51 protein-coding genes, 2 tRNA genes and 1 riboswitch (2 of these 54 cut by a window edge) are annotated in these 57671 nt (G+C 60.2%); of the genes, 15 read left to right on the top strand and 38 right to left on the bottom strand.

All coding sequences use genetic code 11. The features are described 5' to 3' along the window. From purF to leuC, 14 genes are all read right to left on the bottom strand, one after another. On the bottom strand, positions 1-1145 hold the 5' portion of the coding sequence (gene purF, locus ACLD1Y_RS23260; RefSeq protein WP_065904549.1) for an amidophosphoribosyltransferase. It extends 361 nt beyond the left edge of the window; 1145 of the gene's 1506 nt are visible here — the first part of the coding sequence; its start codon is at positions 1143-1145; its stop codon lies beyond the left edge, outside the window. A 41-nt stretch (positions 1146-1186) separates the two neighbouring features. Beyond that, a complete protein-coding gene (locus ACLD1Y_RS23255) occupies positions 1187-1744 on the bottom strand; it encodes a CvpA family protein (protein ID WP_003192538.1) in 558 nt (185 codons plus the stop codon). A gap of 257 nt (positions 1745-2001) precedes the next feature. Continuing rightward, entirely contained in the window at positions 2002-2655 is a 654-nt protein-coding gene (locus ACLD1Y_RS23250; protein WP_429480136.1) for an SPOR domain-containing protein, read from the bottom strand. Beyond that, a complete protein-coding gene (folC, locus tag ACLD1Y_RS23245) occupies positions 2639-3946 on the bottom strand; it encodes a bifunctional tetrahydrofolate synthase/dihydrofolate synthase (RefSeq protein WP_429480135.1) in 1308 nt (435 codons plus the stop codon). The genes ACLD1Y_RS23250 and folC overlap by 17 nt, the downstream gene beginning before the upstream one ends. Then, entirely contained in the window at positions 3943-4863 is a 921-nt protein-coding gene (accD, locus tag ACLD1Y_RS23240) for an acetyl-CoA carboxylase, carboxyltransferase subunit beta (RefSeq protein WP_016976632.1), read from the bottom strand. Before accD ends, folC begins: the two co-directional genes overlap by 4 nt. Before the next feature lie 244 nt (positions 4864-5107). After that, a complete protein-coding gene (locus ACLD1Y_RS23235; RefSeq protein ID WP_429480134.1) occupies positions 5108-5740 on the bottom strand; it encodes a phosphoribosylanthranilate isomerase in 633 nt (210 codons plus the stop codon). A gap of 64 nt (positions 5741-5804) precedes the next feature. Further along, complete coding sequence (truA, locus tag ACLD1Y_RS23230) at positions 5805-6629, bottom strand: tRNA pseudouridine(38-40) synthase TruA (RefSeq protein WP_429480142.1); 825 nt, start codon at positions 6627-6629, stop codon at positions 5805-5807. A 164-nt stretch (positions 6630-6793) separates the two neighbouring features. Further along, positions 6794-9352: a FimV/HubP family polar landmark protein gene (locus ACLD1Y_RS23225; RefSeq protein WP_429480133.1), complete on the bottom strand. Its 2559-nt coding sequence runs from the start codon at positions 9350-9352 to the stop codon at positions 6794-6796. A gap of 162 nt (positions 9353-9514) precedes the next feature. After that, positions 9515-10525 carry an aspartate-semialdehyde dehydrogenase gene (locus ACLD1Y_RS23220; RefSeq protein ID WP_429480132.1) on the bottom strand — a complete coding sequence of 337 codons (1011 nt, stop codon included), beginning with the start codon at positions 10523-10525 and terminating at the stop codon, positions 9515-9517. Between the two features lie 242 nt (positions 10526-10767). Then, positions 10768-11880: an aspartate-semialdehyde dehydrogenase gene (gene asd / locus ACLD1Y_RS23215; protein WP_159958745.1), complete on the bottom strand. Its 1113-nt coding sequence runs from the start codon at positions 11878-11880 to the stop codon at positions 10768-10770. Positions 11881-11944: 64 nt separating this feature from the next. Next, positions 11945-13027, bottom strand: coding sequence for a 3-isopropylmalate dehydrogenase (leuB, locus tag ACLD1Y_RS23210; protein ID WP_429480131.1), 1083 nt, complete (start codon positions 13025-13027; stop codon positions 11945-11947). Positions 13028-13080: 53 nt separating this feature from the next. After that, complete coding sequence (locus ACLD1Y_RS23205) at positions 13081-13845, bottom strand: class I SAM-dependent methyltransferase (RefSeq protein ID WP_429480130.1); 765 nt, start codon at positions 13843-13845, stop codon at positions 13081-13083. A gap of 136 nt (positions 13846-13981) precedes the next feature. Continuing rightward, positions 13982-14626, bottom strand: coding sequence for a 3-isopropylmalate dehydratase small subunit (leuD, locus tag ACLD1Y_RS23200; RefSeq protein ID WP_010209061.1), 645 nt, complete (start codon positions 14624-14626; stop codon positions 13982-13984). 10 nt (positions 14627-14636) lie between these two features. Then, positions 14637-16055 (bottom strand): 3-isopropylmalate dehydratase large subunit, encoded by a 1419-nt coding sequence (leuC, locus tag ACLD1Y_RS23195; protein ID WP_429480129.1) that lies wholly within the window; start codon positions 16053-16055, stop codon positions 14637-14639. Positions 16056-16195: 140 nt separating this feature from the next. On the opposite strand from leuC, the gene ACLD1Y_RS23190 reads away from it, so the two are divergent. After that, positions 16196-17086: a LysR family transcriptional regulator gene (locus tag ACLD1Y_RS23190; protein ID WP_429480128.1), complete on the top strand. Its 891-nt coding sequence runs from the start codon at positions 16196-16198 to the stop codon at positions 17084-17086. 66 nt (positions 17087-17152) lie between these two features. Then, positions 17153-20431, top strand: coding sequence for an EAL domain-containing protein (locus tag ACLD1Y_RS23185; protein ID WP_429480127.1), 3279 nt, complete (start codon positions 17153-17155; stop codon positions 20429-20431). 2 nt (positions 20432-20433) lie between these two features. Here ACLD1Y_RS23185 and ACLD1Y_RS23180 read toward each other — a convergent pair whose 3' ends face one another. The 12 genes from ACLD1Y_RS23180 to uvrB form a co-directional block, all read right to left on the bottom strand. Next, a complete protein-coding gene (locus tag ACLD1Y_RS23180) occupies positions 20434-21705 on the bottom strand; it encodes a hypothetical protein (protein ID WP_429480126.1) in 1272 nt (423 codons plus the stop codon). 103 nt (positions 21706-21808) lie between these two features. Next, a complete protein-coding gene (locus ACLD1Y_RS23175; protein WP_429480125.1) occupies positions 21809-22753 on the bottom strand; it encodes a hypothetical protein in 945 nt (314 codons plus the stop codon). Positions 22754-22842: 89 nt separating this feature from the next. Continuing rightward, a complete protein-coding gene (locus tag ACLD1Y_RS23170; protein WP_429480124.1) occupies positions 22843-23313 on the bottom strand; it encodes a hypothetical protein in 471 nt (156 codons plus the stop codon). A 1557-nt stretch (positions 23314-24870) separates the two neighbouring features. Continuing rightward, a complete protein-coding gene (locus ACLD1Y_RS23165) occupies positions 24871-25836 on the bottom strand; it encodes a tRNA dihydrouridine synthase (RefSeq protein WP_429480123.1) in 966 nt (321 codons plus the stop codon). A gap of 55 nt (positions 25837-25891) precedes the next feature. Continuing rightward, the gene (locus ACLD1Y_RS23160; RefSeq protein WP_429480122.1) at positions 25892-26326 is read right to left on the bottom strand and encodes an acyl-CoA thioesterase; all 435 of its coding nucleotides are present in this window, start codon (positions 26324-26326) and stop codon (positions 25892-25894) included. Between the two features lie 38 nt (positions 26327-26364). After that, positions 26365-27198 carry an alpha/beta hydrolase gene (locus ACLD1Y_RS23155; protein ID WP_429480121.1) on the bottom strand — a complete coding sequence of 278 codons (834 nt, stop codon included), beginning with the start codon at positions 27196-27198 and terminating at the stop codon, positions 26365-26367. Positions 27199-27213: 15 nt separating this feature from the next. Further along, on the bottom strand, positions 27214-27753 hold the full coding sequence (locus tag ACLD1Y_RS23150; RefSeq protein WP_135291017.1) for a TetR/AcrR family transcriptional regulator: 540 nt from the start codon (positions 27751-27753) through the stop codon (positions 27214-27216). 182 nt (positions 27754-27935) lie between these two features. Further along, positions 27936-28011: transfer RNA gene (locus tag ACLD1Y_RS23145), tRNA-Glu, on the bottom strand. A gap of 79 nt (positions 28012-28090) precedes the next feature. Next, positions 28091-28166 (bottom strand) — tRNA-Ala (locus ACLD1Y_RS23140). A 147-nt stretch (positions 28167-28313) separates the two neighbouring features. Beyond that, positions 28314-29795 (bottom strand): glutamate--tRNA ligase, encoded by a 1482-nt coding sequence (gene gltX / locus ACLD1Y_RS23135; RefSeq protein WP_429480120.1) that lies wholly within the window; start codon positions 29793-29795, stop codon positions 28314-28316. A 99-nt stretch (positions 29796-29894) separates the two neighbouring features. Next, positions 29895-31514 carry an alpha/beta fold hydrolase gene (locus ACLD1Y_RS23130; protein ID WP_429480119.1) on the bottom strand — a complete coding sequence of 540 codons (1620 nt, stop codon included), beginning with the start codon at positions 31512-31514 and terminating at the stop codon, positions 29895-29897. Between the two features lie 122 nt (positions 31515-31636). Beyond that, the gene (gene uvrB / locus ACLD1Y_RS23125) at positions 31637-33652 is read right to left on the bottom strand and encodes an excinuclease ABC subunit UvrB (RefSeq protein WP_429480118.1); all 2016 of its coding nucleotides are present in this window, start codon (positions 33650-33652) and stop codon (positions 31637-31639) included. A gap of 343 nt (positions 33653-33995) precedes the next feature. On the opposite strand from uvrB, the gene ACLD1Y_RS23120 reads away from it, so the two are divergent. After that, positions 33996-35192 carry an amino acid aminotransferase gene (locus ACLD1Y_RS23120; protein ID WP_429480117.1) on the top strand — a complete coding sequence of 399 codons (1197 nt, stop codon included), beginning with the start codon at positions 33996-33998 and terminating at the stop codon, positions 35190-35192. A 99-nt stretch (positions 35193-35291) separates the two neighbouring features. Then, positions 35292-35501 (top strand): hypothetical protein, encoded by a 210-nt coding sequence (locus ACLD1Y_RS23115; protein ID WP_429480116.1) that lies wholly within the window; start codon positions 35292-35294, stop codon positions 35499-35501. 108 nt (positions 35502-35609) lie between these two features. Here ACLD1Y_RS23115 and ptrR read toward each other — a convergent pair whose 3' ends face one another. Continuing rightward, the gene (gene ptrR / locus ACLD1Y_RS23110; RefSeq protein ID WP_429480115.1) at positions 35610-36482 is read right to left on the bottom strand and encodes a putrescine utilization regulator PtrR; all 873 of its coding nucleotides are present in this window, start codon (positions 36480-36482) and stop codon (positions 35610-35612) included. A 103-nt stretch (positions 36483-36585) separates the two neighbouring features. On the opposite strand from ptrR, the gene ACLD1Y_RS23105 reads away from it, so the two are divergent. Then, positions 36586-37968, top strand: a complete 1383-nt coding sequence (locus tag ACLD1Y_RS23105) for an aldehyde dehydrogenase family protein (protein ID WP_429480114.1) — start codon at positions 36586-36588, stop codon at positions 37966-37968. Between the two features lie 159 nt (positions 37969-38127). On the opposite strand, the gene ACLD1Y_RS23100 is transcribed toward ACLD1Y_RS23105, so the two are convergent. Continuing rightward, entirely contained in the window at positions 38128-38568 is a 441-nt protein-coding gene (locus ACLD1Y_RS23100; protein ID WP_429480113.1) for a hypothetical protein, read from the bottom strand. A 107-nt stretch (positions 38569-38675) separates the two neighbouring features. Further along, positions 38676-38869: riboswitch (cobalamin riboswitch) on the top strand. A gap of 117 nt (positions 38870-38986) precedes the next feature. Between ACLD1Y_RS23100 and ACLD1Y_RS23095 the strand changes: the two genes are divergently transcribed. Genes ACLD1Y_RS23095 through ACLD1Y_RS23085 form a run of 3 tightly spaced genes read left to right on the top strand, consistent with a single transcriptional unit; the run spans position 38987 to position 41759 of the window. Further along, complete coding sequence (locus ACLD1Y_RS23095) at positions 38987-39997, top strand: ABC transporter substrate-binding protein (RefSeq protein WP_429480112.1); 1011 nt, start codon at positions 38987-38989, stop codon at positions 39995-39997. Beyond that, positions 39994-40998 carry a FecCD family ABC transporter permease gene (locus tag ACLD1Y_RS23090; RefSeq protein WP_429480111.1) on the top strand — a complete coding sequence of 335 codons (1005 nt, stop codon included), beginning with the start codon at positions 39994-39996 and terminating at the stop codon, positions 40996-40998. Before ACLD1Y_RS23095 ends, ACLD1Y_RS23090 begins: the two co-directional genes overlap by 4 nt. Beyond that, entirely contained in the window at positions 40995-41759 is a 765-nt protein-coding gene (locus tag ACLD1Y_RS23085; protein ID WP_429480110.1) for an ABC transporter ATP-binding protein, read from the top strand. The genes ACLD1Y_RS23090 and ACLD1Y_RS23085 overlap by 4 nt, the downstream gene beginning before the upstream one ends. A 299-nt stretch (positions 41760-42058) precedes the next feature. Here the strand turns inward: ACLD1Y_RS23085 and ACLD1Y_RS23080 are convergent, their stop codons facing one another. The 5 genes from ACLD1Y_RS23080 to ACLD1Y_RS23060 all read right to left on the bottom strand — a co-directional run bounded on the left by ACLD1Y_RS23080 (position 42059) and on the right by ACLD1Y_RS23060 (position 44975). After that, a complete protein-coding gene (locus tag ACLD1Y_RS23080) occupies positions 42059-42544 on the bottom strand; it encodes an N-acetyltransferase family protein (RefSeq protein WP_429480109.1) in 486 nt (161 codons plus the stop codon). After that, complete coding sequence (locus ACLD1Y_RS23075; protein ID WP_429480108.1) at positions 42541-43080, bottom strand: hypothetical protein; 540 nt, start codon at positions 43078-43080, stop codon at positions 42541-42543. Before ACLD1Y_RS23075 ends, ACLD1Y_RS23080 begins: the two co-directional genes overlap by 4 nt. A 36-nt stretch (positions 43081-43116) precedes the next feature. After that, positions 43117-44061 carry an alpha/beta hydrolase gene (locus ACLD1Y_RS23070; RefSeq protein WP_429480107.1) on the bottom strand — a complete coding sequence of 315 codons (945 nt, stop codon included), beginning with the start codon at positions 44059-44061 and terminating at the stop codon, positions 43117-43119. After that, complete coding sequence (gene tspO / locus ACLD1Y_RS23065) at positions 44061-44501, bottom strand: tryptophan-rich sensory protein TspO (RefSeq protein ID WP_429480106.1); 441 nt, start codon at positions 44499-44501, stop codon at positions 44061-44063. The genes ACLD1Y_RS23070 and tspO overlap by 1 nt, the downstream gene beginning before the upstream one ends. Before the next feature lie 222 nt (positions 44502-44723). After that, positions 44724-44975, bottom strand: coding sequence for a nucleotidyltransferase family protein (locus ACLD1Y_RS23060; protein ID WP_429480105.1), 252 nt, complete (start codon positions 44973-44975; stop codon positions 44724-44726). Between the two features lie 128 nt (positions 44976-45103). On the opposite strand from ACLD1Y_RS23060, the gene ACLD1Y_RS23055 reads away from it, so the two are divergent. Continuing rightward, positions 45104-46363 (top strand): hypothetical protein, encoded by a 1260-nt coding sequence (locus ACLD1Y_RS23055; RefSeq protein WP_429480104.1) that lies wholly within the window; start codon positions 45104-45106, stop codon positions 46361-46363. Positions 46364-46386: 23 nt separating this feature from the next. Further along, positions 46387-47001, top strand: coding sequence for a hypothetical protein (locus tag ACLD1Y_RS23050; RefSeq protein ID WP_429480103.1), 615 nt, complete (start codon positions 46387-46389; stop codon positions 46999-47001). A 155-nt stretch (positions 47002-47156) separates the two neighbouring features. On the opposite strand, the gene ACLD1Y_RS23045 is transcribed toward ACLD1Y_RS23050, so the two are convergent. Together ACLD1Y_RS23045 and ACLD1Y_RS23040 are read right to left on the bottom strand one after the other, a co-directional pair. Continuing rightward, on the bottom strand, positions 47157-47390 hold the full coding sequence (locus ACLD1Y_RS23045) for a hypothetical protein (RefSeq protein ID WP_429480102.1): 234 nt from the start codon (positions 47388-47390) through the stop codon (positions 47157-47159). Positions 47391-47491: 101 nt separating this feature from the next. Beyond that, positions 47492-48124 (bottom strand): hypothetical protein, encoded by a 633-nt coding sequence (locus tag ACLD1Y_RS23040; RefSeq protein WP_429480101.1) that lies wholly within the window; start codon positions 48122-48124, stop codon positions 47492-47494. Between the two features lie 122 nt (positions 48125-48246). Here ACLD1Y_RS23040 and ACLD1Y_RS23035 point away from each other — a divergent pair, with 122 nt between their 5' ends. Both ACLD1Y_RS23035 and ACLD1Y_RS23030 read left to right on the top strand, forming a co-directional pair. Next, a complete protein-coding gene (locus ACLD1Y_RS23035; protein ID WP_429480100.1) occupies positions 48247-48492 on the top strand; it encodes a zinc-binding dehydrogenase in 246 nt (81 codons plus the stop codon). A gap of 340 nt (positions 48493-48832) precedes the next feature. After that, positions 48833-49063, top strand: coding sequence for a DUF6124 family protein (locus ACLD1Y_RS23030; RefSeq protein WP_429480099.1), 231 nt, complete (start codon positions 48833-48835; stop codon positions 49061-49063). 99 nt (positions 49064-49162) lie between these two features. On the opposite strand, the gene ACLD1Y_RS23025 is transcribed toward ACLD1Y_RS23030, so the two are convergent. From ACLD1Y_RS23025 to ACLD1Y_RS23015, 3 genes are all read right to left on the bottom strand, one after another. After that, positions 49163-49534, bottom strand: coding sequence for a hypothetical protein (locus ACLD1Y_RS23025; RefSeq protein WP_429480098.1), 372 nt, complete (start codon positions 49532-49534; stop codon positions 49163-49165). Between the two features lie 146 nt (positions 49535-49680). Next, positions 49681-50379, bottom strand: a complete 699-nt coding sequence (locus ACLD1Y_RS23020; RefSeq protein ID WP_429480097.1) for a hypothetical protein — start codon at positions 50377-50379, stop codon at positions 49681-49683. Between the two features lie 117 nt (positions 50380-50496). Continuing rightward, the gene (locus ACLD1Y_RS23015; protein WP_429480096.1) at positions 50497-52335 is read right to left on the bottom strand and encodes an ATP-binding protein; all 1839 of its coding nucleotides are present in this window, start codon (positions 52333-52335) and stop codon (positions 50497-50499) included. Positions 52336-52587: 252 nt separating this feature from the next. On the opposite strand from ACLD1Y_RS23015, the gene ACLD1Y_RS23010 reads away from it, so the two are divergent. The 3 genes in view from ACLD1Y_RS23010 to ACLD1Y_RS23000 are tightly spaced (each overlapping or abutting the next) and all read left to right on the top strand, a layout consistent with a single transcriptional unit that may run on beyond the window. Then, the gene (locus ACLD1Y_RS23010; protein WP_429480095.1) at positions 52588-53496 is read left to right on the top strand and encodes a helix-turn-helix transcriptional regulator; all 909 of its coding nucleotides are present in this window, start codon (positions 52588-52590) and stop codon (positions 53494-53496) included. Further along, positions 53493-55073: a hypothetical protein gene (locus tag ACLD1Y_RS23005; protein ID WP_429480094.1), complete on the top strand. Its 1581-nt coding sequence runs from the start codon at positions 53493-53495 to the stop codon at positions 55071-55073. Before ACLD1Y_RS23010 ends, ACLD1Y_RS23005 begins: the two co-directional genes overlap by 4 nt. After that, positions 55070-57671, top strand: partial view of an AAA family ATPase gene (locus ACLD1Y_RS23000; RefSeq protein WP_429480093.1) — the 5' portion only. The gene runs 173 nt beyond the window's last position; the window shows 2602 of its 2775 coding nt (coding positions 1-2602); its start codon is at positions 55070-55072; the stop codon falls past the right edge of the window. Before ACLD1Y_RS23005 ends, ACLD1Y_RS23000 begins: the two co-directional genes overlap by 4 nt.

Genomic DNA, 57671 nt, shown 5'->3' with positions numbered 1-57671 from the left:
CGGGCCATCTGGATGATCTGCTTGCAAGTGGTGCCACGCACGATGGAGTCATCCACCAGCATCACGTTCTTGCCGCGGAACTCCAACTCAATGGCGTTGAGTTTCTGGCGCACCGACTTCTTGCGCGCCGCCTGGCCCGGCATGATGAAGGTACGGCCGATGTAGCGGTTCTTCACAAAGCCTTCGCGGAACTTAACACCCAGGTGGTTGGCCAGCTCCAGCGCAGCGGTACGGCTGGTGTCCGGGATCGGGATGACCACGTCGATGTCGTGCTCAGGACGTTCGCGCAGGATCTTCTCGGCCAGCTTCTCGCCCATGCGCAGGCGCGCTTTATAAACCGAAACGCCGTCGATGATCGAATCCGGGCGCGCCAGGTAGACGTGCTCGAAGATGCATGGGGTGAGTTTCGGCGCCACGGCGCACTGGCGGGTGTGCAGCTTGCCATCTTCGGTGATGTACACCGCTTCGCCTGGCGCGAGGTCGCGGATCAGGGTGAAGCCCAGCACGTCTAGGGACACGCTTTCGGAAGCGATCATGTACTCGACGCCTTCGTCGGTGTGACGCTGGCCGAATACGATCGGGCGAATGCCGTGCGGGTCACGGAAGCCGACGATGCCGTAACCGGTCACCATGGCCACTACCGCGTAACCACCGACGCAGCGGTTGTGCACATCAGTGACGGCCGCGAACACGTCTTCTTCGGTTGGCTGCAACTTGCCGCGCTGGGCCAGTTCGTGTGCGAACACGTTAAGCAGCACTTCCGAGTCGGAGCTGGTGTTGACGTGGCGCAGGTCAGATTCGTAAATCTCCTTGGCCAGCTGTTCAACGTTGGTCAGGTTACCGTTGTGCGCCAGGGTAATGCCGTAAGGCGAGTTGACGTAAAACGGCTGAGCTTCGGCCGAAGTCGAGCTACCAGCAGTCGGGTAACGCACATGGCCAATGCCCATGTGCCCGACCAGGCGCTGCATGTGACGCTGATGGAACACGTCACGTACCAGGCCATTATCCTTGCGCAGGAATAACCGGCCGTCGTGGCTGGTCACAATACCGGCAGCGTCCTGGCCGCGGTGCTGGAGGACGGTTAGCGCGTCATACAGCGCCTGATTGACGTTCGACTTACCGACGATACCGACGATGCCACACATGCGACGCAACCCCTACTTAATGAATCTTGACTGAACACAACTTACTGAGGCGTTTTGGCCGGTAAGAGGTGCTCCTTGAACGGAAGATCAGCGGGTACGCTGATTCCGCTGGCCAGCCACTGACTGCTCCACCCCAAAATGAGGTTCTTGGACCAATCTGCAACCAATAGAAATTTTGGCACGAGTACAGACTCCTGCCACCACGAATCCTGCTGTACTGGCCCCAGGCTCAACAGCCCGACCGCCACGACCACCAGCAACGCGCCACGCGCGGCGCCAAAGGCCATGCCGAGAAATCGATCGGTCCCGGAGAGGCCGGTGACACGTATCAACTCGCCAATAAGATAATTGACCATTGCCCCCACCAGCAGCGTGGCGATGAACATGATGGCGCAGCCCGCGATGACGCGGGCCGAAGGTGTCTCGATGTATCCGGCCAGGTAGACCGACAGTGAACCACCGAACATCCAGGCTACGACTCCTGCGATGATCCAGGTCAGCAACGACAGTGCTTCTTTTACGAAGCCGCGGCTTAGACTGATCAAAGCGGAGATGGCGACGATTGCAACAATCGCCCAATCAACCCAGGTAAATGGCACGTTCGAGCCTACGGACAGATAAGGCGGCGCATTTTAGCAGAGCGCCGGGCTATGGGTAAGCGGTGATTGCGGCTGCTTTGCAAATCAGTAGTTTGTGACGGGCCAACCCTATTTCAACCCCTATGAAAAACTAATGTGGGAGGGGGCTTGCTCCCGATAGCGGTGGATCAGCAACCTATGTGTTGACTGGTCCCCCGCTATCGGGAGCAAGCCCCCTCCCACACTTGACTGCATTTCAAGCTCGAATCAATACGAACTCAGCCGCGCTCAGGCTGGAAACGCGTGACAAACCCCTTCAAATTCTGCTGACGATCCAACAAGTCCCGCAGGCGATCCGCTTCTGCCCGCTCGATCAGCGGCCCGATAAATACCCGGTTCTTGCCGTCAGCACTGCGGATGTAGGCGTTATAGCCTTGGCTACGCAGCTTTTTCTGCAACGCCTCGGCGCCATCGCGATTGCCCAGGCTTGCCACCTGAATCGACCAACTGATCGGCAGGCCATTGGGATCGATACGGCTCTGCCCCACGTCCGGCTTACCCGGAGCAGCAGGTTGCGGCGCCACCGGCTTGGGTGCAGGTGCCGGTGCAGCAGGCTTGGCAACCGCAACAGGCGCAGGCTTGACCACCGGCACGCTAGGCTGCACCGGCATCGACGGTGCCTGCTGCGCAGCCACTTCATCATCGCTCGGCACCGGTTCTTCTTCCGGCAAGGCCTGCGGCTCAGGCACCACAACAGGCTCAACCTGTACCTGCGGCACGGCCGGTGCCTGCGGGGCAGCCGGCGCCTCAACAACGACCTGACGCTCTTCATCCTGCCGAGAAAACAACATCGGCAAAAAGATCACCGCCAACGCCACCAGAACCAGAGCTCCGACCATCCGCTGCTTGTAAGCGCTATCCAGTAATGCCATGTGCAGCTTCCTCCGTGGAGCGCCGGGCCAACCACTCAAGCGCCTCGGCAACACAATAAAATGACCCGAACAACAGAATCTCGTCGTCTGGCGTAGCCACTGCGCACTGCGCCTCAAGGGCCGCAGTGACGCTTGCATACGACGCCACCGTCGCACCAAGGTTCTGCAAGACCACCTCCAACTCGGCGGCCGGACGGCTGCGCGGCGAATCCAGAGGCGCAACAGCCCAAGCCTGGACGCCGCCCAACAAAGGTGCAACCACACCTTCCAGGTCCTTATCGGCCAGCAAACCAAATACTGCAAGGCGACGACCGACTGGCGGCGTACGCGACAAGCGCTGGGCCAGATACTCGGCCGCATGGGGGTTGTGCCCCACATCCAGCAGTAGATTCAGGCGCTTGCCCTGCCACTGGAATTGGCGGCGGTCCAAGCGGCCAACCACACGAGTCGCCAGCAGGGTCGCGGCAATCTGCTCGGCATTCCACGGCAGGTCCAGCAACAGATAGGCCTGCAGCGCGAGCGCGGCGTTTTCCATTGGCAGGTTCAACAGTGGCAGGTCGCGCAGCTCGACCACCTCACCACGGGCATTACGCCCGCGCCATTGCCAGTGCTGTGCACCGATGTCGAGATTGAACTCGCGCCCCCGTAAAAAGAACGGGCAACCCAGTTCGCGCACTTTGTCGAGCAGGGTATGCGGCGGATCCAGGTCACCACACAGCGCAGGCTTGCCCACACGGAAGATCCCAGCCTTTTCATAGGCCACGGACTCGCGGGTGTCGCCCAGGTAATCGGCGTGGTCCACGCCAATACTGGTGACCAGCGCCAGGTCGGCATCCACTACGTTGACCGTGTCAAGGCGCCCGCCCAAACCCACTTCCAAAACAACCACATCCAGCTGCGCACGCTCAAACAACCAGAACGCCGCCAGGGTGCCCATTTCGAAATAAGTCAGGGAAGTTTCGCCACGGCCGGCATCGAGTGCAGCAAAGGCTTCGCAGAGTTGCTCGTCAGTGGCTTCGACGCCATTGAGCTGCACCCGCTCGTTGTAACGCAGCAGGTGCGGGGAATTGTACACGCCGACTTTCAGCCCTTGGGCCTGTAGCAGCGCGGCGACAAAGGCGCAGGTAGAGCCTTTGCCGTTGGTGCCGGTCACCGTGATCACGCGCGGTGCCGGACGGCCCAACCCCAGGCGGGCCGCTACCTGTTGCGAGCGCTCCAGGCCCATGTCGATGGCGGACGGATGCAACTGCTCAAGGTAGGCGAGCCATTCGCCAAGGGTACGTTGGGTCATAGGTTTGCAGGCACCGGCGGCACAACAATCGGCTCAACTTTAGGGGCGACGTACACAGGTGTCGGCAGACCCATCATTTGCGCCAGCAGGTTACCCAGGCGCGGACGCAGCTCACCGCGCGGGATGATCAGGTCGATGGCACCGTGTTCCAGCAGGAACTCGCTGCGCTGGAAGCCTTCCGGGAGTTTTTCACGCACGGTCTGCTCGATCACGCGCGGACCGGCGAAGCCGATCAGGGCTTTTGGCTCGCCGACGATCACGTCGCCCAGCATCGCCAGGCTGGCGGAAACGCCGCCGTAGACCGGGTCGGTCAGTACGGAGATGAATGGGATGCCTTCTTCACGCAGACGCGCCAGTACCGCAGAGGTCTTGGCCATTTGCATCAGGGAGATCAACGCTTCCTGCATACGCGCACCACCAGAGGCGGCGAAGCAGATCATCGGGCAACGGTTTTCCAGGGCATAGTTGGCGGCACGAACAAAACGCTCACCGACGATGGCACCCATGGAGCCGCCCATGAAGGAGAACTCGAACGCCGAAACCACTACTGGCATGCCCAGCAGCTTGCCACTGACGGAAATCAGTGCATCTTTCTCGCCAGTCTGCTTTTGCGCACCGACCAGACGGTCCTTGTACTTCTTGCTGTCGCGGAACTTGAGGCGGTCAACCGGCTCCAGGTCTGCACCCAGCTCATTACGGCCTTCGGCGTCGAGGAAGATGTCAATGCGGGCGCGGGCGCCGATACGCATGTGATGGTTGCACTTGGGGCAAACGTCCAGGGTCTTTTCCAGCTCCGGGCGGTACAGCACCGCGTCGCAGGATGGGCACTTGTGCCACAGACCTTCAGGAACCGAGCTTTTTTTCACCTCGGAACGCATGATCGAAGGGATCAGTTTGTCTACTAACCAGTTGCTCATGCTTTCTTTCTCCAGTACCGGTGGCTTGAACACAGCCCCGCGTATGCCCTTGAGCTAAATTCATATGTGGCGATGGCGCATGCTGGGCGGGGTCAGACGTTCGACCGGCCTTTTCCCGCATGTGCCCTCAGCCTTCCAGACAACCTGCCAGCGCAAGGTTGCCACTTCATTTCCAGGCCACCCTCAGGCAGCGCCGGACTGTTTTACACAGTGGTAGTTATGGACGGCGGCAGACTGCCAGCCGTCACATCCCGATACTACTGTTGCGCACAGCCTGCATGAATGCGCGAATCTTGTGGTGATCCTTGATGCCCTTACCCTGCTCCACCCCACCACTGACATCCACGGCATATGGGCGAACCTGCTCGATGGCCGCCGCGACATTCGCAGGGTTGAGCCCGCCAGCCAGGATAATCGGCTTGCTCAGCCCTTCGGGTATCAGCGACCAATCGAACGCCTCACCGGTACCACCGGGCACGCCTTCGACATAGGTATCCAACAGAATTCCACGAGCACCGCCGTAGGCAGCACAGGCTGCGGCGATATCATCCCCCGCCTTGACCCGTAGCGCCTTGATATAAGGGCGCTGGTAGCTCTCGCATTCGTCAGGACTTTCGTCGCCGTGAAATTGCAGCATGTCCAGCGGGACCGCATCCAGGGTTTCGTTGAGTTCGCAGCGGCTGGCGTTGACGAACAAGCCCACGGTGGTCACGAATGGCGGCAGTGCGGCGATGATTGCCCGCGCCTGCACCACACTCACCGCCCGCGGGCTCTTGGCGTAGAACACGAAACCAATCGCATCCGCCCCCGCCTCGACTGCTGCCAGCGCGTCTTCTATGCGGGTAATCCCGCAAATCTTGCTGCGAACGGCTGACATGTCGTGGAAACCCCAGGGATTGGACTGAGAAAGTCCCGGATGGTAACAAAAGCTTTTCCGGGCGTCAGCCGCCAAGTTCGCTGAAACCTGTGAGGAAGTGTGGCCCGATGAAACGATCCGGCAATTGGAATTCGTCGCGGTACTCCACATCCACCAGGTACAGGCCGAATGGATGGGCCGTTACACCACCGGTACGGCGAATGCGGCTTTCCAGCACTTCCTTGGCCCATTCCACCGGGCGTTCGCCCGTACCAATGGTCATCAGCACCCCGGCAATATTGCGCACCATGTGATGCAGGAAGGCGCCAGCGCGGATATCCAGCACGATCATCTTGCCGTGGCGCGTCACCCGCAGGTGGTGGACTTCCTTGATCGGCGATTTGGCCTGGCACTGGCCAGCGCGAAAGGCGCTGAAATCATGCACGCCCACCAGGTGCTGCGCGGCCTCGGCCATGCGCTCGGCGTCCAGGGGGCGGTGATTCCAAGTGATTTCTTCGTTCAGGTGCGCCGGGCGGATCTGGTCGTTGTAGATCACATAGCGGTAGCGCCGGGCGATGGCCTTGAAGCGCGCATGAAAATGCGCAGGCATGACCTTGGCCCAACTGACACTGACGTCATGGGGCAAATTGATATTGGCGCCCATCACCCAGGCCTTCATCGTACGTTCGGCCTGGGTATCGAAGTGCACCACTTGGCCGCACGCGTGCACGCCAGCATCGGTACGCCCGGCGCACATCAGCGACACAGGGGAGTCGGCGACTTTCGACAACGCCTTTTCCAGGGTTTCCTGCACCGTCGGCACGCCTGACGCCTGACGCTGCCAGCCGCGATAGCGCGAGCCTTTGTATTCAACGCCCAGAGCGATACGGTAAAAGCCGGCGGCCGCCATTTCGGCGGCCGCGTTATCTATATTTGCCAAGAACTGAGAGCCTGATGAGTTGCGCAAAGGCGGACATTATAAGGGCGGCAGGCGCGAGGCGGGCGGTTTTGTTGTGGATTCACGCGATGCAAATGTGGGAGCGGGCTTGCTCCCACATTGGTATGCATCATCCGCTAGATGCGGCCGAGCATTTCCTTGGCCTCACCACGCTGGGCCTCATCACCTTCGGTCAGCACTTCGGACAAGATATCCCGAGCACCGTCCGCATCACCCATATCGATGTAGGCCTGGGCCAGGTCGAGCTTGGTGGCGACCTCATCGGTGCCCGACAGGAAGTCAAACTCCGGCTCATCTCCGCCCTGCGCCGCGTCCTCTGCGGTGAAGGTGGGTTCTATAGGCGGATGCTCCAGGCTCTGGGACAGGCGATCCAGCTCGGCGTTGACATCGTCCAGTTCCGAGGCAAAAGCATCCGCCTGCGGTTCATCCGCCAGGGACAAGTCGAAATCTTCTGGCAGGTCGAAGTCATCCAGCGCCGCCGGGGTCAGGGTCGGCGGCTCGACAGCTGGCACGCCCTTCATCTCGCCTTCCAGGCCCGAGAGGAAGTCATCGTCCGATTGCGCCGAGGCCGGCGCATCCAGTTGCAGGTCCAGGTCGAAGTCCGACAGATCGTCTGGGCTGGCCTTGGCTTCGGTCTGTTGTTGCAGCACCGATTCAAAGCTCAGCACATCGTCCAGGTTGACCTCGGCCGGTGACGCCGCTTCCAAATCGTCCAGGCTCAGGTCGAAATCGGTGTCGAAGGCTTCAGGCGCCGGCTCTGGCGCAGCCGGCTTGTCTTCCAGCAGGTCCTTAACGTATTGCGCATCCAGGGCGGCAGCGGCAACTGCAGCACTGACGCCGGCCGCCAGCACGGCCATGGCCGGGAAGCGCGACTTGAGCTGTTCGACCTGAGCATGGTTGTCACCATTGGCCACCAGTTGGCGCTCCTGGGTGACAAAGCCGTCTTTGTCGCTTTGAAGGCCGTAGACCTCCATCAATTTCAAACGCAGGTCGCTGCGCTTGGGCTCGTGCTTGATCGCTTGCTCCAGCACATCAGCGGCTTGGTTCAAATGGCCACGGTCGATATGGGACTGGGCCTGCGCCAGCGCATCGCTGGAGTTTTTCGGGGCAACAGCCACCGCCAACGGGGCCAGCACGGAAGCAACAGTTGGCACGACCACAGGCGGCTCAACCACGGGAGCAGGCGCTGGAGCAGCCGCCAGCTTGACCGTCGGCGGCGGCACTTCAAGACCTTCGAAACTGTCCGGCGGCAGGTCGTGATCGATATTGGAAGTGAACTCGGGCTCCTCCGCGAGTGCCCGCGCCATGCGCAGGTGCTTTTCTTCCTCGCGCCGGGCGTTGCGATGACGCGCCCACAACAGCAGGAGCAGCAGCACCAACAAGCCCGCCGCGCCACCGACCACACCGAGGATAACCGGATTGGTCAGCAGGTCGTTGAATTTGCCGTCGGTGGAGGCGGCCGGCGCAGGCTCAGGCTTGATCGGCTCGGCAACAGGCGCCACAGGTGCCACAGGTGCCACAGGTGCCACAGGTGCCGGACTGGCGACCGGAGTAGCGGCCGGCTCACCTGCCAATTGTGCGGGCATCGCTGCCACCGCTGGCGTTGCCGGATCACCTTTTTCCGCCTGCAAGCGGGCGAGCTGATCGTTTTTCAACTGGATCAGCTTTTGCAGCTTATCCAACTGGCTTTGCAAATCGGCGGCGCGACTTTTCAACTCTTCGTTGTCGCGGCGGGTGGTGTCCAGTTGTTCCTGGGTCATCGCCAGCTTGTCGCTCAAGGCCGAGCTGTCGCCGGCCTTGCCCTTGGCGCCCTTCCTCGCCTCGGCAGAGACCAGGCTCAGGTTGTCCTTGGCGTTGGTGCTGGAGGGTGCGCTGCCAGCCTGACTGCGCTTGGTCGCGTCCAGTTGTTGCTTGCCCGCCGGTTGGTTGGTGGCGCTGCGACGCCCCTGGCGCCAGGCGGTGTTTTGGGCGATCACTTCGGCAATCGCCTCTGGCTGCGGCAAGCTGGTCGCTTGCACACGATCCGGCAGACGCAGGACTTGGCCGGTTTTCAGGCGATTGATGTTGCCGTCGACAAACGCATCGGGGTTCAACGCCTGGATGGCCAGCATCGTCTGCTGGACCGATGCACCATGGCGGTTCTTCTCGGCAATTTCCCACAAGGTATCGTGAGAAGTGGTGGTGTGCTGGGCGGGCTTGCTAATGGCGGGCGCGGCACTGGCCGGCGCACTGAGGCGCGGCGCGGGGGCTGCGGCAGTCGGTGCTGGCTGTTCGAACTTGGCTGGGTCCAGCAGCACGCTGTAGTCGCGCATCAAGCGGCCGCTGGGCCATTGCACCTGCAACAGGAAACGTACGTAGGAATCCGGCAACGGCTTGCTGGAGGTGACGCGCACCACACTGCGGCCGCTGGGGTTGATCACCGGAGTGAACGTGAGGTCATTGAGAAACGCCTGGCGGTCGACACCTGCATCCACAAACGCCTGGGACGAGGCCAGGCTAGGCGTGATCTCGGAAGCCGTGAGGCCACCGACATCAAGCAATTCGATTTCCACCGACAACGGCTGGTTCAACTTCGACTTGAGGGTCATTTCCCCCAGCTGCAGAGCCTGCGCCATACCGGAGGACAGCGCCGAGGCGGCCGCTATTGCTAACACCAGTTTGCGAACTTGAACCATAGCCTCATCCTTTGTTTGAACACTCCCCGGCCTGCGAGAAGGTTGGTAACCGCTGCCATAAGGCATGGCGAGCCGATAGGTCACCGACGCGCTTCTATTCCTGCTTGGGGCCAAGCATAGCGCTTGGTTAGAATCAATCTACAAATTGCCGCCAAGTATCTTTTACACAAGGTCTTTTATCAACAACTGCGCCAGTTGCACCGCGTTAAGAGCGGCACCTTTGCGTACGTTATCTGACGTCAGCCACAGATTTAGTTCCGCCGGGTCGTCCACGCCCGCACGCACGCGTCCTACATACACCACGTCTTGGCCCACCGCATCGCCCACCGCAGTCGGGTAATCACCCTCCTCAACCCGCTCTATACCCGGCGCAGCGTCGAGAACACGGTTAACAGCCGCAAGGTCGACCGGCGCACCCAGTTGCAACGACACAGTCAGGCTATCGCCAAAAAACACCGGGGCTTGAACGCACGCTGCGGAAATCTTTAGCAAAGGATTTTCCAGCACTGCACGCAGCTCGTGTACGAGACGCTTCTCCAGTGTCGTATGACCTTGAGCATCTGGCGTACCGACTTGTGCCAACAAGTTGAAGGCCACTTGGCGGTCAAAGAATTGCGGCTCCAACGGGCGCACGTTCAATAGTTCAGCGGTTTGCCGGGCCAGCTCGCTGACGGCCTCGCGGCCCAGGGCCGACATGGCCAGGTTGGCGGTGACGCTGACGCGCTGGATGTCCAGCAAGCCGCGCAACGGTGCCAGCAGCACCGCAAGATAAGTCGCGCTCGGACTTGGGCTGCTCAACTGGAAAGGCTTTTTCAGGGCCTTAAGGACGTGTGCATTAGCCTCCGGAACCACCTGAGGCGCCTGATCGGCCGGCAAGGCGCCCGACAGGTCGATCACCGCGCAACCGGCCGCCGTGGCACGCGGGGCGAAACTCAGGGTGACTGCCGGCCCTGCGGCAAAAAATGCGAGCTGCACCTTTTTGAAATCGAACTCGTCGACTTCCTTCACCCGCACGTTCTTGCCGCGAAACGGCACCGACGCACCGGCCGAGTTGCTCCCGGCCAGCAGATAGAGGGTGCCCACCGGGAAGTCCAGTTCTTCGAGAATCTGCACCAGGGTTTCGCCCACGGTGCCGGTGGCGCCGATCACGGCGATTTCAAAGGTCTGGGTCATGGGGACTGCCTCGGGCATTGCGGGGGGAGCGGCACTTTACCGGGTGACGGGGTAATTGGGCCAGTTTTTGTGGTGAAGCTGATGGCCTCTTCGCGAGCAAGCCCGCTCCCACATTTGATTGCATTTCAACTGGAGAACCTCGGTCAAATGTGGGAGGGGGCTTGCCCCCGATGAGGCCCGAAGGCACAACAAAAAACCCGCGCCTGTCACCAGTCGCGGGTTCTCTGTATTGCCTCAAGCGATCAACGCTCCAGCAAGATCCGCAGCATGCGGCGCAACGGCTCAGCCGCGCCCCACAGCAGTTGGTCGCCAACCGTGAACGCACCGAGGAACTGGCTGCCCATGTTCAGCTTGCGCAGACGGCCGACCGGCACGTTCAGGGTGCCGGTGACCTTGGTCGGGCTCAGCTCCTGCATGCTGATATCGCGGTTGTTCGGCACCAGCTTGACCCACGGGTTGTGGGAGCTGATCAACGACTCGATATCGGCGATCGGCACGTCTTTGTTCAACTTGATGGTCAGCGCCTGGCTGTGGCAGCGCATGGCGCCGATACGTACGCAGATACCGTCCACCGGGATCGGGCTCTTGAAGCGACCGAGGATCTTGTTGGTCTCGGCCTGGGCCTTCCACTCTTCGCGGCTCTGGCCGTTCGGCAGCTCTTTGTCGATCCATGGGATCAGGCTACCGGCCAACGGCACGCCGAAGTTCTCGGTCGGGTAGGCATCGCTGCGCATGGCTTCGGCCACGCGGCGGTCGATGTCGAGGATCGCGCTGGCCGGGTCGGCCAGTTGATCGGCGACGGCCGCGTGGGTCGCGCCCATCTGCTTGATCAGCTCACGCATGTTCTGCGCGCCAGCACCGGAGGCCGCCTGATAGGTCATGGCGCTCATCCACTCCACCAGGCCAGCCTCGAACAGGCCACCCAGGCCCATCAGCATCAGGCTGACGGTGCAGTTGCCGCCGACGTAGTTCTTGGTACCGGCATCCAACTGCTGGTCGATGACCTTGCGGTTCACCGGGTCCAGGATGATGACGGCGTCGTCCTGCATGCGCAGGCTCGATGCCGCGTCGATCCAGTAACCCTGCCAGCCCGCTTCACGCAGTTTGGGGAAGACTTCACTGGTGTAGTCGCCACCCTGACAGGTCACGATCACGTCGAGGGTCTTCAACTCTTCAATGCTGTAGGCGTCCTTGAGCGGGGCAATATCCTTGCCCACGGACGGCCCTTGGCCACCAACGTTCGAAGTGGTGAAAAACACCGGCTCAATAAGATCGAAATCCTGCTCTTCCAGCATCCGCTGCATGAGCACGGAACCGACCATACCGCGCCAACCGATCAGACCTACACGTTTCATCGCAACTACACCTTGTTAAAAAGTGGGCCGCCTTGCAGCAACAACTGCAAGCGGGCCCGAGAGATTACAGATTCTGCAGCGCGGCGACTACTGCGTCGCCCATTTCTTGCGTACCGACCTTGGAGCAACCCTGCGACCAGATGTCGCCGGTGCGCAAACCCTGGTCCAGCACCAGGCTGACGGCTTTTTCGATGGCGTCTGCTGCATCACCCAGGTTGAAGCTGTAGCGCAGCATCATCGACACCGACAAAATCGTCGCCAACGGGTTGGCAATGCCCTGGCCCGCAATATCCGGTGCCGAGCCGTGGCAAGGCTCGTACATGCCCTTGTTGTTGGTGTCCAGGGACGCCGACGGCAGCATGCCGATGGAGCCGGTGAGCATCGAGGCCTGGTCGGACAGGATGTCGCCGAACAGGTTGTCGGTGACGATCACGTCGAACTGCTTTGGCGCACGCACCAGCTGCATGGCGGCGTTGTCGACGTACATGTGGCTCAGTTCAACGTCCGGGTAGTCCTTGGCCACTTCTTCGACGATCTCGCGCCACAGTTGGCTGGAGGCCAGTACGTTGGCCTTATCGACCGAGCAAACCTTCTTGCCACGCACGCGGGCCATGTCGAAACCGACGCGGGCGATACGGCGGATTTCACTCTCGCTATAAGGCAGGGTGTCGTAGGCCTGGCGCTCGCCGTTTTCCAGCTCACGCACGCCACGTGGCGAGCCGAAGTAGATACCGCCGGTCAGCTCACGCACGATGAGGATGTCCAGGCCCGCGACCACTTCCGGCTTGAGGCTCGATGCATCGGCCAGTTGCGGGTAGAGGATCGCCGGGCGCAGGTTGCCGAACAGGCCCAGTTGGGCGCGGATTTTCAGCAGGCCGCGCTCAGGGCGGATGTCACGCTCGATCTTGTCCCATTTCGGGCCACCCACGGCGCCCAGCAGCACGGCGTCGGCCGCGCGTGCACGCTCCAGGGTTTCATCAGCCAGCGGTACGCCGTGCTTGTCGATGGCCGCGCCGCCGATCACGTCGTGGCTCAGCTCGAAGCCCAGGCTGTACTTGGTGTTGGCCACTTCCAGGACCTTGACCGCCTCGGCCATGATTTCCGGACCAATACCGTCGCCAGGGAGAATCAGAATCTGCTTGCTCATAGGTTCCTCATTTCATCAAGCGACCTGCCCGCAGGCAGGTCGGGAAAATTTGATCAGCGTTCAGCGAAGACCACCAGCACGTCGGTGCTGAAAGTGCCGTCGGCTTGAATCTCGTAATAGTCGCGCACTTCCTGGCCCATCGCCTGTTGCAACGCAAGAATTGCAGCGCGCAACACCTCGGGCGTGCGCATGCGCTCGACCCACGAGGTGTACTCCAGGCGCAGACGTTGGCGGCTGCTGGTGCGCACATGCAAACCCGACTCGCTGAGCTGCTGCATCCATTCGGCGGCCGAGTAATCGCGTACGTGGCTGGTGTCGCGCAGCACTTCGACGGTTTGCAGGTAAGTGTCCAACAACGGGCTGCCCGGTGACAACACATCCACGAAGGCCACCACGCCACCCGGCTTGAGCACACGGCGCACTTCGCGCAAGGCCAGGCCCAGGTCGCTCCAGTGGTGGGCCGAATAGCGGCTGAACACGAAGTCGAACTCACCATCGGCGAACGGCAGGCGTTCGGCGGCGCCGTGCACGGTGCGGATGTTGCCCAGGCCACGTTCGCTTGCGGCGGCCGCGACGACATCGAGCATCTGTTGGGACAGATCGTAGGCCACCACTTCTTTAACCAGCGGCGCTACATGGAAGCTCACATGACCGGCGCCGCAGCCCAAGTCCAGCAGTCGCGCACCGCCCTGCCCTGCCAGTTCGGCCTGCAGCAGCGCGAATTCGGTGCCTTGGGCGTGCACGGCACTGCTCAGGTAGGCCGAGGCTTGCTCGCCGAATTGTTTTTGCACGACTTGGGTGTGGGCGGTGCTGGTCATGGTGGTTTTCCTTGGCACTTGTGGTGTTTGTGCTGCCGTCTTCGCGAGCAAGCCCGCTCCCACATTTGAAGGTATTCGCAATTCAAAATGTGGGAGCGGGCTTGCTCGCGAAGGGGCCAGTCCTGCTTACATCAAATCAGGCATCGCGAAACAACCAAGGCTGACTCGCCCGGTGCTTGGCCTCAAACGCGGCAATCGCATCACCGTCCTGCAAGGTCAGGCCAATATCGTCCAGACCATTGATCAGGCAGTGCTTACGGAACGCATCCACCTCAAAGTGATACACCTTTCCATCCGGACGGGTCACGGTCTGCGCGGCCAGGTCGACGGTCAGTTGGTAGCCTTCTTCGGCTTCCACCTGCTTGAACAACTCGTCCACTTCTTCGTCGGTCAAGATGATCGGCAACAAACCGTTCTTGAAGCTGTTGTTGAAGAAGATGTCGGCATAGCTCGGCGCGATGATGCTGCGAAAGCCATATTCTTCCAGGGCCCACGGCGCGTGTTCACGGCTGGAACCGCAACCGAAGTTCTCCCGGGCCAGCAGCACGCTGGCGCCTTGGTAACGTTCGGCGTTAAGCACAAAGTCTTTGTTCAGCGGGCGCTTGGAGTTGTCCTGGTAGGCGTAGCCCACGTCCAGGTAGCGCCACTCGTCGAACAGGTTCGGGCCGAAACCGGTGCGTTTGATCGACTTCAAGAATTGCTTGGGGATGATCTGGTCGGTGTCCACGTTGGCACGGTCCAACGGCGCGACTAAACCTGTGTGTTGTGTAAAAGCACGCATCGGGTATTCCTCAGATCAATTCGCGAACGTCGATGAAACGACCGTTGACGGCAGCCGCAGCGGCCATGGCCGGGCTGACCAGATGGGTACGCCCACCAGCGCCCTGGCGCCCTTCGAAGTTACGGTTGGAGGTGGACGCGCAATGCTCGCCCGACTCCAGGCGGTCCGGGTTCATCGCCAGGCACATCGAGCAGCCCGGCTCACGCCATTCAAAGCCGGCTTCGAGGAAGATCTTGTCCAGGCCTTCGGCTTCGGCTTGCGCTTTGACCAGGCCCGAACCCGGTACCACGATGGCTTGCTTGATGGTCGAGGCGACCTTGCGGCCCTTGGCGATCACCGCCGCCGCACGCAGGTCTTCGATCCGCGAGTTGGTGCAGGAACCGATAAACACGCGATCCAACTGAATGTCGGTGATCGCCTGGTTGGCGTGCAAGCCCATGTACTTCAAGGCGCGCTCGATGGAACCGCGCTTGACCAAGTCGGCTTCCTTGGCCGGGTCCGGCACGTTTTGGTCAACGGCCAAGACCATTTCCGGCGAAGTGCCCCAGCTGACTTGCGGCTTGATCTGGGCAGCGTCGAGTTCGACCACGGTGTCGAATACTGCATCGGCGTCAGAGACCAGATCTTTCCAGGCTTCCACCGCGGCATCCCAATCGGCGCCTTGCGGCGCGAATGGGCGGCCCTTGACGTATTCAACGGTCTTGTCGTCCGCCGCCACCATGCCCACGCGGGCACCGGCTTCGATGGACATATTGCAGATGGTCATGCGGCCTTCGATGGACAGGTCGCGAATGGCGCTACCAGCGAACTCGATGGCATGGCCATTACCGCCGGCGGTGCCGATCTTGCCGATCACGGCGAGGACGATGTCCTTGGCGGTCACGCCAAACGGCAACGTGCCTTCGACCGACACCAGCATGTTCTTCATTTTCTTGGCGACCAGGCACTGGGTGGCGAACACATGTTCCACCTCGGAGGTGCCGATGCCGTGGGCCAAGGCGCCGAAAGCACCGTGGGTCGAAGTGTGCGAGTCGCCGCAAACCACGGTCATACCGGGCAATGTAGCGCCCTGCTCCGGGCCGATCACGTGAACGATCCCTTGACGCACGTCATTCATCTTGAATTCGGTGATGCCATATTCGTCGCAGTAGTCGTCGAGGGTCTGTACTTGCAGACGCGACACGGTGTCGACGATGGCGTCGATGCCGCCCTTGCGCTCAGGGGTGGTCGGTACGTTGTGGTCTGGTGTGGCAATGATGGAATCGACACGCCAAGGCTTGCGCCCGGCCAGACGCAGGCCTTCGAACGCTTGGGGCGAGGTCACTTCATGGATGATGTGACGGTCGATATAAATCAGCGACGAGCCATCGTCGCGCCGTTTCACTTCATGGGAATCCCAAAGCTTGTCGTAAAGCGTTTTGCCGGCCATCAGTCGGTCCTCATCATCGGTCTTTCTATGCCCCGGGCATTTCAATAACCCTTTGGCTTGTGAGGCTGATGGTATGGCGCTACATTAAATAACTCAAATTCATATTTTTCATGCTTTGGATTACCAACTGGAATACCACAATGGACTTGGCCAACCTCAATGCTTTTATTGCCATCGCCGAGACCGGCAGCTTCTCCGGCGCAGGCGAGCGCCTGCACTTGACTCAACCAGCCATCAGCAAGCGCATCGCTGGCTTGGAGCAGCAATTGAAGGTGCGCCTGTTTGATCGTCTGGGCCGTGAAGTCGGCTTGACCGAGGCCGGGCGCGCCCTGCTGCCTCGGGCTTATCAGATTCTGAACGTGCTGGACGACACCCGTCGCGCCCTCACCAACCTCACCGGCGAAGTCAGCGGGCGCCTTACACTGGCCACCAGCCACCATATCGGCCTGCATCGCCTGCCGCCGATCCTGCGCACGTTTACCCGGGAATACCCCAACGTTGCGTTGGATATTCAGTTCCTCGATTCGGAAGTGGCCTACGAAGAAATCCTCCACGGCCGCGCCGAAGTGGCGGTGATCACCCTGGCCCCCGACCCTCACAACCTGGTGCGCGCCACCCCGGTATGGGATGACCCGCTGGATTTTGTGGTGGCACCCGAGCACAGCCTGACCCTCAATGGCACCGTCACACTGGCCGATATTGCCGGGCACCCAGCCGTTTTCCCTGGGGGAAACACCTTTACCCACCATATTGTCAGCCGACTGTTCGAAGCCCAGGGCCTCACACCAAACATCGCGATGAGCACTAATTACTTGGAAACTATCAAGATGATGGTGTCTATCGGCCTGGCCTGGAGCGTGTTGCCGCGCACCATGCTCGATGACCAGGTGGCAAGTATCGCTTTGCCGGGCATACAGCTCAGTCGCCAGCTAGGCTATATCGTGCACACCGAAAGGACGCTGTCGAATGCTGCGCGGGCCTTCATGAGCCTATTGGATGCACAGGTCGATCTGCCAGGGATACCGGCATGAAGCTGTGCGGCCTCAAGGTCTGAATAAAACCGCGCCTTACGCCCATCGAGCCAAGGCCCTTTGATAATGCGCAACCCCGTCGATTCCGTGCCACCGCTGCCCCGCATTTACGCCTTGGACCCCCAAGAGGCGGAACAAAGCTGGGACAGCGCCCCACAACTGCTGGCAGCCCTCAACGCGGCCCGCCTGGGCGCATGGTGCTGGGAAATCGACAGCGGCAGCATCAGCTGGTCGCGGGGCACCCAGGCACTGTTCGGCTTTGACCCGCGCCAACCGTTACCCAAAGACCTGGACTACCTCGACCTGCTGGCCCCGGCCGATCGCGCTCGCGTGGTACGGGCGTTTCACGCGGTGCTGGCAGGCGAGCCGTTCGAACAGGCGATGCGCCATCGCATCCAGTGGCCGGATGGCACCTATCACTGGCTGGAAATCAACGGCAGCCTGGCGCCCGACAAGTCCGGCAGGCGCCGAATGATCGGGGTGATCCGCGAGATCACCCACCAGCGCGAGCGGGAAAACGCCCTTGGCCACTCCGAAAAACGCTTCGCCACGCTGTTCCACCTGTGCCCGAACATGGTGCTGCTGACGCGCCAGGCTGATGGGCTGATCAGCGAGGCCAACCAGTATTTCGAGATCCACTTCGGTTGGCCCGTGGCCGACGCCATCGGCCGTACCACCCTGGACCTGGGCCTGTGGCGCCACCCCGAGCAACGCGCGCAACTGGTCAAGGCCACCCAGCGCAAGGGCGAGCCGATCACCATGGAGGTGCAGTTTTGCGCCAGCAACGGTCAAATCCACGATGGCACCCTCAGCGCACAGAAGGTCGAGCTGGAAGGCGAGGCTTACCTGATCAGCACGTTCCTCGACACCACCGAGCGCAAGAATGCCGAGCAAGCCCTCAAGGACAGCCAGGAGCGCCTCGACCTGGCGCTGGACTCCGCACAACTGGGCACCTGGGACTGGCACATTCCCACCGGCATGCTCTACGGCTCGGCCCGCGCAGCGCAATTGCACGGTTTGCCGGCCGAGCCCTTCCATGAGTCTTTCGATGCCTTCTTCGAGGGCATGCCCAATGAAGAGCGCGACAACATGCGTAACGCCTATCGCACCTTGCGCGAAGGCCCGGCCGGCAACTACCAACTGACCTACCGCGTGCTCATGGAAGACGGCAGCTCCCGCTACCTGGAAAGCCGCGCGCGCTTGTACCGCGACGAGCACGGCGCGCCACTGCGCATGGCCGGCACGCTGCTGGACATCACCGACCAGGTGGAGCGAGAGCAACGCCTCACCGCCTCCGAAGAAAAATTCGCCAGCCTGTTCCAGGCCAGCCCCGACCCCATCTGCGTCACCTGCCTGGACAGCGGTGCCTTTATCGAGATCAACCCGGCCTTTACCCAGACCTTTGGCTGGACCGCCGCCGAGGTCATCGACAAAAGCGCCGAGCAGATCGGCCTGTGGGATGAGTCAAGCAAGCGCCTGCAACGCATTGAGCGGGTGATCCGCGATCAGGCCCTGAGCAATGTGGCCATCGTGGTGCATCACAAAGCAGGCCAAAGCCTGACCTGCGTAATTTCCAGCCGTTTGATAAAGGTGGGCGACCAGCCGTGCATCGTCACGACGCTGCGGGATATCACCCAACAGCAACGCTCGGAAGCGGCGTTGAAGGCCAGTGAAGAGAAGTTCGCCAAGGCTTTCCATTCCAGCCCGGACGCGATCTCCATCACCGAACGCGACACGGGCCGCTATGTGGAGGTCAACGACGGCTTCTGCCGCTTGACCGGCTATCGCGCCGAAGAAGCCATTGGCCTGACGCTATACCAGATCGGCATCTGGGCCGATGAAAACCAGCGCGCCGCGTTGCTGGCCGAGTTGCAGATCAAGGGTCGCATTCACCATCTGGAAATGCTCTGGCACAACAAACGCGGCGAAGTGCTGGCGGTGGAAGTGTCGGTGGAGCCCATCACCCTCAACGAAACCCCCTGCCTGCTGCTGACGGCGCGGGACGTGAGCCTGCTGAAAAATGCCCAGGCCCAGATCCGCCACCTGGCCTACCACGACCCCCTGACCAACCTGCCCAACCGCGCCCTGCTGATGGACCGCCTGAGCCAGCAGATCGCCCTGCTCAAGCGCCACAACCTGCGGGGTGCGCTGCTGTTTCTGGACCTCGACCACTTCAAGCACATCAACGATTCCCTCGGCCACCCGGTGGGCGACACCGTGCTGAAAATAGTCACTGCACGCCTGGAGGCCAGCGTGCGCATGGAAGACACGGTGGCGCGCCTGGGTGGCGACGAGTTTGTGGTGTTGCTCAGCGGGCTGGAGGGCTCGCGCACCGAGGTCAGCGGCCAGGTGCAGGAACTGGCCGACACCCTGCGCGAACTGCTGTCGGAGCCGATGTTTTTGGATGGCCATCGCTTGCAGGTCACCCCCAGCATCGGCGTGGCGCTGATCCCGGATCACGGCTCCACCCCAGCCGACTTGCTCAAGCGTGCCGATATCGCGCTGTATCGCGCCAAGGATTCAGGGCGCAACACCACGCAGATGTTCCACAACAGCATGCAAAAAACCGCCAGCGAACGCCTGCGCATGGAAACCGACCTGCGCCTGGCCTTGTCGCGCGGCGAGTTCAGCGTGCATTACCAGCCCCAGGTGGACGCGCGCGGCAACAAGATTGTCGGCGCCGAGGCCCTGGTGCGCTGGCAGCACCCGCAACTGGGCGCTCAGTCGCCGACTGAATTTATCAAAGTATTGGAGGACAGCGGCCTGATCCTGGAAGTGGGCACCTGGATTCTTGATGAAGCCTGCGCCGCCTTCGAGCAGCTTATCGGCGATGGCCTGGTGGACCCGCTGAATTTCAGCCTGTGCGTGAATATCAGCCCCCGGCAGTTCCGCCAGAACGATTTCGTGGAGCGAGTGGAGCGCAGCCTCAAGCAACATTCGCTGCCCTACAGCCTGCTGAAACTGGAAATCACCGAAGGCATCGTGATCCAGAACCTGGATGACACCATCAGCAAAATGCGCCGCCTGAAAAAGCTCGGCATCAGCTTTGCCATGGATGACTTTGGCACGGGTTACTCATCACTGACCTACCTCAAGCGCCTGCCGGTGGATGCGCTGAAGATCGACCAATCCTTTGTGCGTGACGCGACCCACGACCCCAACGACGCCGAAATCATCCGCGCCATCGTGGCCATGGCCCGCAGCCTGAACCTGGAGGTGATCGCCGAAGGCGTGGAAACCCCGGAACAACTGGCGTTCCTGCAGAAGCTGGGGTGCCATTTGTTCCAGGGGTATTTGCACAGCCGACCTTTGCCGATTGAGGGGTTCAGGCAATTGCTGGGGTGACCTTACGCCAACCTCAGCGCACGAAGACCGGTGCGCATCCAGTGAGATACGCCAAGGGTGTGCTTTTGTCCGTAATAGTCCAACTCACCGCCCACCACAGCAACTGAATGACCGCTGTCTGCCAGGGTGCCTATCGCACCGCTCGCCAACTCATCAACCGTGCTGTCACGCAGGTAGCCATATAGGCCCAGTCGCCGAAGCGCTTCGCCAGGGTGCTCGCCATCGTTGAGGGTTTCCAGGGCCGCGGCGTAGCTTTGCCGGCCACGAAAGTCGTTGTTCTCCCACTGTGCGCGCTTGGCGCTGACGGCGTAGAGGAAATTGGCGTAGTCCAGCAAGTGCGGGTGAGTACCGCGAAAGCCCGACGCGGCAGCGGCCTGGCGCACTTCATCATGGGTCAACTGCACCCGGAATGAATCGCGCATAAGCACCTCAAATCCCTGCTCGCTAACCTGGATATGCTTGTAGATCCCCTTGGGGTCTTGTCCGAACCGGACAATGGCCGCCTTGATCGCCGAGACCGTCACGCAATTGCTTTCCACCCCTTGGTAAAACCCCTCCCAGATCCAGGCAGGGTCGGTTTTCGCCGCGACATGCGCCACTGCCCAGCCATCGCTGCGGGGCAACTGCTTGTCATTGAACAACACGTACCCATAGCCCCGGTCCACGTTTCGCTGCTCGCCGTAGTTATGCATGAGACCCTCATGCACCAGCGCCGCTCCACGATTATGGGTCTCCAGCACGCCAACGGCGCCCCTGCCCATCATTTCACTCACTGGCACGAAGCTGGAAAGACCGAATACCCCCATCCCCTGCAAACAGCGTTGGGCCGTTTCCCCCTCGATGGTCCTGGCCAAGGCCTCCCCAAATGTCGAATACCCCCCGGTGAGTTGTTTGCGCTTTACAAAGGCGGCAAACACCAGGTTGGCATTGGCGAGCGAGGCGCTGTCTTGAGCACTAAACCTGGATGCCCAAGCCGCCTGGCGCAACTCCTGACCAGACAACAGAACCTTGAACTCGTCTTTCATGGTGATGGAATAACCATCACCGGACAGTTTGATCTGATCGAACATATCAGCAGGCCGTGGACCGAACGCCATCATCATCATTTTGATGACGGAGGCGTGGGTGCTGCAGTCAAAACTTTCACCAAATCGCCTCGGGGAGGCATCGAATGCATGAATGGGATTGGCCGTGGGCGGTGCACCGGCCGGGTAGAAAAATTCAGTTTGAGGGGGCGCTGCAAAGGCAGTACGCCCTGTGGTCGAGATACTCATCGGGTTGGCTCCTACTTCTTCGAAACATGCAACCAGGCCCTCCCCGTCGTATCGATGTATCGATGATTTCAACGCTCCTGGCTGCATGGCTGTCACTCCCTCATCAAACTAGGGCGATGGCATCCCCTCGCGTGGGCGCTGAACCTTGCTTGCCCCACAATTCTTCGCGGCCATTGATCACCGCCACCGAATGCCCGGTTCGGTTGCACATACCGAGCTGACCTTTTGCGAGCTCTCGCACATTGACGCTCCGCATATGCTTCCTCAACCCTAAACGCAAGAAGCCTTCACCAGGACCACGCTCGTCCTCCCCATCGTTCAAACTGCGAACACCGGCCTCATAGCTCCTGCCCGCCGAACCATCGTTATTTTCCATGTGCGCACGCTTGGCGCTGACGGCGAAAAGGAATTGCGCGTCCTTGAGCATGCCTGCGTCAGGGCCAATAAATTTTGAGCCGCGCGCGCCCACCGCCAACTCACGGTCGGTCAAGGTCAAAACGTAATCATCGCGCATGGTCACTCGATAGCTACTATCGAGCCGCTGCACCTCCTTGAAAATGTCCGTGGGGCTCTGGCCAAATTTATACATGGCGGCCTTGATGGCTGACACCGTCACACAGTTGCCGTCTGGACCTTGACGGAATCCACTCCAGATATTTGCGGGTTTGGCACCATTACGCTTGTTCGACAGGCCGGGAATATTGACCGGAATATCAGGCTTCGGAGGTGCGGGCTCCGGCACAACTTGCGGTTTGATCTCGGGCTTGGGAGGAACATCAGGCACCACCTTGTTTTGTTTATCCGAGATCAGATTGATCAGTTGGGTAAAAAATGAAGTGAACAACCCGAACAGGGTATTGAGTGCGGCCGAGTTATCACCGACCGACGCGGCACGTTTCGGGACCGCTACTGGCGCCTTTGCATCAAAGCTTATCTGCGCCTGGCTGCTGACAGATAGGGCTTCATTGGATGCCTGCGTGGCGTTCAACTCCAGTGTCTGACGCACATCCACCACACGCGCAACGTTTTTAATCAAACAACACGACATACAAATCTCCTTGATTCAGCACCTCTGCGAACGTGACATCCAGAGAGGTGCTGCCTTTATCAACACAATGGATAGTGGGAATCAGAGCCTCAGGTTCTTAGCCATGTCCGCGGGTTGAAACCTCGATCATTGCGCCCCATTCGATGGTCTACCGGGCCGGGGCTGGTCAAGTCAGGCTCAGGTGTTGGCAGTACGCCCGGCTTTGGAGTGGTGTCGGGTGTTGGCAGTACGCCCGGTTTGGTATCGGGTTGCGGCACGACTGCCGGCGCTGGCTGTGGCGTCACGCCAGGCTTTGGAGTGGTGTCGGGTGTGGGCAGTACGCCCGGTTTGGTATCGGGTTGCGGTACGACTGCCGGCGCTGGCTGTGGCGTCACGCCAGGCTTTGGAGTGGTGTCGGGTGTGGGCAGTACGCCCGGCTTGGTATCGGGTTGCGGTACGACTGCCGGCGCTGGCTGTGGCGTCACGCCAGGCTTTGGAGTGGTGTCGGGTGTGGGCAGTACGCCCGGTTTGGTATCGGGTTGCGGTACGACTGCCGGCGCAGGCTTTGGCGTCACGCTCATATCCGGTGTAACCCCTGGCTTAACGCCTTTGTCATGATCAGCTTTTTTGTCGGGACAATGACAGTGGTTGATGTTTACTTCGACCTTGACTGGCGTATTCGCGTCGTTAGTCACATTGACAACAGGCTTGGGTACCGCCGGCTTCACTTGCGGTTGTGGGTTCGCATCTGGCTTCACTTGCGGTTGTAGGTCCGCATCTGGCCTCACTCGCGGTTGTGGGTTCGCATCTGGCTTCACTTGCGGTTGTGGGTTCGCATCTGGCTTCACTTGCGGTTGTGGGTCCGCATCTGGCTTCACTCGCGGTTGTGGGTTCGCATCTGGCTTCACTTGCGGTTGTGGGTTCGCATCTGGCTTCACTTGCGGTTGTGGGTTCGCATCTGGCTTCACTTGCGGTTGTGGGCCCGCATCTGGCTTCACTCGCGGTTGTGGGTTCGCATCTGGCTTCACTTGCGGTTGTGGGCCCGCATCTGGCTTCACTTGCGGTTGTGGGCCCGCATCTGGCTTCACTTGCGGTTGTGGGTTCGCATCTGGCTTCACTTGCGGTTGTGGGTTCGCATCTGGCTTCACTCGCGGTTGTGGGCCCGCATCTGGCTTCACTTGCGGTTGTGGGTTCGCATCTGGCTTCACTTTCGGCATTTTTTCAGGGTTGGGCGTTACATCAGGGGTTATATTCTTTCCAGCGAACATCTCCCGCATGGTTTTGAACACCAACTCAAGCATGTCAAATAACTTGGTAAATGCACTGGAGTTGAACATCATCTCTCCTTGCGGAACCCGGTCGTTGTCATTACGCACCGGAATGGGACTGCCTCCCGAACTCGAAGAAGATGAAACTTGACTGGCTTTCACGGGTGCGACCGGCGAAGCCGGCCTTTCCATAGGCGACGTATCAGTGTTTACAAAGGACGGTTTATTAATCGACAGCGACATTTATAAGTTCCTTAAATCAGCGCGACCCGACTCCGTTAAATGGCCAGGACAGCAATAGTCTTAATGAGCAAAAAACAACAAGGTTGCGTGACAACCGATACTTTCGTGGAACGCTGGGCTATCGAGTTCCAGAAATCGCGCGTCATATAAGGAAACCAAACGACATTTTCAGACTTTGCCCCATAGCTTTCCATAGAAAGCCTTGAATCAAGGCGCCGAGGCCGATCCGGGCTGGAAATACACGCTCATACACAGCACAACAAGCAACTCACCGAGATAATTTAAAGTTCCACGCGCTTAACCATTCTGGTATTTCGCGCCCGCAGAAATACCACCAAACTTTCCATCCCCACCCACAATTAACATACGGTTATAAAACACGAGCTTTTACAGATAAATTTTCTCATGCTCACATTTAAACCACAGCTCTCGCTTTATTTCCGACCCCCATCAAAACACTGTCACCTTCACCACACGCCCATTACACAGCGAACAATATCGACATTTAACGCCCCCCCCATAAACGCAAAATGCCCCACATCGGAGGATGCGGAGCATTTAGTTGAAACATAAAACTGACTTACCCTTCATCACCACGCCTTTCAATAGGCGCTCAAGTATTTCAACTCACGACGCACCTGGCTGTGGAGGCGCCATCCCCAACAATCGACCGACTTGCTCCAATGCAGTCTCCCGACGCAGCGCGGTAAACAATTCCACCGCTTCCGGGTAATTGCGCGTCAGCATCGCCAGCCACTGTTTCAAGCGTCCCGGCGCCTGCTTTTCAGTCAATTGCGCGACCGACTGAGCCCAGAAGTCCTGGAGCATGGGCTGCATCTGCGCCCACGTCATTTCCACCACGTCTTCGCCCGCCCTAGCGGCGGCGATCTGCCGCGCCAAATCGGGACGCGCCACCAGGCCACGGCCGAGCATGATGTGTTCGGCGCCACTGACTTCACGGCAACGCTTCCAGTCTTCGACACTCCAGATATCGCCATTGGCAAATACCGGCACCTTGACCACATCCTGCACACGCGGAATCCACTCCCAATGCGCCGGCGGCTTGTAGCCATCGGTCTTGGTGCGCGCATGCACCACGATATGCGCAGCGCCACCTTCGGCCAGGGCCGTGGCGCATACCAGAGCGCCATCCGGGCTATCGAAGCCCAGGCGCATCTTGGCAGTCACCGGGATATGGGCCGGCACGGCGCGGCGCACATGCTCGACGATCTGGTTGAGCAACTCCGGCTCCTTGAGCAACACCGCGCCGCCACGGGACTTGTTGACGGTCTTGGCTGGGCAGCCGAAGTTGAGGTCGATCACCTGCGAGCCCAACTCACAGGCCAGGGCGGCGTTTTCCGCCAGGCACACTGGGTCGGAGCCGAGCAATTGGACACGCAAGGGTACGCCCGCAGCGGTGTGGGCACCGTGCAGCAGTTCCGGGGCGAGCTTGTGAAAATAGGCTGGGGTCAGCAGGCGGTCATTAACGCGGATAAATTCGGTCACGCACCAGTCAATACCGCCCACGCGGGTCAGTACGTCCCGCAGGATGTTGTCGACCAACCCCTCCATGGGCGCCAAAGCAATTTGCATGGAAAACACTCAACAAAAATCGTGGCGCAGTTTACTGGGTTTCCTACGGCAACCGTTAACCCCCTGTCAGGGCGGGGCCATAACCGTCGAGGAACTTCGCAGGCATGCGCTTGGGCTTGCCGGTGGACAGCTCGATGCAGACGAAGGTGGTTTGCGCCCGCAGCAGGGTCGCGCCATCGCGCGGGCGGAACAGCTGGAACCGCCGGGTCATTTTCAGGCGCTGGTCCCAATCGACGATCCAGGTGGCCAGTTGCAGCTCGTCGCCCTCGTAACCGGCCGCCAGGTAATCGATCTCGTGGCGCACCACGGCCATGGCGCGGTCCAGGCGGCGGTACTCGGTGAGGTCTAGCCCCAGGCGCTGGGAATGGCGCCAGGCGCAGCGTTCGAGCCAGGACACATACACCGCGTTATTGGCGTGACCCAGGCCGTCGATATCCTCAGCGGCGACCTGCAGGTCGATGATAAACGGCGTTGCCAAATCCCAGCCCATGCCTTGCTCCAGTCAATTAATGTCGGCGGGGCAGTGTATCAGGCAGTTTGCCGCGCCTGTAGACGACGACCTGCCAGCAATGCCAGCACGCCATCGATCACCCGCGGATCGGCCAGCACTTTCTGATGACCGCCCTGCTCAAGGCGCAGCAGGCGACTGTCGAACCAAGCTTCATGGATGGCCTGGGAGGCTTTGACGGGGACGAAGGTGTCATCTTCGGCATGGACGATCAGGCCGGGCATAGGCATTTGATAGTGGGCCACGTCCAGATGCTTGAGCGGCATGCCGAAGCTGTGTTCGACCTCTTGGATAAACGCCGAGCGCGCCCGCGCCGGTAGCCCGACCATCTTGGTAAAGCCACGCAGTACATCCAGGAAGCGCGACGGCGCAGCGATACTCACCAGGGCCTCGGTGCGCAACCCCAACTGCACTGCCAGCATCGCACTGGCGCCGCCCATGGAGTGACCGATCACCGCATGCAATGGGGGCAACTCGGCCGCCGCTTCCAGCATGGCACGGGCGAACAGCAGCACATGGGCTTCACGCCCCGGCGAGCGGCCGTGGGCAGGGCCGTCCAAGGCGATCACCGAATACCCGTTATCGACCAGCGCCGTGATCAGGCTGGCGAACTGGGTGGGCCGCCCTTCCCAACCGTGCATCAGCAGCACCGTCGGCCCCTGGCCCCAGCGCAGGGCCGACAAGCCGAAGCGCAGGGTGATGCGCTCCGATTGGGCCAGCAGCGGCAGCTCCCAGTCACGGGGCGGAAGGTCTCGCGGAGTCATGAACGCACGGCGCATCTTGTTGGCGACCGCTTGCGGTGCGAGGTGTCCCAGGGTGCCGTTGAAACGCCGAATCCAGGTTAACGTGCCCATTCTGCCAGCCCTCTCCTAGCGCACGGCCGACTTGGCGGCACGCAGTACACGGTCAGACAATTCACCTGGCCCCAAGGCGCGGGCCAGGGCCAGGCCACCGATCATCAGCGCCATGTCAGCCAGCGCTTTGTCAGTGTCTTCAGGCGTGGCGGCCAACTGGGCAGCCATCAATTCACAATGCTCATTCAGCGCCTGGCGAAATTCATCCGGCAGGCGGGCCATCTCGCCGACAGTGGCCGGGATCGGGCAGGCCTGGGCCGTGGAGTCGCGGTGCTTGCGCGACAGGTAAAACGCCGCCACCAGGCTTCTGCGCTCCTCACCGGTGAGTTGTGCATCCATGTCGTCAATCGATGCGCGACGCTTGGCCAGCAGCTGCGTGAACGCCTCCAGCATCAACGCATCCTTGCTCTCAAAGTGCGCGTAGAAACCACCGACAGTCAGCCCCGCCGCGCCCATGACTTCGCCCACACTCGGTTCAGCCGGGCCGCGCTGGATCAACGCGGCGCTGGCGGCCTGCAAAATGCGTTCGCGGGTTTGTGCTTTTTTATCGCTCATCAAAGCCTCCGGTTCTCATGGGTTGAATATTATTACCATAATAATATTTGGCAAGCGACAGGCATGACCATTGGTCAGAAGGGATAAAGGGAATGGAAGAGAGGATTGGCCAAACGCCAGACAAACAAAAGGGCCATTCAATAATTGAATGACCCTTAAAAATCCCGCAGAGCGGGTAATCGTGGCGTCCCCTAGGGGACTCGAACCCCTGTTACCGCCGTGAAAGGGCGGTGTCCTAGGCCACTAGACGAAGGGGACACAAACCTTCTATACAACTGATCAGCGCTGAGAACTGATCGATTCAAGGACGGTGTGGCCAGACCTTGAACCTGTAAATTGGTGGAGCTAAACGGGATCGAACCGTTGACCTCTTGCATGCCATGCAAGCGCTCTCCCAGCTGAGCTATAGCCCCTCATCGGTGAGGACGGGGCGAATCTTAATGGCGGTTTGGAAGTGTGTCAAATTTATTTTCAACAATTTCCAAATTTTTTTGCCGGGATAACAATCACTTACCGTCGAAACCCCGGAAAACCGGGGTTTCGTCGCTGCAGCAGCCTGCTTAAGCGATAGCGCCCAGCAGCTTTTCCCACTCTTTGTTTTCTTTCTTCGACACACCACCAAGCAAATCAAGGGCTTGGCGCAGACGGAAACGGGTCAGGTCCGGACCGAGAATTTCCATCGCATCGAGTACCGACACCGAACTGGCCTGCCCGGTGATCGCAGCAAACATCAGCGGCATGGCATCGCGCAATTTCAGCTCCAGAGAGTCCACCACCGCCTGGATCGTCGCGGTGATCGCGTCCTTCTCCCACTGGCGCAGGCTTTCCAGCTTCCACAGGATTAACTGCATCAACTGGCGCACCTGGTCGCCCGAGAGCTTCTTGGACTCGAACAGCTTGGCATCCGGGTTCACGCCCCCGGCAAAGAAGAAGCTGGCCAACGGTGCGACCTGGCTGAACGTCTCCACCCTGCCCTGCACCAGCGGCGCGATTTTCATCATGTACTCAGGGTTCAACGCCCACTGCTGCACGCGGCTGGCGAATTCTTCCACCGGCAGGTCACGCAGCCACTGGCCGTTGAGCCACGACAGCTTCTCGATATCGAAGATCGGCCCACCCAGGGACACGCGGGACAAGTCGAAGTTATCGACCATTTCCTGCAACGAGAACTTCTCGCGCTCATCCGGCATCGACCAGCCCATGCGGCCCAGGTAGTTGAGCATCGCTTCGGGCATAAAGCCCATGCGCTCGTAGAACGTCACCGAGGTCGGGTTCTTGCGCTTGGACAACTTGCTCTTGTCCGGGTTACGCAGCAGCGGCATGTAGCACAACTGCGGTTGTTCCCAGCCGAAGTACTCGTAGAGCAGGATCAGTTTCGGCGCCGATGGCAACCACTCTTCGCCACGCAGGACGTGGGTGATGCCCATCAGGTGGTCATCGACCACGTTGGCCAGGAAGTACGTCGGCAGGCCGTCGGTCTTCATCAACACTTGCATGTCCATGCGGTCCCACGGGATCTCGACGTCACCACGCAGCATGTCCGGTACCACGCACACGCCTTCGCTCGGCACTTTCATGCGGATCACATGGGGTTCACCGGCAGCCAGGCGCTGGGCCACTTCTTCTTTCGACAGCAGCAGTGCGCGGCCGTCGTAGCGCGGGGTTTCGCCGCGGGCCATTTGATCGGCACGCATCTGGTCCAGCTCTTCGGCAGTGCAGAAGCAGGGGAACGCATGACCCATGTCCACCAATTGCTGGGTGTACTGCTTGTAGATGTCGCTGCGCTCGCTCTGGCGATACGGGCCGTGGGGGCCGCCGACATCCGGGCCTTCAGCCCAGGTAATGCCCAACCAACGCAGGGCATCGAAAATCTGCTGCTCCGACTCACGGGTGGAGCGCAGTTGGTCGGTGTCTTCGATCCGCAGGATGAATTCACCACCGTGCTGCTTGGCAAAGCAGTAGTTGAACAAGGCGATGTAGGCAGTACCTACGTGGGGATCCCCAGTAGGCGATGGCGCGATGCGCGTGCGGACGGTGGTCATGGCGGGTCTCGAATGGGCAATAAAACTGGAATTGAAACAAGGCGCGAATGGTAACAGCCCAAGGCCCCCAGGCTCCAGCATGGGGCTTATGCGCGCCGTTCAATTCGCCGCAGGACAAACCGTCAGGCGCTCAGGCTTTCGACCATAGGCCAGGTATTCACCCACCTTGGGGGTGACGCAGGCGTCGTACCCACTAAAAGAGGCACCGTGCTGGTACGCACCTTCGAGCACAATCAAGTGGGCATTGGGCACGCTCTCAAAAGCCCGCAGGGCTCCCGCTTTGGGCGTATGGTCATCATATTCGGCCTGCACCATCACAATGCTATCAACCCGCCTTAAATGGCGCAGCGCAATGCCCGATGGTTGTGTACCCGCCCAGGCGGAGCAGTGCCTGGCATAGAAATAGCTGCCGCCAACAGGATAACGAGAGGCGTACAGCGTTTCTTTTCCGGTCCAGAACGCCCCATCCGAGGATGCCGTGTCGTTGCATAACACCGTGCTTCGCACGGAGACCTCAGGTGTAAGCCGCAGCGGGCCGGGAGGGATGCCATTCCATAGGGCAGGTCGACGCCTGGCGCCCAGCAAACTGGCAAATGCCTGCCTCGCCGCCTGAGCGACTCCAGCGTCCGGGCTGAATCGGAAGGTACTGGCCATCGCCATCAGCTTGGCATCATCTATGCCCGGCCAGACGAGCAGCCACTCGCTGAGCGTCCGCGCGGCGAGCAGATAGTCAGGAGAGCTGTAAAAATCATTATCGGAACGCAGGGCGATCCTGACTTCAGGCAACAGCTCCAGAAATATTTCACGAATGGCCCAAGGATCATCGCCCATTCGATAAACCGACGGATCAGCGGCAGCACGTGCGGCGACAAAGCGCTCGAACACCCTCTCCTTCTCCGGAGCAATGCTCAAACTGGCGGCTTGAAAAGTCGATGTCCACTCCACATTCGAGTCCAGCACCATGCGTCCGACCCGCTCGGGAAACAGACCGCCATACCAGGCCCCCAACCAGGTACCGTAGGAGTTGCCGAAGTAATTGAGCTTGTCTTCTTTGAGCTGAACACGCACAAACTCCATGTCCCGCGCCGTTTGATCAGTATTGATATAGGGCGCCAGCCGCTGACTGGCACAACCACGCGCCAGCACCCCGGCGTTATGCTGCAAGGCAGCAAAATTGGCGGGCGATTGGTCTTCGGAGATATCGTTTTGCGCAACGATCACTTCATCGGACTCACACACCAACTGCGAGTCTTCACGACTGCCTAGCCCTCGAGGCGAAATCCCAATGACGTCATAGGCGTCCACCAGGTCTCGAAAGGACTCACCCCCAGGCACCTCACCGAACCCCTTCCAAATTGAAGCCAGCGCCACAGTGAACGTATCACCACCGATCGCACCTGGCCCCCCTGGGTTGGTAAACACCGCCCCCTCGCGTTTTTCCGGCTGTCGAGCCCTGACGCGGGTGATGTCCAGGGCCAGGGTGCCCGCCATCGGGTTCAAGTGATCCATCGGCACCGTTGCGATACCGCACTGGGTCCTGGCAAACACTTCTGGGTCCAGGCCGTCCGCAGGAATAGACGCACACGTCGGTAGCCACTTGACCCCAAGCCCTGTGGGCTGATGCATGCCAATGCAACCGCCCAGGGTCAAAAGAAACGCACTGGCGACACCGACGCGCCCTCCTGCCAGAACCCATGCAATCACTGCGTTGCTCATCATTTGCTTGCCCTTGCGCGGCCCGAAAAGGGCCGGATTATCACAAGGGGGCATCAGCAAAAATGTAGGAGCTTGACGAGTTCACACTGCAAACAAACAGACGCCAGGCGTGGGAAGGTTCTACCTCAAACCGCCAACAACCGCTCGCGCAACTTGCCAATCTCATCGCGCGTCTGCGCCGCCGCTTCAAACTCCAGATCCCGCGCCAACTGGTACATCTTCTCTTCCAACTGACGAATACGCTTGGTGATCTCACTGGGCGAGCGCAGTTCGTTCTCGTACTTGGCGCTTTCCTCGGCGGCCTTGGCCATGCCCTTGCGCTTCTTGCTGCGCGAGCCGGGCACGGTGGCGCCTTCCATGATGTCGGCAACGTCCTTGAACACACCCTTGGGCGTAATGCCGTTGGCCAGGTTAAAGGCGATCTGTTTGTCACGACGGCGCTCGGTCTCGCCAATCGCCCGCTCCATGGAGCCGGTGATGCGGTCGGCGTAGAGGATCGCCCGGCCATTGAGGTTACGTGCGGCCCGGCCGATGGTCTGGATCAGCGAGCGCTCGGAACGCAGGAAGCCTTCCTTGTCCGCATCCAGAATCGCCACCAGCGACACTTCCGGCATGTCCAACCCTTCACGCAGCAGGTTGATGCCCACCAGCACATCAAAGGTGCCCAGGCGTAGATCGCGGATAATCTCCACGCGCTCCACGGTGTCGATGTCCGAGTGCAGGTAGCGCACACGCACGCCGTGGTCGGCCAGGTAGTCGGTGAGGTCTTCGGACATGCGCTTGGTCAGCGTGGTGACCAGCACCCGCTCCTCCAGCGCCACACGCTTGTTGATCTCGGAAAGCAAGTCATCCACCTGGGTCAACGCCGGGCGGATTTCAATTTGTGGGTCCACCAGACCGGTGGGGCGCACCAGTTGCTCGATCACACGCCCCGCATGCTCGGCCTCGTAGTTGCCTGGCGTGGCGGATACAAAGATGGTCTGCGGGCTGATGGCTTCCCATTCGTCGAAACGCATCGGCCGGTTATCCAGCGCCGACGGCAGGCGGAAACCGTATTCCACCAAGGTCTCTTTACGCGAACGGTCGCCCTTATACATCGCGCCCACTTGCGGCACGCTGACGTGGGACTCGTCGATCACCAGCAGCGCATCGTCCGGCAGGTAGTCGTACAGCGTGGGCGGCGCCGCGCCAGATTCGCGCCCCGAGAGGTAGCGCGAGTAGTTTTCGATGCCGTTGCAGTAGCCCAGTTCCAGGATCATCTCCAGGTCGAAACGGGTGCGCTGCTCCAGGCGCTGGGCTTCCACCAGCTTGTTGTTGGCACGCAGGTAGTCCAGGCGCTCGGCCAGTTCGACCTTGATGCCTTCGATGGCACCCATCAGGGTTTCGCGGGGTGTTACATAGTGGCTTTTCGGATAGAAGGTGAAGCGCGGCAGCTTGCGGATCACCTCGCCGGTCAACGGGTCGAAGGCCGACAGGCTTTCCACCTCATCATCGAACAACTCGATACGGATTGCTTCCAGGTCGGATTCGGCCGGGTAGATATCGATCACATCACCGCGCACGCGGAAGGTGGCGCGGGCGAAGTCCATGTCGTTGCGGGTGTATTGCAAGCTGGTCAGGCGGCGCAGCAGTTCGCGCTGGTCGAGTTTGTCGCCGCGATCGACGTGCAGCACCATCTTCAAATAGGTTTCCGGGCTGCCCAGGCCGTAGATGCACGACACCGTGGTGACGATGATTGCGTCCTTGCGCTCCAACAGCGCCTTGGTGGCCGACAACCGCATCTGCTCGATATGGTCGTTGATCGAGGCGTCTTTCTCGATAAAGGTGTCGGACGACGGCACGTAGGCTTCGGGCTGGTAGTAGTCGTAGTAGGAAACGAAGTACTCCACCGCGTTGTTCGGGAAGAACGACTTGAACTCGCCGTACAGCTGGGCGGCCAGAGTCTTGTTCGGCGCCAATACCAAGGTGGGGCGGTTGATCTGGGCGATCACGTTGGCGATGCTGAAGGTCTTGCCCGAACCGGTTACCCCGAGCAGGGTTTGGTGGGCCAGGCCCGCCTCGATGCCTTCGACCATCTGGCGAATGGCTTCGGGCTGATCGCCAGCGGGTTCAAAACGGGTGACGAGTTGGAAATCCGACATAACGTACCTCTTGGTGTCACCCCGGACTGTAAACCCATCGGGGACGAAAAAGACCACCGTCCGCTAAGATTCAGCGCAGGCAGTAGGAAAAAACCATGATAGCCATACAAATGGTGGCAACTGTGACGGCTTTCAAGGCAATCGTCTGACCAGCCGTCCAGAACCCAGGTTGCAATAAGACTACCGGTCAGCAAATAAACTGAAAAACTTGGCCGAAAAGCCGTTTCGGTTGTCGCCTCAAGCCGTGATGGCCTCTATACTCGTTCCCCGTTTGTGCACCGCTCTAGTGCATTCGGCTGGAGCGCGACACGTCCCTCCATTCCCCCATAGAGCTGCCGCAAAAATGAGCCTGTTCTCCGCTGTCGAAATGGCACCACGCGATCCTATCCTGGGCCTCAACGAAGCATTCAACGCCGACACACGAACCACCAAGGTCAACCTTGGCGTAGGCGTTTACTGCAACGAGGAGGGGAAGATTCCACTCTTGCGTGCCGTTGCCGAAGCGGAAGCCATTCGCGTGGCGCAACACGCCGCCCGTGGCTACCTGCCCATCGATGGCATCGCAGCGTATGACAAAGCCGTGCAAACCCTGCTGTTTGGCGCCGAGTCGCCACTGCTGTCGGCTGGCCGCGTTACCACCGTGCAAGCGGTCGGCGGCACTGGCGCACTGAAAATCGGCGCTGACTTCCTCAAGCAACTGCTGCCAGACGCCGTCGTCGCCATCAGCGACCCAAGCTGGGAAAACCACCGCGCGCTGTTTGAAACCGCCGGTTTCCCGGTGCAGAACTACCGCTACTACGACGCCGCCACCCACGATGTGAACCGTGCCGGCCTGCTCGAAGACCTCAACGCCCTGCCGCCGCAATCCATCGTTGTGTTGCACGCCTGCTGCCACAACCCGACCGGCGTCGATCTGAGCCCGGCCGACTGGCAGAACGTGCTCGACGTGGTCAAGGCCAAGAACCTGGTGCCATTCCTCGACATGGCCTACCAGGGCTTTGGCGACGGCATCCACGAAGACGCCGCCGCGGTGCGCCTGTTCGCTGAATCGGGCCTGACCTTCTTTGTGTCCAGCTCGTTCTCCAAGTCGTTCTCCCTGTACGGCGAACGTGTGGGCGCACTGTCCATCGTCGGCGAGTCCAAGGAAGAAAGCGCGCGCATCCTGTCTCAGGTCAAGCGTGTGATCCGCACCAACTACTCCAACCCGCCTACCCACGGCGCGGCGATTGTTGCTGCAGTGCTCAACAGCCCTGAGCTGCGCGCCCAGTGGGAAGCGGAACTGGCTGAAATGCGCCTGCGCATCCGTGGCATGCGTGAGCAAATGGTGTCGGAACTGGCCAAGGCCGCTCCGGGCCACGACTTCAGCTTTGTCGGGCGCCAGCGTGGGATGTTCTCCTACTCCGGCCTGAGCGTTGAGCAAGTCACCCGTCTGCGCACCGAGTTCGGCATCTACGCGCTGGATACCGGGCGTATCTGCGTGGCGGCGTTGAACCAGTCCAACATCGACGCGGTCACAAAGGCAATCGTTCAGGTGCTGTAAACCTGTAGTCATTGCACAGAAGGGGAAGCCGATGGCTTCCCCTTTTTTGTACCCAGCCCCTAGACTGAACCTTGCCCGCCCCTTTGCTGTGAGAAACCTATGAGAAACGACGACCTGGACCTGCGTGCCGACCGCGATGAGTTGGATGACTATGCGCCGCGTGCCGCGCCACCCAAGCGTCAGAAGAGCCTGGTGCTGCAAGTGGCGCTGGGGGTATTCCTCGGTGGCTTGGCGTTGTGGTTGGTGCAGTTGGGCGCGACAGCAATCATGGCAAAACTGGCCATGGGCACCCTGCAATTCGGCGGTTGATGAAGATCAAAAATGTGGGAGCGGGCTTGCTCGCGAATGCGGTGGTTCAGTCACACCTGTGTTGCCTGACACACCGCATTCGCGAGCAAGCCCGCTCCCACATTGGATTTATGGCGCTACCAGATTGCGGTCTTCCAGCAGCTTTACGAAGCTATTGAGGCTCTGCGACACCGTCCCCCGCCGCCAAATCAGCCACGTGTTCAGAATTCGGAAACTGTCCATCAACGGCCACACACTCACCGCTGCAAACCCCGGCATATTCTCCAGCATGCTGCGCGGCATCAGCGCCAACCCCGCCCCGGCACTCACGCACGCCAACATCCCGTGGTACGACTCGATCTCGAAGATCTTGCCCGGCACCGCGCCATCTTGTGAAAACCAACGTTCAAAGTGATGCCGGTACGAGCAGTTGGAGCGAAAGGTGTAGATGTTCTCGCCATTCACATCCTGCCCCCGCGTGATCGGCGCGTGATGCAGTGGCGCGATCACCACCATCTCCTCTTCAAACACCGCAACGCCTTCCAGGGTGCTGTGCAACACCGGGCCATCGACAAACGCCGCCGTCAGGCGCCCCGAGAGCACGCCTTCGATCATGGTGCCCGAAGGCCCGGTGCTCAGGTCCAGCTCAACCTTGGTGTGCTTCTGGTTATACGCCGCCAGCAACACTGGGATGCGCACCGCCGCCGTGCTTTCCAGCGAACCCAAGGCAAATGCGCCTTGGGGCTCCTCCCCGGCCACCGTGGCACGGGCTTCCTGCACCAAATCGAGGATACGCCGCGTATAGCCCAGAAAATTCCAGCCCGCTGGCGAAAGGCGCAGGCGGCTTTTCTCGCGGATAAACAATTCCACGCCCAGGTCCTGCTCCAGTTGCTTGATGCGGGTGGTCAGGTTCGACGGCACCCGATGAATCAACTGCGCGGCGGCGCTGATGCTGCCTTGCTCGGCCACGGCCTTGAAGATTTCCAGTTGCACCAGATCCACATCATTCTCCAATCGTGAATGCATTGCTTAATATTATTCAGTTTCCAGAAAAGAGCCAGCCCCGTAGTCTGAACCCAACTTAATCATTCAGCAGGACGGTGCCATGAACGCGACCACCCACGCCATTTCGACCAACCCGGCCACCGGCGAAACCGTCGGCAGCTATCCCTACGAAACCGAGGCGCAGCTCAACGCCACCCTCGATCGCGCCACCGCCGCTTTCCGCACCTGGCGCCGTCAGCCCGTGAGCCAACGCGCCGAACTGCTGCTGGCCCTGGCCGCTGCCCTGCGCGAACAAGCCGAAGACATGGCGCAGATGATCACCCTGGAAATGGGCAAACCCATCGCCCAGGCCCGCGCCGAAATCGAAAAATGCGCCGGGCTCAGCGAGTGGTACGCCGCCCACGGCCCGGCCATGCTGGCCCCCGAGCCGACCCTGGTGGACAACGGCAGCGCCCAGATCGAATACCGCCCGCTGGGCCCGATCCTCGCGGTAATGCCGTGGAACTTCCCGGTGTGGCAAGTGCTGCGTGGTGCCGTGCCGACCATGCTCGCCGGCAACACCTACGTGCTTAAACATGCTCCGAACGTGATGGGCAGCGCCTACCTGATCCAGCAAGCGTTTAAAAAGGCTGGTTTTGCCGACGGCCTGTTCGAAGTGATCAACGTGGCCAACGAAGGCGTGTCCCAGGCCATCGCCGACCCACGCATCGCTGCCGTGACCCTTACCGGCAGCGTGCGCGCCGGTGTCGCCATCGGCTCCCAGGCCGGTGCCGCACTGAAAAAATGCGTACTGGAACTGGGCGGCTCCGACCCGTTCATCGTGCTCAACGACGCCGACCTCGACGCCGCCGTGCAAGCCGCGCTGATCGGCCGCTTCCAGAACAGCGGCCAGGTCTGCGCCGCCGCCAAGCGCCTGATCATCGAAGCCGGTGTGGCCGAAGCCTTCACCGCCAAATTCCTGGAGGCCAGCCGTGCCCTGGTGATGGGCGACCCGACGTCGACCGCCACCTACATCGGCCCAATGGCTCGCTTCGACCTGCGTGACGAGCTGCATGGCCAGGTCCAGGCCACCCTGGAAGAAGGCGCCACCCTGCTGCTGGGCGGCAACAAAGTGGCAGGGGCCGGCAACTATTACGAGCCGACCGTGCTGGCCAACGTCACCGACCAAATGACCTCGTTCAAACAGGAACTGTTCGGCCCGGTAGCCTCGATCATCACTGCCCGCGATGCCGACCATGCCGTGGACTTGGCCAACGACAGCGAGTTCGGCCTCACCGCCAGCATCTTCACCACGGATGCCGCCAAGGCACGGAACATCGCCAACCGCCTGGAAACCGGCGGGATCTTCGTCAACGCGTTCAGCGTCTCCGACCCTCGGGTGGCGTTTGGTGGGATCAAGAAAAGTGGCTTTGGCCGCGAGCTGTCGCACTTTGGCGTGCGGGAGTTCTGCAATGCGCAGACCGTGTGGCTAGATCGTAAATAAGCCCACTGGTACACCACCTCCCCACTGTGGGAGGTGGCTAGTGTGGGAGCGGGCTTGCTCGCGAATGCGGTGTGTCAGTCACCTAATACATTGACTGACACTCCGCATTCGCGAGCAAGCCCGCTCCCACATTGGCTCAGCGGTGTTTTCGAAGCCCGATTACTGCGCGCTAATAAAGTGAAACTGCGCCTGGGTCTTCTCAACCGCACTGCGCACCTTATCCTTCTGCGCGTCGCTGCCCGAGTAATAGATGTCCATCCCCTTCAAATCCAGCCCTTCAAAGGCCTTGTCGGCAATCGCCACGTCCATTGAGCTGCTGGCACCCATGATCAAAAACCCGCTATCACCCTGGTTTTTGGCATTGAGCAGGTCCTGCTTGAGTTGAGCGGCATTGGCACCTCCGGCCAGGGCCGTCGCCAACGTATCGCCAAACAGGCCATGACTGGGGATTTTCACGCTGTGCAAACGCACCTTGGCGCCCGAAGGCAGCGACGCCACATGGGCGGTGGCCGCTTCGGTAAAGATCTGCTGATCGGTTTTACCCTGGGTGGCGCAACCGGCAAGTGTGGCGATCAGGCATAGGGCGACGAGAGCTTTCACTGTGTATTCCTTGTGTAGGGCTATTCCTTGGGCGTGCATCATAAAAGACACACCCGGCCAGCGATAGCGCCATCATCCAAACCTGTGCTCCCCCTCACGCCTTCAATCGACTACCATACCGCGCCGGTTCCCAAACGGGACTAATAGGGAATCCGAAGCGCGGCCACCCGCGTCAATCGGAACTGCCCCCGCAACTGTAGGTGCTGAGCCTGCTCCACACTGCCACTGAGCCTTGCTCGGGAAGGCCGGAGCCTGGCGACGACGCATCAGTCAGGAGACCTGCCGGCCCAAGCTCGATCACTAACCGGCGGGGTGTCCGGGAAGGACATCCTTGCCCTGCCCCATCGGCAGCGTTCATGGCTGTATTTCCATACCGTACCTCCCTAGCTCACTGTACGGTCCAAACGGAGATTGCCCCATGCTGCCACGCGTTACCGCCCTGCTCGCCGGCCTTGGCTTGTGTGCCCTGGCCCAGGCTGCGCCCACTCACTACCCGCTGACGGTGCAGAACTGCGGCAGCGCCGTGACCTTCCCTCAAGCACCGGCACGCAGCGTGACTATCGGCCAGGCCGCCACCGAGATGCTCTACGCCCTCGGCGTGGGCGACCACGTGGTGGGCACCTCGTTGTGGTTCAACAACGTATTGCCGCAATTCAAGGCACAGAACGACCGTATCGAGCGCCTGGCCAACAACGAGCCCAGTTTTGAAGCGGTGATCGCCAAACGCCCGCAACTGGTGGCCGCCGAGCTCGAATGGGTGGTCGGCGCCCAAGGCGTGGTGGGCACCCGCGAGCAATTCCACGAGCTGAACATCCCCACCTACCTGCTACCGTCCGACTGCGAAGGCAAGGACAACCTGGTGGGCGCCGACGGCACACGCCTGGAGCCGTTCCGCATCGAGACCATCTACAAAAGCATCAGCCAATTGGCCGAAATCTTCGACGTGCAGGCTCGCGGCCAACAACTGAACGACGAGCTCAAGGCACGCCTGGCCAAATCTGTCGCCACGGCGCAAAGCAAAGGCCTCAAACAGGCCAGCGCATTGGTATGGTTCTCCAGTTCCGAAATGGCCAGCGACCCGTACGTGGCCGGCCACAAGGGCATCCCCGAATTCATGCTGCACACCCTCGGCCTGTCCAACGTCGTGCAGTCGGATGAAGAGTGGCCTACCGTCGGCTGGGAAACCATCGCCAAGGCCAACCCGACCTTTTTGGTGATCGCACGCATGGACCGCCGCCGCTATCCCGCCGACGACCATGAAAAGAAACTCGCCTTCCTGCGCAGCGATCCAGTCACGCGCAACATGGACGCGGTAAAAAACAACCGCATCATCATCCTCGACGCCCTGGCGTTGCAGGCCAGCATCCGCATGTTCGACGGGCTTGAACAACTGGCCACGGCCATCGACGGCTACGACCTGCCCAAATGACCCGTACCCTGCTCGCCCTGGCCCTGCTGCTGCTCGCCGTACTCGCTGGCGTGGCCATCGGCGAAACCGCCATCTCGCCGCACGTGGTGCTCCAGGTACTGGCCAATAAACTGTGGGCCGCCGGTTACGTGCTGGACCCAATCGACGAAGGTGTGGTGTGGAACTACCGCCTCACCCGCGCCCTGGTCGCCGCCGCCTGCGGTGCAGGCCTTGCGACCTGCGGGGTGATCTTGCAGTCGTTGCTGCGCAACCCGCTGGCCGATCCGTACTTGCTGGGCATCAGCGCCGGCGCCTCGACCGGCGCGGTTTTGGTGGCGTTGATGGGCGTGGGTGGCGGCTTGATTTCGTTGTCGGCGGGGGCGTTTGTGGGTGCGATGGCGGCGTTTGCGTTGGTGATTTTGCTGGCGCGGGCCAGCGGTTCGTCCAGCGGCACCGGGCAAATCATCCTTGCGGGCATTGCAGGCTCGCAGTTGTTCAATGCGCTCACCGCGTTCCTCATCACCAAGTCGGCCAGTTCCGAACAGGCCCGCGGCATTATGTTCTGGCTGCTGGGCAACCTCAGCGGCGTGCGCTGGCCGTCGGTGTGGCTGGCGGTGCCGGTGGCAGTCGTGGGGTTGGCGGTGTGCCTGTGGCATCGGCGTGCGCTGGATGCGTTTACCTTTGGCACGGATTCGGCGGCGTCCCTGGGGATTCCCGTGCGCCGGGTGCAGTTCGTGTTGGTGGGCTGTGCAGCATTGGTGACGGCGGTGATGGTGTCGATTGTCGGCTCCATCGGCTTTGTAGGCCTGGTGATTCCCCACGCCGTGCGCCTGCTACTGGGCACCGGGCACTCGCGCCTGCTGCCTGCGAGTGCGCTGGGCGGTGCGTTGTTCTTGATTGCGGCGGATGTGCTATCGCGCACCCTGATCAAGGGCCAAGTGATTCCGGTGGGCGTGGTCACTGCATTGGTCGGCGCGCCGGTATTTGCGCTGATCTTGATCGGCCGCAGGAACGCACGATGAGCGTACTCAGTTGCAGTGGCCTGGGCTTCAAAGTGCGTGACGTCGAGTTACTGCGCGATATTCATCTGGACGTGCAGCTGGGTGAAACCCTCGGCATCGTCGGGCCCAACGGCTCCGGCAAATCCACCCTACTCAAACTGCTGGCCGGGCTGCGCGCCCCCGCGTGTGGTGAAGTGCTGCTGGGCGGCCAACGCCTGGGGCAACTGTCGCGCCGCGCCATCGCGCAACAACTGGCCGTGGTGGAACAACAGGCCGACACCGACGACGCCATCCGCGTGTTCGACGCCGTGGCCCTGGGCCGCACCCCGTGGTTATCGGCGTTGAGCCCCTGGTCCGCCGCCGACGACGCCATCGTGCGCCAGGCCCTGCACGATGTGGACGCCACCCACCTGAGCCAGCGGGCCTGGCGCAGCCTCTCGGGTGGCGAGCGCCAACGCGTGCACATCGCCCGCGCCCTGGCGCAACGGCCGCAGATTTTGTTGTTGGATGAGCCGACCAATCATCTGGATATCCAGCATCAGCTCGGCATTTTGAAAGGGGTTCAAAGGCTGCCCGTGACCACGCTGATCGCGTTGCATGACCTGAACCAGGCACTGACCTGTGATCGCTTGGCAGTGCTGGATCACGGTCGATTGGTCGCGCTGGGCAAGCCCTTGGAAGTACTCACGCCGCAGCGGTTGCAAGCGACGTTCGGGGTGCAGGCGCATTACCTGACAGACCCGTTTGACGGCGCGCAGATCCTGCGGTTGCGCTCGAACTGAACGAGCACGATTACAAGAACACACGGGAACAAATGTGGGAGCGGGCTTGCTCGCGAAGGCGTCGTGTCAGCCACTGAATAGTTGACTGACCCACCGCATTCGCGAGCAAGCCCGCTCCCACATTTTGATCTGCGGTGACTTCGAATCTACAAACGCCGCTGCATATGGGTTGTCTGCCACACCGGGTCCTCTTCCACATCCACCANCCCCCCCCCCCCCCCCCCCCCCCCCCCCCCCCCCCCCCCCCCCCCCCCCCCCCCCCCCCCGCTCCCACATTTTGATCTGCGGTGACTTCGAATCTACAAACGCCGCTGCATATGGGTTGTCTGCCACACCGGGTCCTCTTCCACATCCACCACCTCAAACCCCTGCCTCACCCAAAAATCAATCGCCCCCGGCAAAAACGGATGGGTATGCAGGTACATCACCTCTACCCCATCCACCTGCGCCATGGCTTCCAATGCGCGGTACAACTCACCCGCCAAACCAAAGCGACGAAACGCCGGCAGCACAAACAGGCGCACCACCTCCACCGTCTTGCGGCCTTGGTAATTGAGCTGGGAGAAACGCTGGTCATAGGGCAAGTAACCGATAGCCGCGACGATTTGGCCGTCATTTCGAGCGACCAAGAATCGCCCATCGCCCTTAAGGTACGTGGCCTCAAATTGCGCGAGATCATCCGGCATGCCAGCGGCACTGAGCTTGGGAAACAACTCGGCGCGGGCCTGCAGGACAAAGTCCAGCACCTCAGGGATATCAACCGCCACAACCGGCTGGATAATCACTGACGCAACTCACACACCGCACTGCCCTTCATCCCCGACGCATGCACGCTCACATGACGCACCGTAAAGCCGGGGTCCTCTAGCAGTTGCTTCTCCTGCCAGGTGCCGGCGTTTTCGACCTGATAGCCGATAGCGCCATCCGCTTGCCAGGTCAGGCGCAGGGTATACACCCCGTTCTGGTCAGGCGCGTTGAAAATGAGGGAATCGATGACCGGCTGCGCCTTGTTGAAGGTGCGCATTTTGAATAAACGTTTGTCACTGTCGGCAAGGGTATAGCTGGACAGAAACAACGTGTCGTCCTCCGCCTTGTCCTCGGCGGCCGCCAGGATCACCGACGGCATCCACTTCTCGCCACGGTCCTGGTTGTCGGTGGTGACCTTGCACGTCAACTGGCCGTTGCCAGTGACATCCTGGCGAAACGCGGTCTCGAAGTAGCCGTAGGGCACGTCGAAGTGCAGTGTCTTTTCGGTGACTTGTTCACAACCGGCCAGCAGGTAGAGCGCTGATAGACCGATGAATCCTTGAAGAACCTTCACGTGCTTTCCTTGGCTTTAACGTTGGGAGGCGAGAGGTTACTCCGGTGCCTGAAGATTGAGAACTGCGCCATGCAGTTGTTGGGTTATCCACCTGCGGCCATAAACCAACACGGCCTGCCCCACCTCCACCGGAAAATGAATAAACCCATGCGCCGCCTCCGGCACCAGATGCACCTGCGCCCCAGGCCAACGCTCGCCGACCAGCAGCGTGTCGTCCTTGAGCGGGTCCAATTCGCCCACAAACATCAACGCGGGCGGCAGCCCGGTGAAGTCGCCATACAGCGGCGACAACGGCGGTTGCCGACGCTCGTCGTCGCTCATGCCCGGCGTGAGCAGGCGCAGCGCTTCAACCATGCCTGGCCCGTCCAGCAACAACGTGTCCGGCCCGGCGGCGCGTACGCTGGGCGTGCCAGTCAGGTCGTAGACGCCGTAATACAACAGCGCGCCGCTGACACGCGCGAGCAGCTCCGGCCATTGCTTCAACGCCAGCAACGTCGCCGCCGCAAGGTGCCCACCGGCGGATTCGCCGACGATGATCACCGGCAGCCCCGCAAACTCCTCGGCGTTCAGCAACCAACGCGCGGCGGTGAGGCAATCGTCCATCAAGCCCTCGACCGGCGTGTCGACCGCCAGCCGATAATCCACCGACACCACCGCTACGTCGCAGGCGTTGACCATGCCCAGGTTGAGGTCGTCGTCCATCTGCGCATTGCCGATCACCCAGCCGCCGCCGTGGATATCCAGCACCACGCCCTTGGGTTTACCACTGGGGCGCAGGATGCGCACGGGGACCGAGCCTGCTCGGGTGCTTTGTGCGAGGGGCGCTTTCTTGAGGGTTTGACTGACCCGCAACAACCCCTGGATCAAACGCGGCGTCACGCGATTGCGGATTTTGAAACGCGGCATCCACGCCAACTTCTTGTTGAAGCGGCGCATCTCGGCCAGTTCGGGCTCGCTGGCGGGCCAGGGTTGGCAGGCCATCAGCGGTTATTCCGCAGGATCGAGAAATTCAACGCCGCCGCCACGCACAGCCACGCCAGGTACGGGAACAGGATCAACCCGGTGATCAAGTCCAGACGCACCGCCAACACCACCATCGCGGCGACGGTGAGCCACAGCACCGCGAGAATGATCATCCCCGCCAGGATGCGATGGGCGCCGAAGAACACCGGTGTCCACAACGTGTTCAAGGCAATCTGCGCAGCCCACAGCGCCAGTACGGCCTGGCTGTCGGGGATCAGGCTCAGGCGGTAACCGGCCCAGGCCAGCAGCAGGTAGATGATTGTCCAGGCCACCGGGAACAACCAATTGGGCGGAGTGAAGCTGGGTTTGACGAGGGATTCATACCAGGCGCCGGGCTTGAAGAGGATGCCGGTGCTGGCAGCGGCGGCGCAGGCGAGCAGGAAGATGAAGAAGGTCATGGTCGGTCCTTGGCTGGGTGTTTTAGCTTGGAGGTGGGGCAGGTAGGTAAAAGTTCACTGCCGATCCGGCCGCCGCCATCGCAGGCAAGCCAGCTCCCACATTTGACCGCGTATCACCTGAAGGAATGCGCTCAAATGTGGGAGCTGTCGAGCTTTAGCGAGGCTGCGAAGGGATCGCCGCGCATCCACTGCCAAGCAGCCGTACCCGCATCGCCACCCATGCTAGCCAGCCTCAATAATCCTCAACCATGGCCAGCGCGCCTGATAACTCCGGGCCTTTTGCTCAAACAACGCCCGCTCCGGATGCAGCGGGTTGATCCGCAACACACCCTGCTCCACATCCTCCAACCCATACGGCGCATACACCTCGCCCGTCGCCACTTCCACCCCCAAGGCCGGCAGGCGCGCAGTGATCTCGGCATTGATGGGGTTGGCCATGGCCAGTTCAAGCAAGCTGTCGACGGTCAATGTCATGGGCGCTCCTTGGGTCTCGGTCGGGCTAGCCTAAGAGCGCAACCGGCAGCACGCAACTGGAGCCCGACGCCGTGTTTCTGGATAATGCCTGCGCCGCACCCCGCCATTGGATAAGGAAGTCTAACCCCATGAAGTTGCCGTTCCCCGCCGCCCTGCTCGCCTGCGCCCTGTGCGCACCGGCCATCACCCACGCCAATGACGCCGCCCTGACCGACACACTCAAGGCCTTCACCCAGTGCGATGCCGGTTTTTTCGACAGCCTCAACACCCACCGCGACACCTGGAAGGCCTACGCACCGCTCAAGCAAGACAAATCCAGCACCTGGATCGCGGTAAAAAACCGTAGCGAGCACGAAGCCAACACAGTGCCAGTCAGCCCTCCGTCGATTGCCGGGTTGAAGCTGCTGTCGTACTTCGACGAAAGCAGCGACCTCGGCCAACTGGGCCACTACTATTACTGGGGTTTTATCGTTGAAGGCGGCATTGATGAGGTGGCCAAACACCTCGCCCCGCTGATGGCGCAACCGGCCACGCTACAGAATCTGGGCCGCATGTATGTACGCAGTGAACTCAAAATGGGCGATAGCTGGCAGTTGATCGTGCCCAAGCCTGGCACCGCGCCAGGCACCAAAAATGTCGAGCGCGTATTGCTGGTGGAGCCCGAAGGCAAACAGGGCACGCAATCGCGGATCAGTTGCTCGCTGCAAGGTGCCGTGAATGCCGCGATGCTGGTGCAACTGCGGCCCGACATTGCCCCGGCCGACTACCCCACCCAACGGCCCGATATCGCCATCGACAGCATCCCCGTGCCGCCCGCCGTGCTGGCCCAGCTCAACGCGCCGCTGCTGCAACCCAAGTTCAAGACCTTGAGCTACACCTACATCGACAAAAACAGCCCAGCCGGCAAAGCCCGCCCGGTCACGGTCGAGTACACCGCTGAAGGTGGCCTGCTCAAAAGCAACGAGATCTACAGCAACACCTTCCACGTCGAGCGCCTGACCCTGGCCGACCTGATCCAGGCCAAAGCCAAGATGCACGGCATTGGCGATGAAAGCGTCACCCTTACCCAGCAGGCGCAGGTCAGCCTGCCGCAAAACTGGAACCCCGGCCAAACCCTCAGCGCCCGGCGGAGCCTGGTCAATGTGCCCGCCAAGGCCAACGGCAAAACCCAAGAGACCGTCATGAACTGCACGGTTGGCCAGCGCTTCCCCGCCAAACAGGTATTTGCCGAACTGACCGGTGACGCGATTCAACTGCAATGCGACCAGGGCCATTACAAAACCACTCGCGCGTTTATCGAGGATTTGGGGATTGCACTGACGCTGGACTCGGTGTCTGACTCCGCGCCGTCGGTGTACGAATACACCGCGCTGGACGTAGTGCGTTAATACCCACGATCAAGGACATGACCATGCCACTGCAAAAACTCGCCTGCACCCTCGCCCTCGCCACCGCCGCCCTGTTGCTCACGGCCTGTAGCGAAAAACCTTCAGACGCCGACATCCAAGCCGCGCTGCAACCCCGGCTGGAAGGCGCCTCGTGCGTCAGCGCCCCCATGTTCAAGGACTTTCCCGTCACCCTGAGCAACAGCTTCAGCAGCGGCACCTCCAGCGCCAACGCCCCCGCCTTCGACGCCCTGGTGGACGCCGGCCTTTTGGCCAAAAACGACAACACCTACACCCTCACCGAACCCGGCCGCGCCGCCCACGTGCCCGCAAGCAGCGGGTTCTGCTACGCCCAGGGCTATGAAGTCGCCAAGGTGCAAAACACCGAGGTCAACACCCAGCAAATGGGCCCTGCCGTGGAAAAATCCTGGCTGGTGACCGTCGACATCCGCCAAAAACCCATCGCCGCCTGGGCCAAAACCCCGGCGATTGAAAAATTGGCGCGTCATGCAGAAAACCTTTCCGAAGCGCCAAAGACCTACCACGTGACCGTGGGGCGCATTAAGGGTGAGGCAGGGTTGAAGCTGATTGATCCACGGTTTTCGATCATGCGCGGGGTGAGCGTAAACCAAGCCTTCTAACCCCCGACGACCACTACCCCTGTGGCGAGGGAGCTTGCTCCCGCTGGGCCGCGAAGCGGCCCCCGGCTTTTTACCTGACACACCGTGGTGCAGGTTTTGGGGCTGCTGCGCAGCCCAGCGGGAGCAAGCTCCCTCGCCACGAATGGGCCGCGTAACTAGCCATTCAGCTCACCGGCCCGATGACTCGCCGCATCGTCATACGCCACATACAACGACTCGGCGATCTGACTCTTGATCGCCTTGGACGCCTCCAACCCCAACACAAACCCCTCAGCCTTACCGCCCGCGCGGTTCAGGTCTTCGTGGGTGGATGCGCCGGTGATGGCGTCCAGCAATTTGGTAGCGTGAGGGCCTACGCCTTTGGGCAGGCTGATTTGGTCGATGGACATGGCGATACCTTTTAGGAAAATGATCGGTAGCGCGTGGAACCACTGCCGGGGGGGCATGGTAGACCTATCTGCCTACCGCCTTGGGAATTTTCTCCCCCGCCTCAATCCGACGCCTCAACCTTGGTCAACGGCTGGCGCTTGGCCCATTCAAACAACTCCACCGTCGGAATGTGCTTACCGCCATCCACCCCAATCACAAAATGCTGCCAGGGAATACTCACCCCTGCCCGCTCTAGATTGGCAATGCGCATCGCAGCATGATCATCCACCGCATAGCAGTCGAAGGTGTATTTGGACGACTCTTCCTTGGAGTTGTACTGGCGATACTTGACCACCACCGAACAAGTCTTCTGCGGCAAATCCGTCGCGTCACCCAACTCTGCAACATTCGCCGGGATCAACAAGCCATTGCTTGCATTCACTAGCACCTGCTCACCGGCCTTGATCAACTTCTGCTTTTTAGGCACCTGAAACAGGCTCGTGCCCGGGTCCTTGTGCGTGCCGGTTTCCAACATAAGCGCCGTCACAATAGCCGCACGGTTGCCGACGTTCGTCACCAGCACCTCCATGCGATCAAAGTCGCTGTAGGCAAGGGTGATATCCAGTTTTGAATAGTCCCCTTTAAGCCAAGTCCAGGCCGGCGGCACCACCACCGACACAATGGACAGAAAGGCCACCGGCAGCCCAAGCAGCAAGGTGAGTCTTTCCAGATAGCGCTTTGTTAACCTCTTCACCCAATTCCCTCTCACACGTCAAACCCAGTAAAGCCACGGTCAATGCCCAAAAGATGGCAATTGCCCATCATGCCATACCCAGCAAGCAGAACGAGGCAGCGCCGCCCCTGTGGCGAGGGAGCTTGCCCGCGAAGGCTGAGGGCCAACATGCACTATCAGAAACAGCCCTTGCTGGATGCTGGCGCGGCCCACGTCATCGTCAGCGACCCGGCGGTGTTGGCGCGGGCCAGGCGTTCATTCTGGAAGGGCTGGCATCGGGGGCGTTGTCGCCGGTGATTGCGAAGACGTTTGCGTTGGATGACGTGCAGGACGCGCACCGGTTTTTGGAGGCGAACCAGCAAGTGGGCAAGGTGGTGGTGACGGTGTAAGGGAATCGTCCTAGGACAATTCCCAAAGCGAGGCAACGGCTTGCCCGATTGCCTACGCGTGCGCCAGAATCCGCCGGCTTGTGCGCTGGGGTGGTGGAATCTAAGGTTGCGCGGTCGCTGAATTTCTCGGTGATCGGGTTTAGTAGCCCACGATTTAACCTAACAAGTGCATGAGCTTCATCTGTCAGACGTCCTCGTCTGTGCTTGATGGTGGCTGTGCGCAGGGCGCCCTCGGGCGCGCCGGTTTTGTTAGGTTCCACCGGTCTACTAACCTGCGTACAGCTACCGCCTCTTTGTTTAGTAGCGATGGGGTGGTGGCTTCAAGGTAAGGAACTTAACGATGGTTAATGATTCGAGTGTTCTCTTTCGTATCGCTCCAGACGTCAGCACTGAAGCCCTCATCGCCAACAGCTACGAGACCTTCACCTCAGTCAGCACATTGCTGCTCGACTTATCAGACGACTTGAACGGAAAACATCGTGACATTGCGTTGGCAATTCACCAATTGAGTGAACTAGGCGTTTTGCTCACATCCAAGCTTTTAGATCAAAGGGTGCCTTGCAATGGCTGATCAATGCCATTCAGAAGGCTGGCCCGGTTGGTAGCTGAGTCGAGTTAGGAAAAAAAGGGGGGGGTGTTCTTTAAACGCTAGCTCCCCCTTCTATCCTCCCTAGCTCAACGCTGAGATTGTTTCTTCTATTTCGTAATCAAGTTTCCCTTTTATCCCGCCCGGCTCCTGCCACTCTTCCTTTAGAGAAGTCAATAACCGAACAGTAAGTAGCTTATATTCTGGAAAGTGCCGCAACTCATAAATAAACGCCCTTTGACTGACAAGCTTGAACGGCCCCTCAGCATCGTGCCCCTTACTAACATTCCGAAGCAAAAGATGGTAACGCTCATACCGCTGGTTTTTCAGTTCATCCTTTCTCAACGAAACGTATCTATAAGCTGAAAATGCCAAAGCTGCTATAGAAAAAACGAAAGCGAGAATTGTAGCAACGGCTCCAATCTCATTTAAATTAGATACGACCCAATGCCCCATTCAACCCTCCAACAAGCCAAAACACAGAAATATTATTGCTTGCAAAAATATGTGACAGCTACAAAAACCAGATCACAACATAGCATTCAACTATCAACACATATATTCCACCATAAGTACTTTTCAACACCTCGGAGCAGCGAATATCATTTCTTACTTTTTAGCCTACTTGTTATGTAAACAATGGATGTAGCAGAGAACTCGAGAAAGAATTCTGCTTCAGCTCTCGATAGAGCGGAAGCAACAGTACCACCATGCCTCACAAAATCCTTGTTACTGGCATACCCATATGCCTGCGTTATCAAGCGTTCAATGTCGGCATCAAGACTCGCTTGCTTTATGATTTTTCCGAGCGTCCCATTTGGTTCGTCTAACAGTACCATAAGGCTGGACTCGACAGAGCTTATTGATTCTTTTATAGAATTTTCGTAATCCGGGCTGGCTGAGTAAATAAAGTTTTTGGCCTTGAGCCACTGGGTACGGACGGGCACCAACTCATCAGCCAAAGCATCATTTGCTTTACTCCAATTTTTCGAAGCTGGTGAATGTCTCTGTATGCGCTTTAGATCTAACAAAATATCAGCATACAGCTCCTGCACGTACGCTCGCCGACTAGCATAAGTGCTCATATCTTGTAGCTTGCAAAACGCCATAAAAACTTCAAGAGACTTATGCGGATTCGGATTCGCATACTTTGCTTCTTCCAGATCAATCGTCACATCAGAGTAACTTTCTCGGTATTCGGAGGACTGCATAGATGTACGACCATCTGTTGCATATGCAATCATCAATGCCTGAACCGCCATTGTTTTTGCGCCTAGCTCTACAGCACCTTTACTATCCATAAACCGCTCCATCAGTTCAATATACTTATATCCCCTACCACATAAAAACAAAATTCACCAATTCAATTAACCCCTCCATTTCTTAATCGAATTCAAAGACAACTATTTCGCCCCCCCCTACCTCCCCAACAACTCCCTAACCCTCCCCCCAAGCACCTCCACCGCAAACGGCTTAGTCAGCACCCCCATCCCCTCCCCCAACTGCCCATACCCCATCACCGCATTCTCCGCATACCCCGTAATAAACAACGTCTTCAACCCAGGCCGCAATTCCATCCCCGCCTCCGCCATCTGCCGCCCATTCATCCCACCCGGCAACCCCACATCCGTCACCAGCAAATCAATATGCACATCCGATCTCAACAGTTTCAGCCCCGCCGCACTGTCCGCCGCTTCAATCACCGTATAACCCAACTCCCCCAGCACATCAGCCAGCAACATCCGCACGGTGGATTCATCGTCCACCAGCAACACCGTCTCGCCATGCTGTGCCACTTCCAACGCGGTTTGCCCTGGGGTCAGTTCGTCACCGGGCGCGGCGCCGTGGTGGCGTGGGAGGTAGAGGGACACGCTAGTGCCCTCGCCCACAGCAGACTGGATATGCACTTGCCCACCCGACTGTTGGGCAAAGCCGTAGATCATCGACAGGCCCAGGCCGGTGCCTTGGCCGATGGGTTTGGTGGTGAAGAAGGGTTCGAAGACGTGGGCCATCACCTCTGGCGACATGCCGGTGCCGGTGTCGGTGACGCTCAGGCGAAGGTAGGGGCCTTCGGCGAGGTCGTGGGCGCGGGCGGCGTTTTGGTCGAGCCAGTGGTTGCTGGTTTGCAGTTGGATGCGGCCGCCTTCGGGCATGGCGTCGCGGGCGTTGATGCAGAGGTTGAGCAGGGCATTTTCCAGTTGGCTGACGTCGACGAAGGCGGTCCAGGCATCAATCGCGCCGACGGTTTCGATCTGGATGCCGGGGCCGGCGGTGCGTTGGATGAGTTCGGCCATGCCGTACATCAGGGTGTTGACGTTGGTGGCGCGCGGTTCCAGGGTTTGGCGGCGGGAGAAGGCCAGCAGGCGTTGGGTGAGGACGGCGGCGCGTTTGGCTGAGCCTTGGGCGGCGACCATGTATTTGTCGACGTCGCTCAGGCGGCCTTGGCTGATGCGGCGGTTCATCAGTTCGAGCGCGCCGGAGATGCCGGCGAGCAGGTTGTTGAAGTCGTGGGCCAGGCCGCCGGTGAGTTGGCCTACGGCCTCCATCTTTTGGGATTGGCGCAGTTTTTCTTCGGCCTGCATGAGCATGGCGGTGCGTTCGGCGACGCGTTGCTCCAGGGTTTCGTTGAGGGCGCGCAGTTTGGCTTCGGCTTCGCGCAGGGCTTCGTCGGCGATGGTGCGTTCCAGCAGGTCGGCGGCTTGGCGGGCGAGGATGTCGAGCAAACGCAGGTCGCGCTCGGACGGCTGGTGCGGGGCGCTCCAGTGGGTGGAGATCATGCCCAGCAAGCGGCCATCGCGGGACAGCAACGGGGTGGTCTGGGCCGAGCGGATGCCGCTGCGGCGGAAGGCGTTGAGGTCTTCGGTGCCGGCGATGTCGGGCCATTCTTCGAAGTCGGGGATGATGGCGCGTTGGCCCAGTTGTAGGGCCATGGTGCAGCTGCTGTAGGCCATCGGGCTCACCCATTGCCAAAACCCAACCGCCTCCGGTGGCAAGCCGCGCGAGCACAAGAGTTGCAGTTCGCCGCCATGGCCCGAGGGGTGACCTTGGGGGCACAGCAACTGCATGGTGCCGAACTGCGAGCCGGTGATGGACACGGCCGCGTCGACGATCTTGCCATAGAGGGCTTCCAGGTCTTGTTCACCGATCAGGTCAAGGCTGATGCGGTGCAGGAATTCGATGTCCGACAGGGCGGTTTCCGACTCATGGGAAGTGCCACGGGGAAAGGCTGCCGGGAAGGCGGTGCGTAGGGTTTTCATGGGGCTACCAAGGGGATGGCATTGGGCTATTAACAGCGTATCAGCAAAGCTATGACCACGCGATTCAGGCGGACGTTCGGTGGTGATCGATACTTTAAGCGCAGGACACATAAGGCACTTTCACCCAAAAAACGCTTGATTCACCTCTATTTAATGGCACATTGACACCCCCTGAGTAATTTCCACTGACATCACCTGTCAGTGGCGAGCATTAAAGTCGGTGCATCTTCAAACGGATTTGGGCAGCCCATCATGGCCACACCGCTACACGACACCCTGGCCATGCGGCTGGCGGATATCCTTTTGCAGCTCAATCACGGTGAGTCCCTGTGCCGCTATGACTTGGCGCAGCAGTTTGGCGTGAGTGAACGCACCATTTACCGCGACCTGAGCCGGCTTGCCGATGTGGTCGAACGCCTGCCCGATGGGCGCTACCAACTGGTCAAGGAACATCAGGGCAAGCTGCAACCGCGCGACCTTGAGGCATTTGCGAAGGTCACGGGGGTTAACCGATTGTTTCCAAACAACGGCCATCGGTTTCTTCGCTCATTGCTGGCGCCGGATGAGCAACGCCATTTTCTGGTCAAGGCCCACCATCACGAGAACATCGAGCCTCACGACCAGCCGTTCCGGCAGTTAAACGAGGCCATTGGCCAACAGCGCCAGTGCCGCCTGATGTACGCGGGCAAGCCGCGCACGCTGTGCCCCTATCGCCTGGTGAACAACAAAGGCATCTGGTATTTGGCGGCCACCGAAAATGGCCAACTGAAGGCTTTTACCCTGGGGCGCATCAGCGTCTTGCACGTCACACAAGAGCCTTTCGTTGCGCAGCCGGCGGTGCATCGTCAGATCGAAGACGACGACGATATCTGGTTCAGTAAAACCAAAACCACGGTGCAGCTCTCGGTTGCGCCCGCCATCGCTTACTACTTTCTGCGCCGCCCGGTGGTGCCTGGGCAACAGGTGCTGCGCACGCTGGAGACCGGCGAGTTGATCGTCAGCAGCACCATTAGCCATGCCAACCAGATTTTGCCGATCATCCAGTATTGGGTTCCTCACGTGCGCGTGCTGGAACCGGCCTGGCTGGCGGCGCAGTTGTACCGCGAACTTGAACACTACTTGCACGCTGCAACCCAGCCCATCACAGGAACCGAGCAATGAACCCACCGGTAAACACGACTGAGCCCACCGCATTGGCCCCACTGGACGCCGCATTGTTGAGCAGCGACGAGTACCAGGAGCAACAGGCACACGTCATTGAGACGCAGATGTGGGGTGGCGCGGATAACACCGAGGCCACTGGCCGGTTGTTGTCCGAGTTCGTGCATTCCAGCGAGCAGCATGCAGACATGCCCGTCGAAGAGTGGCTGGCCCAGGAGTTCGGCAAGCACCCTGCCCTCTGGCAAAGCGATGCGCAGCGGTTGGCGGCGGCCAAAGAGGTGGTGACGTCGGTCGTACGTTTCAATGACTCGGCGAGTTCTTTGCAAGGGCACTTGGCGAGCGGGCAAAGCGAAGCCAGCTGGATCGCACGTGAGCTGGAGAAAGGCGCGGGCGTCAGCGGCTCGTTAGGTGTGGGCCAATACGCCACGCGCATTGATGTGGCCCTGGCCGAAGCCACCGCTGGCGCCAGGGTGATGATCACCAACAACAATGGCGACATCAGTTTTTCGCCGAATCTGGATGGCTTTATCGCCGAGCAGCATCACGTCGATACGTTCAATATCGATGCGGTGACCAAGGGCAGCGAATACCGGGCCAAGGTGGTTAACTCCAACGGCCTGAACTCGGTCGACATCGTGATCGTCGACGGCCAGGGCAACGTGGTGCATGAGTACCAGTCTAAATACGGCAGCGACGCCAAGGCCACCGAGCAGTTGTTCAAGCGCGGGGAGTACGGCGAGCAAAAACGCCTGGTGCCCGAGGGCCAGGGCAAGGACATCGCCAACAGCACCGAAGTCGTCGAGATCGACGGCGTGCACTCCGAGCCGCTCAGCAAAGAACAGGCGCTGGAATGGCAGCGCAAGGCCCGCGAAGAAGCCGAGGCGCGCCAGTATGAATGGAGCGACACCAACCGCATCAATGTGGGCAAGCAGATCGGCAAGCAGGCGTTGGTCGGCGCAAGCATCGCGGCAGGTTTGCACGGCGTGCGTATTCTGGCGCGACGTACCTGGAATGCACTGACGGGCAAGGAAAACCCACCGGCCAGCGTAGACCTCAGCGACTTCGTCACTAGCTCCCTGAGCAGCACCACCCAAGTCTTCACCCAAGTCGCCGTCAGCGGTGCATTGGTGGTGGCGGCCAAAAATGGTTTGCTCGGCGCCATCATGAAGCGCACCCCGGCCGGCCAAATTGCCAATATTGCCTGCATTGCTCTCGCCAACACGAAAATTCTCTATCAACTCGCCTCCGGCAAGCTATCCAAGGAAGAAGCGCTGAACCGCATGGGCCAAACCACAACCTCGGCGGTATTTGCAATTGCCGCGGGCTCCAAAGGCAGTGCGCTGGGCATGGCGATTGGAACCGTGTTCGGCCCACCCGGTATCGCCGCAGGCGGGTTTATCGGCGGCATGATTGGGGCCATGGCCGGCGGCGTGATCGGTGAGCAACTGTTCGAGGCCAGTAAAGGCCTGGTGCGGGCTTCGGTCACGGTGGTCAATCGCGTCACGGCCAGCGTGGTGGAAGGCGCCAAGGCGCTGGCCAGCAGCCTGGGTAACTTCGCAAAAGGACTGTTCGCATGAGCTCCAGCCTCGCAGCGCTGAAAGACAAACTCCGTGCGCACCTGATCGCCGGATACCCTGGCTTTTACATACAGTCCAGTGAAGAAGCGCGGGTTGACCGGGTGCTTGCGCTGGCCGGCGAAAGCCTGGGCCTGCATGTCATGGAGTGGAACCTCGCCTATGGCTGGGTGGATTTTCACACCAAGCAACCGCGCTCCGATGCCACTCAGACCGAGCTGGCTCACTGCCTGCCAGCACTGGCCGACGAGGACTTGAGCCGCAAGCTGATCGTGATCAAGGATGCCAAATCCGCCCTGGAAAACCAGCCACTGGCGATCGCTCGCCTCAAGCAATTGCTCAACCGCATCCAGCGCCATCATCGCGGCGAATGCGCCGTGGTGTTGGTTGCTGAAAGCCTGTTCATTGCGTCGCAGATTGAAGCGCAAATCACCTTGCTACCGCTGCCCTTACCGGGGCGCGAGGACATTCTTGCGCAAATCGAAGCCTTCGCCGTTGAGCACGCACTGAGTATTCCCAAGGCATTGCTGCCACGCCTGGCCGCCACGTGCAGCGGGTTGAGCGAAGAGGAAATCCGTCAAGTGCTGGCCATGGTGCAACAGCCTCACCCTGAGCTAAACGATGCCGCCCTTGGCCTGATCCACTACGAGAAAGAACAGATCATCGCCAAAAGTGGCGTGCTGGAAATGGTCAAAGTCGGCGAGACGGCCAACGACATCGGCGGCCTGGAAAACCTCAAGCAGTGGCTCAAACGCCGCGCCGAAATCTTCCGCCGCCTCGACGAAGCCGAACGCGCCGGTGTGACGGCGCCCAAGGGCGTATTGATCGCGGGCATGCCCGGCTGCGGTAAGTCCCTCACCGCCAAAGCCGCTGCCCACCTGTTCCAATTACCGCTGCTGCGCCTGGATATCGGCTCGCTGCTGGGCAAGTACGTCGGTGAAAGCGAGCACAACATGCGCCGCGCACTGACCATGGCCGAAAGCGTCAGCCCGTGCATTCTCTGGATCGACGAGCTGGAAAAAGCCTTCGTCGGCATGGGCAGCGGCGAAGGCTCTGAGGTGTCATCCCGGCTGTTCGGTTACTTCCTGACCTGGATGCAGGAAAAAACCGGCGCTGTGTTCGTGATCGCAACCGCCAACAACATCAGCGCCCTTCCCGCCGAGCTGCTGCGTAAAGGCCGTTTTGATGAGGTGTTCTACGTCGGTTTCCCCAACGCCAAGGAACGCTCGGCCATTCTGAGCATTCACCTCAAGGACGACTGGCGGCAGTTCACTGAGCAGCAACAACAAACCCTGGCCGCGCTGTGTCGCGACTACTCCGGCGCCGACATCCAGAACGCCGTGGGTGAGGCGCGTGAGAGCGCCTTTCTGGACGGGCAAGCGCTAACCCACGAAGACATCGAACGCGCGATCCGCACCACAGTGCCGCTGCGCGAAACCCTGCGTGAGCAAGTCGGCAAATACGAAGTGTTGTTTGAAAAGCTCAAGCTCAAGCCCGCCTCGCGAATCGACGGGCTGAGCATTGCGCAGATGATCCAGCTGGCCGATAGCGCCAACCCGGTGCGCCGCAAGGAAGTGGCGTGTCACCTTGAGTGCCCGGACGACCTGCTGGAAAAGCTCAGCGCCGATACCGACCCAGAAGTTCGTCTGAGCGTGTACCGCAACCCCAACTGCACCGAGCGGTTGCTGGCGGGTTGCTTGAGTACAGACAAGAAGGCCGCCAATTTTGATATGACCACCTATCAACTCAGCTGCCTGCACCCTCGGGCGCCCATGGACCTGCTGGCCAGTGAGTTGGGTAAGTGGGATGGCAGTGACTATATCCAGGAAGAGAAATTGCTGGCGTGCTCGCACCTGACCGATGAGGTGTTGCTGGCGCTGTTCAATAACAGCAAAAAGCACGTAACGCGCTTGGAGATTTGCAAGCAGACGACGTTGTCGGTGGAGTTGCAGGGGCAGTTGGTGGAAAGTCTGTGGGAGGTCGTACTGACCAACCATGCGGAGCAGTTCGTTGCGTTCATCAACAACCCGATACTTGATCCGTCGCTTCATAGGAAGATTGCCAGCCACGACAAGCATATGGTTGTGAACGCGTTGCTCAAGCTGGAGAACCTGTCTGAGGAAGCGCAGATGGTGTTGCTCGGTAATGAAAGCCACGTATTCAAACTGGCCAACAACCCGAATATCAGCGCACGTACCCAGTTGTCGCTGCTGTTGCAGGCGCTGCCTGAGGCACAGGTCAAATTCGTTCTAGAAACGCTGCAACAGGGCGTTGACGAAATTTCTCTGCCTGACGACGTTGACCCCTATGAGTTCAGTGACGGCTACTTCGAAGAGGTGTATTGCCAACTTGCAAGCAACCGCAGCCTGAGCACCGACGCCATCAAGGTACTGGAGTCATTTGGGCGACAAATGCGCAACTCGCACATCAACTTGAACCTGGCCAGCAACCCGGTGTTGCCACCTCACTTGCAACTTAAATTCGCCAACAGTGATGACTTATCGCTGCGAAGTTGCCTGGCGAGTAACCCCATCCTCAGCGACGAGGCCAGTGCCCGCTTGATCGAGCAGGGTTTCCAGCCAGTTGTAGACGCTGACGCTT

The organism is Pseudomonas sp. 18175, assembly GCF_050432925.1.
Taxonomy (GTDB): domain Bacteria; phylum Pseudomonadota; class Gammaproteobacteria; order Pseudomonadales; family Pseudomonadaceae; genus Aquipseudomonas.
Note: the sequence above shows the minus strand (reverse complement) of the source record. Positions and strands in the feature narration are given on the sequence as shown.

What these genes read in the sequence shown, in the direction of transcription:
- ACLD1Y_RS23250 (WP_429480136.1), bottom strand. Translation starts at nt 2,655, where the DNA reads ATGGCATTACTGGATAGCGCTTACAAGCAGCGGATGGTCGGAGCTCTG.
- folC (WP_429480135.1), bottom strand. Translation starts at nt 3,946, where the DNA reads ATGACCCAACGTACCCTTGGCGAATGGCTCGCCTACCTTGAGCAGTTG.
- accD (WP_016976632.1), bottom strand. Translation starts at nt 4,863, where the DNA reads ATGAGCAACTGGTTAGTAGACAAACTGATCCCTTCGATCATGCGTTCC.
- ACLD1Y_RS23235 (WP_429480134.1), bottom strand. Translation starts at nt 5,740, where the DNA reads ATGTCAGCCGTTCGCAGCAAGATTTGCGGGATTACCCGCATAGAAGAC.
- truA (WP_429480142.1), bottom strand. Translation starts at nt 6,629, where the DNA reads ATGGCGGCCGCCGGCTTTTACCGTATCGCTCTGGGCGTTGAATACAAA.
- ACLD1Y_RS23225 (WP_429480133.1), bottom strand. Translation starts at nt 9,352, where the DNA reads ATGGTTCAAGTTCGCAAACTGGTGTTAGCAATAGCGGCCGCCTCGGCG.
- ACLD1Y_RS23220 (WP_429480132.1), bottom strand. Translation starts at nt 10,525, where the DNA reads ATGACCCAGACCTTTGAAATCGCCGTGATCGGCGCCACCGGCACCGTG.
- asd (WP_159958745.1), bottom strand. Translation starts at nt 11,880, where the DNA reads ATGAAACGTGTAGGTCTGATCGGTTGGCGCGGTATGGTCGGTTCCGTG.
- leuB (WP_429480131.1), bottom strand. Translation starts at nt 13,027, where the DNA reads ATGAGCAAGCAGATTCTGATTCTCCCTGGCGACGGTATTGGTCCGGAA.
- ACLD1Y_RS23205 (WP_429480130.1), bottom strand. Translation starts at nt 13,845, where the DNA reads ATGACCAGCACCGCCCACACCCAAGTCGTGCAAAAACAATTCGGCGAG.
- leuD (WP_010209061.1), bottom strand. Translation starts at nt 14,626, where the DNA reads ATGCGTGCTTTTACACAACACACAGGTTTAGTCGCGCCGTTGGACCGT.
- leuC (WP_429480129.1), bottom strand. Translation starts at nt 16,055, where the DNA reads ATGGCCGGCAAAACGCTTTACGACAAGCTTTGGGATTCCCATGAAGTG.
- ACLD1Y_RS23190 (WP_429480128.1), top strand. Translation starts at nt 16,196, where the DNA reads ATGGACTTGGCCAACCTCAATGCTTTTATTGCCATCGCCGAGACCGGC.
- ACLD1Y_RS23185 (WP_429480127.1), top strand. Translation starts at nt 17,153, where the DNA reads ATGCGCAACCCCGTCGATTCCGTGCCACCGCTGCCCCGCATTTACGCC.
- ACLD1Y_RS23180 (WP_429480126.1), bottom strand. Translation starts at nt 21,705, where the DNA reads ATGAGTATCTCGACCACAGGGCGTACTGCCTTTGCAGCGCCCCCTCAA.
- ACLD1Y_RS23175 (WP_429480125.1), bottom strand. Translation starts at nt 22,753, where the DNA reads ATGTCGTGTTGTTTGATTAAAAACGTTGCGCGTGTGGTGGATGTGCGT.
- ACLD1Y_RS23170 (WP_429480124.1), bottom strand. Translation starts at nt 23,313, where the DNA reads ATGAGCGTGACGCCAAAGCCTGCGCCGGCAGTCGTACCGCAACCCGAT.
- ACLD1Y_RS23165 (WP_429480123.1), bottom strand. Translation starts at nt 25,836, where the DNA reads ATGCAAATTGCTTTGGCGCCCATGGAGGGGTTGGTCGACAACATCCTG.
- ACLD1Y_RS23160 (WP_429480122.1), bottom strand. Translation starts at nt 26,326, where the DNA reads ATGGGCTGGGATTTGGCAACGCCGTTTATCATCGACCTGCAGGTCGCC.
- ACLD1Y_RS23155 (WP_429480121.1), bottom strand. Translation starts at nt 27,198, where the DNA reads ATGGGCACGTTAACCTGGATTCGGCGTTTCAACGGCACCCTGGGACAC.
- ACLD1Y_RS23150 (WP_135291017.1), bottom strand. Translation starts at nt 27,753, where the DNA reads ATGAGCGATAAAAAAGCACAAACCCGCGAACGCATTTTGCAGGCCGCC.
- gltX (WP_429480120.1), bottom strand. Translation starts at nt 29,795, where the DNA reads ATGACCACCGTCCGCACGCGCATCGCGCCATCGCCTACTGGGGATCCC.
- ACLD1Y_RS23130 (WP_429480119.1), bottom strand. Translation starts at nt 31,514, where the DNA reads ATGATGAGCAACGCAGTGATTGCATGGGTTCTGGCAGGAGGGCGCGTC.
- uvrB (WP_429480118.1), bottom strand. Translation starts at nt 33,652, where the DNA reads ATGTCGGATTTCCAACTCGTCACCCGTTTTGAACCCGCTGGCGATCAG.
- ACLD1Y_RS23120 (WP_429480117.1), top strand. Translation starts at nt 33,996, where the DNA reads ATGAGCCTGTTCTCCGCTGTCGAAATGGCACCACGCGATCCTATCCTG.
- ACLD1Y_RS23115 (WP_429480116.1), top strand. Translation starts at nt 35,292, where the DNA reads ATGAGAAACGACGACCTGGACCTGCGTGCCGACCGCGATGAGTTGGAT.
- ACLD1Y_RS23105 (WP_429480114.1), top strand. Translation starts at nt 36,586, where the DNA reads ATGAACGCGACCACCCACGCCATTTCGACCAACCCGGCCACCGGCGAA.
- ACLD1Y_RS23095 (WP_429480112.1), top strand. Translation starts at nt 38,987, where the DNA reads ATGCTGCCACGCGTTACCGCCCTGCTCGCCGGCCTTGGCTTGTGTGCC.
- ACLD1Y_RS23090 (WP_429480111.1), top strand. Translation starts at nt 39,994, where the DNA reads ATGACCCGTACCCTGCTCGCCCTGGCCCTGCTGCTGCTCGCCGTACTC.
- ACLD1Y_RS23085 (WP_429480110.1), top strand. Translation starts at nt 40,995, where the DNA reads ATGAGCGTACTCAGTTGCAGTGGCCTGGGCTTCAAAGTGCGTGACGTC.
- ACLD1Y_RS23070 (WP_429480107.1), bottom strand. Translation starts at nt 44,061, where the DNA reads ATGGCCTGCCAACCCTGGCCCGCCAGCGAGCCCGAACTGGCCGAGATG.
- tspO (WP_429480106.1), bottom strand. Translation starts at nt 44,501, where the DNA reads ATGACCTTCTTCATCTTCCTGCTCGCCTGCGCCGCCGCTGCCAGCACC.
- ACLD1Y_RS23060 (WP_429480105.1), bottom strand. Translation starts at nt 44,975, where the DNA reads ATGACATTGACCGTCGACAGCTTGCTTGAACTGGCCATGGCCAACCCC.
- ACLD1Y_RS23055 (WP_429480104.1), top strand. Translation starts at nt 45,104, where the DNA reads ATGAAGTTGCCGTTCCCCGCCGCCCTGCTCGCCTGCGCCCTGTGCGCA.
- ACLD1Y_RS23050 (WP_429480103.1), top strand. Translation starts at nt 46,387, where the DNA reads ATGCCACTGCAAAAACTCGCCTGCACCCTCGCCCTCGCCACCGCCGCC.
- ACLD1Y_RS23045 (WP_429480102.1), bottom strand. Translation starts at nt 47,390, where the DNA reads ATGTCCATCGACCAAATCAGCCTGCCCAAAGGCGTAGGCCCTCACGCT.
- ACLD1Y_RS23030 (WP_429480099.1), top strand. Translation starts at nt 48,833, where the DNA reads ATGGTTAATGATTCGAGTGTTCTCTTTCGTATCGCTCCAGACGTCAGC.
- ACLD1Y_RS23025 (WP_429480098.1), bottom strand. Translation starts at nt 49,534, where the DNA reads ATGGGGCATTGGGTCGTATCTAATTTAAATGAGATTGGAGCCGTTGCT.
- ACLD1Y_RS23020 (WP_429480097.1), bottom strand. Translation starts at nt 50,379, where the DNA reads ATGGATAGTAAAGGTGCTGTAGAGCTAGGCGCAAAAACAATGGCGGTT.
- ACLD1Y_RS23015 (WP_429480096.1), bottom strand. Translation starts at nt 52,335, where the DNA reads ATGAAAACCCTACGCACCGCCTTCCCGGCAGCCTTTCCCCGTGGCACT.
- ACLD1Y_RS23010 (WP_429480095.1), top strand. Translation starts at nt 52,588, where the DNA reads ATGGCCACACCGCTACACGACACCCTGGCCATGCGGCTGGCGGATATC.
- ACLD1Y_RS23005 (WP_429480094.1), top strand. Translation starts at nt 53,493, where the DNA reads ATGAACCCACCGGTAAACACGACTGAGCCCACCGCATTGGCCCCACTG.